This is a genomic window from Candidatus Methanodesulfokora washburnensis (assembly GCF_003947435.1).
Taxonomy (GTDB): Archaea; Korarchaeota; Korarchaeia; order Korarchaeales; family Korarchaeaceae; genus Methanodesulfokora; species Methanodesulfokora washburnensis.
Genome location: NZ_RCOS01000066.1, coordinates 1 through 55,746, shown reverse-complemented (window position 1 = coordinate 55,746; position 55,746 = coordinate 1). Strand labels below are relative to the sequence as shown.

The 55,746-nt window shown below is 43.3% G+C and carries 63 protein-coding genes and 1 tRNA gene; 34 read left to right on the top strand and 30 right to left on the bottom strand.

Annotation, left to right across the window (positions count from 1 at the left end):
- The first annotated feature begins 84 nt into the window (after positions 1–84).
- The 4 genes from rpl12p to mtnA are packed head-to-tail and all read left to right on the top strand — an operon-like array spanning position 85 to position 4,788.
- Positions 85–393, top strand: a complete 309-nt coding sequence (rpl12p, locus tag D6D85_RS05180) for a 50S ribosomal protein P1 (protein ID WP_125671014.1) — start codon at positions 85–87, stop codon at positions 391–393.
- Between the two features lie 33 nt (positions 394–426).
- The gene (alaS, locus tag D6D85_RS05175; protein ID WP_125671008.1) at positions 427–3,114 is read left to right on the top strand and encodes an alanine--tRNA ligase; all 2,688 of its coding nucleotides are present in this window, start codon (positions 427–429) and stop codon (positions 3,112–3,114) included.
- 26 nt (positions 3,115–3,140) lie between these two features.
- Positions 3,141–3,779 carry a DUF5616 domain-containing protein gene (locus tag D6D85_RS05170; RefSeq protein ID WP_125671007.1) on the top strand — a complete coding sequence of 213 codons (639 nt, stop codon included), beginning with the start codon at positions 3,141–3,143 and terminating at the stop codon, positions 3,777–3,779.
- A gap of 4 nt (positions 3,780–3,783) precedes the next feature.
- Complete coding sequence (gene mtnA / locus D6D85_RS05165; RefSeq protein WP_125671006.1) at positions 3,784–4,788, top strand: S-methyl-5-thioribose-1-phosphate isomerase; 1,005 nt, start codon at positions 3,784–3,786, stop codon at positions 4,786–4,788.
- A 9-nt stretch (positions 4,789–4,797) separates the two neighbouring features.
- Here the strand turns inward: mtnA and gyaR are convergent, their stop codons facing one another.
- Positions 4,798–5,796 carry a glyoxylate reductase gene (gene gyaR / locus D6D85_RS05160; RefSeq protein ID WP_125671005.1) on the bottom strand — a complete coding sequence of 333 codons (999 nt, stop codon included), beginning with the start codon at positions 5,794–5,796 and terminating at the stop codon, positions 4,798–4,800.
- Positions 5,797–5,836: 40 nt separating this feature from the next.
- Entirely contained in the window at positions 5,837–6,481 is a 645-nt protein-coding gene (locus D6D85_RS05155; protein WP_125671004.1) for an N-glycosylase/DNA lyase, read from the bottom strand.
- Positions 6,482–6,521: 40 nt separating this feature from the next.
- On the opposite strand from D6D85_RS05155, the gene radA reads away from it, so the two are divergent.
- Positions 6,522–7,520, top strand: coding sequence for a DNA repair and recombination protein RadA (gene radA, locus D6D85_RS05150; RefSeq protein ID WP_125671003.1), 999 nt, complete (start codon positions 6,522–6,524; stop codon positions 7,518–7,520).
- Here the strand turns inward: radA and D6D85_RS05145 are convergent.
- Positions 7,517–8,218 carry an acyltransferase gene (locus D6D85_RS05145; protein ID WP_125671002.1) on the bottom strand — a complete coding sequence of 234 codons (702 nt, stop codon included), beginning with the start codon at positions 8,216–8,218 and terminating at the stop codon, positions 7,517–7,519. The genes radA and D6D85_RS05145 overlap by 4 nt on opposite strands.
- A gap of 10 nt (positions 8,219–8,228) precedes the next feature.
- Here D6D85_RS05145 and D6D85_RS05140 point away from each other — a divergent pair, with 10 nt between their 5' ends.
- Genes D6D85_RS05140 through D6D85_RS05115 form a run of 6 tightly spaced genes read left to right on the top strand, consistent with a single transcriptional unit; the run spans position 8,229 to position 11,802 of the window.
- Positions 8,229–8,450, top strand: coding sequence for a TGS domain-containing protein (locus tag D6D85_RS05140; RefSeq protein WP_125671001.1), 222 nt, complete (start codon positions 8,229–8,231; stop codon positions 8,448–8,450).
- Positions 8,447–9,376 carry a TIGR00269 family protein gene (locus D6D85_RS05135; RefSeq protein ID WP_125671000.1) on the top strand — a complete coding sequence of 310 codons (930 nt, stop codon included), beginning with the start codon at positions 8,447–8,449 and terminating at the stop codon, positions 9,374–9,376. Before D6D85_RS05140 ends, D6D85_RS05135 begins: the two co-directional genes overlap by 4 nt.
- Positions 9,377–9,436: 60 nt before the next feature.
- Positions 9,437–10,195, top strand: coding sequence for a PAC2 family protein (locus D6D85_RS05130; RefSeq protein ID WP_125670999.1), 759 nt, complete (start codon positions 9,437–9,439; stop codon positions 10,193–10,195).
- Positions 10,185–10,529: a PadR family transcriptional regulator gene (locus D6D85_RS05125; protein ID WP_237558760.1), complete on the top strand. Its 345-nt coding sequence runs from the start codon at positions 10,185–10,187 to the stop codon at positions 10,527–10,529. Before D6D85_RS05130 ends, D6D85_RS05125 begins: the two co-directional genes overlap by 11 nt.
- Entirely contained in the window at positions 10,523–11,557 is a 1,035-nt protein-coding gene (locus D6D85_RS05120) for a DUF354 domain-containing protein (RefSeq protein WP_125670998.1), read from the top strand. Before D6D85_RS05125 ends, D6D85_RS05120 begins: the two co-directional genes overlap by 7 nt.
- Positions 11,545–11,802: a hypothetical protein gene (locus D6D85_RS05115; RefSeq protein WP_125670997.1), complete on the top strand. Its 258-nt coding sequence runs from the start codon at positions 11,545–11,547 to the stop codon at positions 11,800–11,802. The genes D6D85_RS05120 and D6D85_RS05115 overlap by 13 nt, the downstream gene beginning before the upstream one ends.
- Here the strand turns inward: D6D85_RS05115 and D6D85_RS05110 are convergent.
- Positions 11,799–13,103 (bottom strand): FAD-dependent oxidoreductase, encoded by a 1,305-nt coding sequence (locus tag D6D85_RS05110; protein ID WP_125670996.1) that lies wholly within the window; start codon positions 13,101–13,103, stop codon positions 11,799–11,801. The genes D6D85_RS05115 and D6D85_RS05110 overlap by 4 nt on opposite strands.
- A gap of 95 nt (positions 13,104–13,198) precedes the next feature.
- Between D6D85_RS05110 and D6D85_RS05105 the strand changes: the two genes are divergently transcribed.
- Complete coding sequence (locus D6D85_RS05105) at positions 13,199–13,948, top strand: PAC2 family protein (protein ID WP_125670995.1); 750 nt, start codon at positions 13,199–13,201, stop codon at positions 13,946–13,948.
- On the opposite strand, the gene D6D85_RS05100 is transcribed toward D6D85_RS05105, so the two are convergent.
- The 5 genes from D6D85_RS05100 to D6D85_RS05080 are packed head-to-tail and all read right to left on the bottom strand — an operon-like array spanning position 13,939 to position 21,096.
- Positions 13,939–14,421 carry an Hsp20/alpha crystallin family protein gene (locus D6D85_RS05100; protein ID WP_125670994.1) on the bottom strand — a complete coding sequence of 161 codons (483 nt, stop codon included), beginning with the start codon at positions 14,419–14,421 and terminating at the stop codon, positions 13,939–13,941. The genes D6D85_RS05105 and D6D85_RS05100 overlap by 10 nt on opposite strands.
- Before the next feature lie 53 nt (positions 14,422–14,474).
- Complete coding sequence (locus D6D85_RS05095) at positions 14,475–17,168, bottom strand: AAA family ATPase (protein ID WP_125670993.1); 2,694 nt, start codon at positions 17,166–17,168, stop codon at positions 14,475–14,477.
- Positions 17,143–18,330, bottom strand: coding sequence for a metallophosphoesterase family protein (locus D6D85_RS05090; protein WP_125670992.1), 1,188 nt, complete (start codon positions 18,328–18,330; stop codon positions 17,143–17,145). Before D6D85_RS05090 ends, D6D85_RS05095 begins: the two co-directional genes overlap by 26 nt.
- Entirely contained in the window at positions 18,327–19,925 is a 1,599-nt protein-coding gene (locus D6D85_RS05085; protein WP_125670991.1) for a helicase HerA-like domain-containing protein, read from the bottom strand. Before D6D85_RS05085 ends, D6D85_RS05090 begins: the two co-directional genes overlap by 4 nt.
- Positions 19,918–21,096, bottom strand: coding sequence for a DNA double-strand break repair nuclease NurA (locus D6D85_RS05080; RefSeq protein WP_125670990.1), 1,179 nt, complete (start codon positions 21,094–21,096; stop codon positions 19,918–19,920). Before D6D85_RS05080 ends, D6D85_RS05085 begins: the two co-directional genes overlap by 8 nt.
- Before the next feature lie 61 nt (positions 21,097–21,157).
- Between D6D85_RS05080 and D6D85_RS05075 the strand changes: the two genes are divergently transcribed.
- Entirely contained in the window at positions 21,158–22,171 is a 1,014-nt protein-coding gene (locus D6D85_RS05075) for a radical SAM protein (protein WP_237558759.1), read from the top strand.
- Between the two features lie 4 nt (positions 22,172–22,175).
- Here the strand turns inward: D6D85_RS05075 and D6D85_RS05070 are convergent, their stop codons facing one another.
- The 7 genes from D6D85_RS05070 to D6D85_RS05040 all read right to left on the bottom strand — a co-directional run bounded on the left by D6D85_RS05070 (position 22,176) and on the right by D6D85_RS05040 (position 26,139).
- Positions 22,176–22,403 carry a hypothetical protein gene (locus D6D85_RS05070; protein ID WP_125670989.1) on the bottom strand — a complete coding sequence of 76 codons (228 nt, stop codon included), beginning with the start codon at positions 22,401–22,403 and terminating at the stop codon, positions 22,176–22,178.
- Positions 22,404–22,443: 40 nt separating this feature from the next.
- Positions 22,444–23,100, bottom strand: a complete 657-nt coding sequence (locus D6D85_RS05065; protein WP_125670988.1) for an RNA-guided endonuclease InsQ/TnpB family protein — start codon at positions 23,098–23,100, stop codon at positions 22,444–22,446.
- A gap of 9 nt (positions 23,101–23,109) precedes the next feature.
- On the bottom strand, positions 23,110–23,502 hold the full coding sequence (locus D6D85_RS05060) for a hypothetical protein (RefSeq protein ID WP_125670987.1): 393 nt from the start codon (positions 23,500–23,502) through the stop codon (positions 23,110–23,112).
- 37 nt (positions 23,503–23,539) lie between these two features.
- Positions 23,540–24,100, bottom strand: coding sequence for a hypothetical protein (locus D6D85_RS05055; protein WP_125670986.1), 561 nt, complete (start codon positions 24,098–24,100; stop codon positions 23,540–23,542).
- A 35-nt stretch (positions 24,101–24,135) separates the two neighbouring features.
- Positions 24,136–24,381: a hypothetical protein gene (locus D6D85_RS05050; RefSeq protein ID WP_125670985.1), complete on the bottom strand. Its 246-nt coding sequence runs from the start codon at positions 24,379–24,381 to the stop codon at positions 24,136–24,138.
- Positions 24,375–25,037: a hypothetical protein gene (locus D6D85_RS05045; RefSeq protein WP_125670984.1), complete on the bottom strand. Its 663-nt coding sequence runs from the start codon at positions 25,035–25,037 to the stop codon at positions 24,375–24,377. The genes D6D85_RS05050 and D6D85_RS05045 overlap by 7 nt, the downstream gene beginning before the upstream one ends.
- A gap of 235 nt (positions 25,038–25,272) precedes the next feature.
- On the bottom strand, positions 25,273–26,139 hold the full coding sequence (locus D6D85_RS05040) for a hypothetical protein (RefSeq protein ID WP_125670983.1): 867 nt from the start codon (positions 26,137–26,139) through the stop codon (positions 25,273–25,275).
- A gap of 238 nt (positions 26,140–26,377) precedes the next feature.
- On the opposite strand from D6D85_RS05040, the gene D6D85_RS05035 reads away from it, so the two are divergent.
- The 5 genes from D6D85_RS05035 to D6D85_RS05015 all read left to right on the top strand — a co-directional run bounded on the left by D6D85_RS05035 (position 26,378) and on the right by D6D85_RS05015 (position 31,718).
- Positions 26,378–27,415: a 4Fe-4S dicluster domain-containing protein gene (locus D6D85_RS05035; RefSeq protein WP_125670982.1), complete on the top strand. Its 1,038-nt coding sequence runs from the start codon at positions 26,378–26,380 to the stop codon at positions 27,413–27,415.
- Positions 27,384–28,250, top strand: coding sequence for an iron-sulfur cluster-binding protein (locus tag D6D85_RS05030; RefSeq protein WP_125670981.1), 867 nt, complete (start codon positions 27,384–27,386; stop codon positions 28,248–28,250). Before D6D85_RS05035 ends, D6D85_RS05030 begins: the two co-directional genes overlap by 32 nt.
- Complete coding sequence (locus D6D85_RS05025; RefSeq protein ID WP_125670980.1) at positions 28,247–28,981, top strand: hydrogenase; 735 nt, start codon at positions 28,247–28,249, stop codon at positions 28,979–28,981. Before D6D85_RS05030 ends, D6D85_RS05025 begins: the two co-directional genes overlap by 4 nt.
- The gene (shyA, locus tag D6D85_RS05020) at positions 28,975–30,225 is read left to right on the top strand and encodes an NAD(P)-dependent hydrogenase/sulfhydrogenase 2 subunit alpha (RefSeq protein ID WP_125670979.1); all 1,251 of its coding nucleotides are present in this window, start codon (positions 28,975–28,977) and stop codon (positions 30,223–30,225) included. Before D6D85_RS05025 ends, shyA begins: the two co-directional genes overlap by 7 nt.
- Before the next feature lie 95 nt (positions 30,226–30,320).
- The gene (locus D6D85_RS05015; RefSeq protein WP_125670978.1) at positions 30,321–31,718 is read left to right on the top strand and encodes an acetate--CoA ligase family protein; all 1,398 of its coding nucleotides are present in this window, start codon (positions 30,321–30,323) and stop codon (positions 31,716–31,718) included.
- Here D6D85_RS05015 and D6D85_RS05010 read toward each other — a convergent pair.
- From D6D85_RS05010 to metG, 3 genes are read right to left on the bottom strand one after another with little or no spacing between them, the layout of a single operon-like run.
- The gene (locus tag D6D85_RS05010; protein ID WP_125670977.1) at positions 31,668–33,020 is read right to left on the bottom strand and encodes a TldD/PmbA family protein; all 1,353 of its coding nucleotides are present in this window, start codon (positions 33,018–33,020) and stop codon (positions 31,668–31,670) included. The two genes, D6D85_RS05015 and D6D85_RS05010, sit on opposite strands and share 51 nt — an antisense overlap.
- On the bottom strand, positions 33,007–34,404 hold the full coding sequence (locus D6D85_RS05005; protein WP_125670976.1) for a TldD/PmbA family protein: 1,398 nt from the start codon (positions 34,402–34,404) through the stop codon (positions 33,007–33,009). Before D6D85_RS05005 ends, D6D85_RS05010 begins: the two co-directional genes overlap by 14 nt.
- 54 nt (positions 34,405–34,458) lie before the next feature.
- Positions 34,459–34,794, bottom strand: coding sequence for a methionine--tRNA ligase subunit beta (metG, locus tag D6D85_RS05000; protein WP_125670975.1), 336 nt, complete (start codon positions 34,792–34,794; stop codon positions 34,459–34,461).
- A 97-nt stretch (positions 34,795–34,891) separates the two neighbouring features.
- Here metG and D6D85_RS04995 point away from each other — a divergent pair, with 97 nt between their 5' ends.
- Positions 34,892–36,157, top strand: coding sequence for an MBL fold metallo-hydrolase (locus D6D85_RS04995; RefSeq protein WP_125670974.1), 1,266 nt, complete (start codon positions 34,892–34,894; stop codon positions 36,155–36,157).
- Here the strand turns inward: D6D85_RS04995 and D6D85_RS04990 are convergent.
- The 5 genes from D6D85_RS04990 to D6D85_RS04970 all read right to left on the bottom strand — a co-directional run bounded on the left by D6D85_RS04990 (position 36,154) and on the right by D6D85_RS04970 (position 39,526).
- Positions 36,154–36,396 carry a metal-sulfur cluster assembly factor gene (locus D6D85_RS04990; RefSeq protein WP_125670973.1) on the bottom strand — a complete coding sequence of 81 codons (243 nt, stop codon included), beginning with the start codon at positions 36,394–36,396 and terminating at the stop codon, positions 36,154–36,156. The two genes, D6D85_RS04995 and D6D85_RS04990, sit on opposite strands and share 4 nt — an antisense overlap.
- Positions 36,372–37,442 (bottom strand): radical SAM protein, encoded by a 1,071-nt coding sequence (locus D6D85_RS04985; protein WP_125670972.1) that lies wholly within the window; start codon positions 37,440–37,442, stop codon positions 36,372–36,374. The genes D6D85_RS04990 and D6D85_RS04985 overlap by 25 nt, the downstream gene beginning before the upstream one ends.
- Entirely contained in the window at positions 37,443–38,672 is a 1,230-nt protein-coding gene (ahcY, locus tag D6D85_RS04980) for an adenosylhomocysteinase (RefSeq protein ID WP_125670971.1), read from the bottom strand.
- Positions 38,669–38,905: a sulfurtransferase TusA family protein gene (locus tag D6D85_RS04975; RefSeq protein ID WP_125670970.1), complete on the bottom strand. Its 237-nt coding sequence runs from the start codon at positions 38,903–38,905 to the stop codon at positions 38,669–38,671. Before D6D85_RS04975 ends, ahcY begins: the two co-directional genes overlap by 4 nt.
- 75 nt (positions 38,906–38,980) lie before the next feature.
- Positions 38,981–39,526 carry a GNAT family N-acetyltransferase gene (locus D6D85_RS04970; protein ID WP_125670969.1) on the bottom strand — a complete coding sequence of 182 codons (546 nt, stop codon included), beginning with the start codon at positions 39,524–39,526 and terminating at the stop codon, positions 38,981–38,983.
- Between the two features lie 51 nt (positions 39,527–39,577).
- On the opposite strand from D6D85_RS04970, the gene D6D85_RS04965 reads away from it, so the two are divergent.
- Positions 39,578–40,642, top strand: coding sequence for a site-2 protease family protein (locus tag D6D85_RS04965; protein WP_125670968.1), 1,065 nt, complete (start codon positions 39,578–39,580; stop codon positions 40,640–40,642).
- Here D6D85_RS04965 and D6D85_RS04960 read toward each other — a convergent pair.
- The gene (locus tag D6D85_RS04960; RefSeq protein ID WP_125670967.1) at positions 40,632–41,063 is read right to left on the bottom strand and encodes a CoA-binding protein; all 432 of its coding nucleotides are present in this window, start codon (positions 41,061–41,063) and stop codon (positions 40,632–40,634) included. The two genes, D6D85_RS04965 and D6D85_RS04960, sit on opposite strands and share 11 nt — an antisense overlap.
- 42 nt (positions 41,064–41,105) lie before the next feature.
- Here D6D85_RS04960 and D6D85_RS04955 point away from each other — a divergent pair, with 42 nt between their 5' ends.
- The 3 genes from D6D85_RS04955 to D6D85_RS04945 all read left to right on the top strand — a co-directional run bounded on the left by D6D85_RS04955 (position 41,106) and on the right by D6D85_RS04945 (position 42,686).
- A complete protein-coding gene (locus tag D6D85_RS04955) occupies positions 41,106–41,972 on the top strand; it encodes a hypothetical protein (protein WP_125670966.1) in 867 nt (288 codons plus the stop codon).
- Positions 41,973–42,071: 99 nt separating this feature from the next.
- Positions 42,072–42,311, top strand: coding sequence for an Rrf2 family transcriptional regulator (locus D6D85_RS04950; protein WP_125670965.1), 240 nt, complete (start codon positions 42,072–42,074; stop codon positions 42,309–42,311).
- 9 nt (positions 42,312–42,320) lie between these two features.
- A complete protein-coding gene (locus D6D85_RS04945) occupies positions 42,321–42,686 on the top strand; it encodes a hypothetical protein (protein ID WP_237558758.1) in 366 nt (121 codons plus the stop codon).
- Positions 42,687–42,693: 7 nt separating this feature from the next.
- Here the strand turns inward: D6D85_RS04945 and thiL are convergent, their stop codons facing one another.
- Positions 42,694–43,665, bottom strand: a complete 972-nt coding sequence (gene thiL / locus D6D85_RS04940; RefSeq protein WP_125670963.1) for a thiamine-phosphate kinase — start codon at positions 43,663–43,665, stop codon at positions 42,694–42,696.
- A 69-nt stretch (positions 43,666–43,734) separates the two neighbouring features.
- Between thiL and D6D85_RS04935 the strand changes: the two genes are divergently transcribed.
- Entirely contained in the window at positions 43,735–45,060 is a 1,326-nt protein-coding gene (locus D6D85_RS04935) for a cyclic 2,3-diphosphoglycerate synthase (protein ID WP_125670962.1), read from the top strand.
- A complete protein-coding gene (locus D6D85_RS04930; RefSeq protein ID WP_125670961.1) occupies positions 45,057–45,803 on the top strand; it encodes a creatininase family protein in 747 nt (248 codons plus the stop codon). Before D6D85_RS04935 ends, D6D85_RS04930 begins: the two co-directional genes overlap by 4 nt.
- Here the strand turns inward: D6D85_RS04930 and D6D85_RS04925 are convergent, their stop codons facing one another.
- Positions 45,804–47,588: an MFS transporter gene (locus D6D85_RS04925; protein ID WP_125670960.1), complete on the bottom strand. Its 1,785-nt coding sequence runs from the start codon at positions 47,586–47,588 to the stop codon at positions 45,804–45,806.
- 4 nt (positions 47,589–47,592) lie between these two features.
- A complete protein-coding gene (locus D6D85_RS04920; RefSeq protein WP_125670959.1) occupies positions 47,593–48,276 on the bottom strand; it encodes a hypothetical protein in 684 nt (227 codons plus the stop codon).
- A 533-nt stretch (positions 48,277–48,809) separates the two neighbouring features.
- Here D6D85_RS04920 and D6D85_RS04915 point away from each other — a divergent pair.
- Together D6D85_RS04915 and D6D85_RS04910 are read left to right on the top strand one after the other, a co-directional pair.
- Positions 48,810–49,040, top strand: coding sequence for a histone family protein (locus D6D85_RS04915; RefSeq protein WP_125670958.1), 231 nt, complete (start codon positions 48,810–48,812; stop codon positions 49,038–49,040).
- A gap of 53 nt (positions 49,041–49,093) precedes the next feature.
- The gene (locus D6D85_RS04910; RefSeq protein ID WP_125670957.1) at positions 49,094–49,651 is read left to right on the top strand and encodes a hypothetical protein; all 558 of its coding nucleotides are present in this window, start codon (positions 49,094–49,096) and stop codon (positions 49,649–49,651) included.
- Here the strand turns inward: D6D85_RS04910 and D6D85_RS04905 are convergent.
- Complete coding sequence (locus D6D85_RS04905; protein WP_125670956.1) at positions 49,625–50,437, bottom strand: Mrp/NBP35 family ATP-binding protein; 813 nt, start codon at positions 50,435–50,437, stop codon at positions 49,625–49,627. The two genes, D6D85_RS04910 and D6D85_RS04905, sit on opposite strands and share 27 nt — an antisense overlap.
- 70 nt (positions 50,438–50,507) lie before the next feature.
- Here D6D85_RS04905 and D6D85_RS04900 point away from each other — a divergent pair.
- Together D6D85_RS04900 and D6D85_RS04895 are read left to right on the top strand one after the other, a co-directional pair.
- Positions 50,508–50,583 (top strand) — tRNA-Arg (locus D6D85_RS04900).
- A 76-nt stretch (positions 50,584–50,659) separates the two neighbouring features.
- Entirely contained in the window at positions 50,660–51,484 is an 825-nt protein-coding gene (locus D6D85_RS04895) for an alpha/beta fold hydrolase (RefSeq protein WP_161969696.1), read from the top strand.
- A 230-nt stretch (positions 51,485–51,714) separates the two neighbouring features.
- Here the strand turns inward: D6D85_RS04895 and D6D85_RS04890 are convergent, their stop codons facing one another.
- Positions 51,715–51,993, bottom strand: coding sequence for an acylphosphatase (locus D6D85_RS04890; RefSeq protein ID WP_125670954.1), 279 nt, complete (start codon positions 51,991–51,993; stop codon positions 51,715–51,717).
- A 414-nt stretch (positions 51,994–52,407) separates the two neighbouring features.
- On the opposite strand from D6D85_RS04890, the gene D6D85_RS04885 reads away from it, so the two are divergent.
- The 5 genes from D6D85_RS04885 to D6D85_RS04865 all read left to right on the top strand — a co-directional run.
- The gene (locus D6D85_RS04885) at positions 52,408–53,193 is read left to right on the top strand and encodes a D-aminoacyl-tRNA deacylase (protein WP_125670953.1); all 786 of its coding nucleotides are present in this window, start codon (positions 52,408–52,410) and stop codon (positions 53,191–53,193) included.
- A gap of 3 nt (positions 53,194–53,196) precedes the next feature.
- Entirely contained in the window at positions 53,197–53,502 is a 306-nt protein-coding gene (locus D6D85_RS04880; RefSeq protein ID WP_125670952.1) for a hypothetical protein, read from the top strand.
- Positions 53,503–53,549: 47 nt separating this feature from the next.
- Positions 53,550–54,221: a metal-dependent hydrolase gene (locus D6D85_RS04875; protein ID WP_125670951.1), complete on the top strand. Its 672-nt coding sequence runs from the start codon at positions 53,550–53,552 to the stop codon at positions 54,219–54,221.
- A 5-nt stretch (positions 54,222–54,226) separates the two neighbouring features.
- Complete coding sequence (locus tag D6D85_RS04870; RefSeq protein ID WP_161969695.1) at positions 54,227–54,568, top strand: S-adenosylmethionine decarboxylase family protein; 342 nt, start codon at positions 54,227–54,229, stop codon at positions 54,566–54,568.
- 97 nt (positions 54,569–54,665) lie between these two features.
- Positions 54,666–55,746 (top strand): RNA-guided endonuclease InsQ/TnpB family protein (locus D6D85_RS04865; protein ID WP_237558757.1); only part of this gene is annotated, 1,081 nt, incomplete at its 3' end.

The following is a 55,746-nucleotide window of genomic DNA, read 5'->3' as shown; positions in this document are numbered from 1 at the left end:
TAATAATAAGTCTTTATAAAATTGTTGTCCGCAGCAAAGTTTTAAAAACCCCTCTGCTTTTGAGGAGTAGGTGATGTGATGGGCTTGGAGTACATATATGCTGCCCTTCTGCTGCACGAGCTCGGTAAACCTCTGGAGGAGAATGCCCTTTCAAGCGTGATAAAAGCTGCTGGAATAGAGCCAGATATGGCTAGGGTGAAGCAGGTTGTTGAGACCTTGAGCAAGGTTGACATAGACAAGATACTAGCGCAGGCACAGGCAGCTCCGGTAATGGCTCCTCCTGTAGCTGAGAAGAAGGAGGTAAAGGAGGAGAAGAAAGAGGAAAAGAAGAAGGAGGAGAAGAAAGAGGAAGAAGAAGTGGCTCTGGAGGGACTTGCCGGTCTCTTCGGCTAAGTTTTTATTATTCTTCTTTACAAGAGGATCACGATGGATCTAAGCGAAGCTCTAAAACTGGAGTTCTTCAAGGAGCATGGCTATATCAGAAAGAAATGCCCCATATGCAATGAACACTTTTGGACGAGCGATCCAGACAGGATAACATGCGGAGAAGCTCCATGCGAGCCCTACTCCTTCATTGGGAAAAGAAGAAAGGAGAAGAATATTGATGAAGTGAGGGAGGACTTTCTCTCCTTCATGGAAAAGAAGGGGCACACCAGAGTGAACAGATATCCAGTTATAGCCAGATGGAGGGATGATCTCTTCCTAACATCAGCATCTATAGTTGATTTTCAGCCTTTTGTCACGGCAGGTATAGTTCCGCCTCCTGCAAATCCCCTTGTCATATCTCAGCCATGCATAAGGATGAAGGACATAGACAAGGTAGGCCTCACAATGGGGAGGCATTTGACCATATTCGAGATGATGGCACATCATGCGTTCAACAGACCGGGAAAGATGGTGTACTGGAAGGAGGAGACCCTAAGCCTATTCCATGAGTATGCAAGAGAGGTCCTTGGCCTTAATGAGGATGAGATAACATATAAGGAGGGAGTGTGGATAGGAGGGGGCAATGCGGGCCCGGATGTAGAGCCTATAGCAGGAGGGCTTGAAATAGCAACTTTGGTGTTCATGGAGTACTGGACGAAGGACTCACAGCTAATTCCGATGGACACAAAAGTTGTGGACACAGGCTATGGTCTTGAGAGGATAACTTGGTTCCTTAGTGGGAGGGCAACTGCATTTGATGCTGTGTATGGAGAGCTGCTGGACAAGTTTCTGAAAGTGCTTAACGTTGAGAGGCCTGATGAAAAGCTTCTGGAATCCTACTCAAGGGTTTCATCCCTTATGACCAAGATAGAGGCTGGAAACAGGTTCAGCGAGCTGAGAAAGGAAGCAGCCAAAAAAATGGGAGTTGATTCGGAGTATCTCAACTCGGCCCTTAGCCCATTGGAAAAGGCGTTTTCAGTCCTTGATCACACGAAATCCATAGCATTTATGCTATCAGATGGGCTTGTACCATCGAATGTGGATGAGGGCTATCTAGGAAGGCTTCTTATAAGAAGGGCATTGAGGATTGCAAGATCCCTGAACCCGGATGTAAACCTATCCGATCTTGTCGTAATGCAGCTACATCACTGGTCGAGATCATTCCCGGAGCTTCTTGAGGCTGAGGACAAGATAGCTGAGATCGTTGATATAGAGCAGAAGAGGTATGAGGAGACCGTTAAAAGAGGGAGAGATCTGATAAGAAGGGAGGCGAGGAAGAGGAAAGTGGATGAGGAATTTCTTGTGGAGATGTATGATTCTCATGGGATAATGCCTGAAGTAGCAGCTGAAGTGCTCAAGGAGGAGGGAATAGAAATCAGGATACCCGATAACTTCTATGAACTTGTAGCATCTAGGCATGAAGCTCCGAGGGAGAGACAGCAGGAGGTCAGGGAGGTGAAGGGTATAGATGAGTTCGCGGAGACCGAACTCCTCTTCTACAAGGATCCCTACATGCTTGAATTTGAGGCAGATGTTCTTGGAGCAATAGGGGATGCTGTCATATTGAACAGGACTGCATTTTACCCTGAGGGAGGAGGGCAGCCATCGGACACAGGAGTTTTCATATTCAACGGGGAGGAGATAAGGGTAAAGCATGTGGAGAAAGTGAGGGGAAGGGTTCTTCACCATGTGGATAAGCCAATAAGCAGGGGACATGTGAAGGGCAGGGTAGATGCTGAGAGAAGGAGATCCCTGATGAGGCATCACACAGCAACTCACATAATACTCGGAGCTGCAAGATCTGTGCTGGGGAAGCATGTCTGGCAGACAGGAGCCCAGAAAGATGTGGAGGAAAGCAGGCTTGACATAACCCACTACAAGCAGATAGAGCCGGAGGAGCTAAAGGAGATAGAAATGCTCGCAAACAGGATAGTGATGGAGAACAGGGAGGTAAAGCAGTTCTTCATGCCGAGGGATGAGGCTGAGAAGAAGTACGGCTTTGTCCTCTATCAGGGAGGTGTTGTGCCCGATCCAGTGCTTAGAATAGTTGAGGTTGACGGATTCAATGTGCAGGCATGTGCTGGGACTCATGTAACGAGAACTGGAGAGATCGGACTTATAAAGATATGGAGGAGTAGGAGGATACAGGATGGGGTTGTGAGACTTGAGTTCAGCGCAGGGATGCCTGCTGTTAAGAGAACACTGGATGGATATGAGAAGCTCAGGGGAATAGCGGAGAAGCTGGGCACTGGAATTGATGAAGTCGAAGAGGCTTTCAACTCCCTTCTAGCTAACAACAGGTCTCTTTTCAAGGAGCTCAGGGAGGAGAGAAGGAAGAGGCTTGAGCTTCTGCTGGAGAAGGAGATAGAAAGTTCTTTGGCCATAAACAATGTGAGATTTGTATCGCTTAGAACTGATTTGAGCGATAGATCGATAATAACAGAGGTTATGGATAAATTTACTAAGGAGAATGGAGATCTTGCCATCCTGTTGGTTGAGGACAAGAACCTCTACTTCATGGTTGGAAGCTCAACCAATGTAAGTGCAAGCGGTGTGCTGAAAAATGCTGTATCAAAAGTTGGAGGAAGGGCAGGAGGATCAGATGCCTTCGCAACAGGGTCGACATCAGCCTCTTACGATGAGATCAAAAGTGCAGTGCTTGAGGAGCTGAGGAAAGCAGCAAAGTGATTTATATAGATTTTACATGCTCTCATGTGGATCTCAAAGAGGCATCCAGATATCTGCTGATGCTTGCATCAATGGGCTTCTCCAGGGATCAATCTCTCAGAATTGTATCTGAGAAGTTCTCCCTGAGGAAGGAGGATATCCTCCTGCTGAAAAGGGTGATAAGGTGGCCTGATGAATCCCTGAGGAATGCTTTGAAGAAAATCCCTCCCTTCTTAGCTGGAGGAAGGTCAATCTCAGTTGATGGCCTTAATGTATTGGTGACAGTTGAGGAAATACTATCCGGAAAACCGGTTTATCTCTCAACAGATGGCTTTATAAGGGATGCTAGGGCTGCATACTCATCTTACAGGCCTGGAAATATGACGAATGAGGCCATAAGAGAGGTAATAAGGGAGCTTGTAGAAATAGGAGCTGGATACGTGGAGATAATTTTCGATAGCCCTCATCCAGGAAGCGGAAAGCTTGCTTCGATGGTCAGGGATATAATGTCCGAGATGGGAGTTGATTGGTCATGCAGAGCTGAGAAAGATGCTGACTCAGCTGTGGCAAGAGGAGAGATATCAGCTAGCAGTGATGTATCTGTGATAGAAAAAGCTAAAGCTGTGCTTGATATACCTGAGCTTATCGCTAGGAAGAGAAATGCTGAGATAATAGTGATATGGTGATTGGATGAATCTACCGAGGACTGTGAGCTGGGTTGATGGAAAGCTTGTTCTTGTCGATCAGAGGAGGCTTCCGGATGAGCTTGCGTTCATAGAGTGCGATAGCGTTGAGTCCGTAGCTGATGCAATAAAATCAATGGCTGTGAGAGGAGCTCCTGCCATAGGAGTTGCGGCTGCATTTGGCCTTGCGATAGCAGCCAAATCCGGGAAAATAGAGGAGGTTAGAAAAGCAGCTGATATCCTGAAAAGCACAAGGCCGACAGCAATAAACCTATTCTGGGCAATAGAGAGGGTTATGAGAGCAGTCGAGTCCTCTGATGACATAGCAAGAGCAGCTGAGGAGGAGGCCATCAGGATAATGGAGGAGGATATCGAGACAAACAGGAGAATAGGGGAGATAGGCTCATCCCTGATAGAGGATGGAATGAGGATAATGACTATATGCAATGCGGGCTCCTTGGCCACAGTTTATTACGGAACTGCTCTGGCTCCTGTGTATGTTGCATGGGAGAAAGGGAAAAAATTGGAGGTTATAGCTCTTGAGACAAGGCCTGTCCTTCAAGGTGCTAGGATAACTGCTTTTGAGCTGATTCATGCGGGCATTCCAGTTAAGCTCATAGTGGATGGAGCTGCTGGTTATGTGATGAAAAATATAGGTGTTGATCTGGTTCTAGTCGGGGCTGACAGAATACTTTCTGATGGGACTGTTTACAACAAGATAGGGACATACAACCTAGCTGTTCTGGCAAAAAGGCATAAAGTACCTTTTTACTCAGTTGCACCAACTTCCACATTCGATTTGAGGAGCAGAAGGGAGGATGTGAGGATAGAGCAGAGGCCTGCTGATGAGGTGACAAAAATAAGGGGGATAAAAATAGCACCCGAGGGAGTTGATGTGATAAATCCTGCCTTTGACGAGACTCCTCCTGACCTGCTTACTGGGATAATAACAGAAAAAGGGATAATAAGAAGGCCCTTCAGGAGATCTATAAAAAAGATATTGGGGCATTGATGCGAAGCTTCATGAAAATCCGGGTTTTCTCACATTCAGCACATCCTTGTTCACAAGAGTTGGCGGAATCTCCCCTCTTTTGAAGGCCAGCAGGTTCTCTGCAACTATCTCAGCCATTTTCGACCTTGTCTCATGAGTTGCGCTTGCTATGTGAGGAGCAAGAACTACGTTTTCAAGCTCCAGAAGGGGATCGTCCATTGATATAGGCTCTTGTTCAAACACATCCAGAGCTGCACCAGCTATCCAACCCTCCTTAAGGGCTTTGTAAAGGGCTTTCTGATCCACAACTTTCCCTCTTGATGTGTTTATCAGAAATGCTGTTTTCTTCATCATCCTCAGCTGTTTCTCCCCTATCAAGTGGTAGGTCTCAGGCGTCAGAGGAGTGTGAATTGTCACGAAATCGGATTCCCTCAGCAGGGTCTCGAGATCCACATATTTTATCCCCAGCTCTCTCTCCAGATCCTCCCTTCTGATCACATCATAGTACAAAATCTTCATATCGAATCCCTTTGCTCTCCTAGCTACAGCACATCCTATCCTCCCAAGCCCGACTATCCCCAAGGTTCTTCCATGGACATCCTCTCCCAGCATCATCAGAGGATGCCACGCAACTTTCCACTTTCCGTTTCTAACATACTTATCGGCTTCCACAACCCTCCTTGCCACAGCTAGCATCAGAGCAAATGCAAAATCAGCTGTCGTCTCCGTTAAGACTTCAGGTGTGTTGGTCACATAAATTCCCCTCTTTGTAGCAGCCTTAAGGTCTATGTTGTCAAATCCAACAGCATATTGAGCTATTATCCTGAGATTTGGGGCCGAGTTTATAACCTCCTCATCTATCGGATCTGTTAAAAGGGAGACAAGAGCCTGCTTGTCCTTTATCCTTCTTATTATCTCCTCCTTGCTTGGAGGAGCTTCATCAGGCCAGAGATCTACATCGAAATTCTCTCTTATTATATCAAGTCCTCTTTTCGGTATCTCTCTTGTCATGAAAAGGCTTGGCTTCATCTAATCCCCCTAAAAATCAGTCAAAAAAAGAATAAAAATATTATCTAAAGACGAATCCTGTCTTTGTGTACCACAAATACAGATCCAGCTCTGCTAGCGTTATCTCAAGCCTGTTGGCAACTTCTCTGAGCTTTTCCTCTATCTCAAGATACCTCCTTCTGGTAAGGCTTCTCACATGATCGATAAGACCATATTCTACGGAAACTCTTATTATATGTCTGTCAACTATTGCTAAATTTTTTCTTCCAGTGTTTCTCAGGAAATGGCTGCTCTCCTTCATTCCAAAGCCCTTTACCCTGCTGACTAGATAATCCCTAGCCTTGAAGTCATTCAAATCTGGAACAACGCTTCTTATCTCATCTATTATTTCCCTCGCATTAACAATATAAGCAGATCTGTTGGGAAATCTGTAGCCTTCTCTGATAAGCATATCTCTGATGTCCTCTTTAGATCCTCTGAACAGCAAATTTGAGGAGAAAAGCAATTCAGCTATTCTGTATGCTGTTACTGCGCTGTAATTTGCTGCTAAAAGACAGAAGGTCATCTCCTTCATCCATATATCTGATCCCATCCTTCCTATCTCCTCAAACTCCCTCAATCTGCTCTCTACAGTTCTTCTCAGCTCTGAATCATTCCTCAATGATCTGATCATCTCTGCTAGAGCGTTCTCCGAACTGGGCCGCATAATTTATATCCCACCTCTCCTAAGTTTATTAGGGTTACCCATGTCTGATGATGAGGAACTTGAAGAAGAGGAGGAAGAGGAGGAGGTAGTTGAGGAGACCAGCATAGATCAGCTGGAGGAGCTGGAAGGAGTCGGCCCAGCTACAGCAAAAAGGCTGGTTGAAGCTGGTTACACAACTCTGGAATCCCTTGTTCTGGCTACCAGCTCTGAGCTTGCGGCAGCAACAGGAATAACTGAGGCTGCAGCAAAGAAGATAATAGCTGCAGCTAGAAAGAAGTTGAATGTTGAGGTGATGTCGGCTTACGATTACTATGTTCAAAGGAGATCTGTTAAGAGGATAACTACTGGATCAAAGGGGCTTGATGACCTTCTAGGCGGAGGAATAGAGACTCAGGCGATAACAGAGATATATGGTCCATATGGATCAGGCAAGACGCAGCTCTGCCATCAGCTCTCGGTCACAGTTCAACTTCCAGAGGACAAGGGTGGTCTTGGAAAAACGGCTCTCTTCATAGACACAGAAGGCACTTTCAGGCCTGAGAGGATAGTACAGATAGCTGAGAGATTCGGCCTTGATCCTGAGACAGCCCTGAAGAACATAATGTATGCAAGAGCATTCACAAGCGATCATCAGATGATAGTGACAGAGAAAGCAGAGCCTTTCATAAAGGAGAGAAACGTCGGCTTGATAGTTGTTGATTCCCTGATAAGCCACTTTAGAGGAGAGTATGTTGGAAGGGAATCATTGGCAGCAAGGCAGCAGAGGCTAAACAAGTATCTGCACAAGCTGTTGAAGCTTGCATTAGGCTACAATGCAGCTGTTCTGGTGACAAATCAGGTAGTGGCTGATCCAAGCGTTTTCTTTGGTGATCCAAATAAGCCAGCAGGAGGGCATATACTGGGACATGGAGTGACAGCTAGGCTCTACATAAGGAGATCAAAGAAGGGACTGAGACAGATAACCCTTGTTAAGAGCCCCTACTTGCCAGAGGATTCCGTTGAGGTGAAGATAACAGAGCATGGGATAGAGGACGCTTAACCTTCTTCATACTCCTTCTTCTTAATATCATATTCCTCCCTGCTCATTATAACTCTTGCAGGTACCCCTGCTACCACTTTCCCGGGCTCAACATCCCTAGTTACTACGGCACCCGCAGCCACGACAGAGTTTCTCCCTATTTTAACCCCTGATATCAGCGTTGAATTTGCCCCTATCACTGCATTATCCTCTATTTCCACGCCAAGCAGCCTTTTGCTGGCTGGATATCTGTCGTTTGTTATCACAACGAAGGGACCCAGGAACACTCCATCCCCAACCACAGTTCCCGGAGGCAGATAATTGCCAGTCTGAATGCTTACATTTTTTCCAACTTTCACATTTCCATCGAGAACGCTGTGAGATCCCACAACGCTTCCATCCCCAATGATGCAGTTCTCCCTTATCATCACATTATGCCCTGTTTGAACACCTCTTCCAAGAACAGCTCCCTCATATATCACGCTGCTGCTTCTGATCACGCAACTTTCGCCTATTCTGCTTCCCTCGCTGATTTCATCATATGATTCCAAGCTAATTTTTCCCTCTGCTATGAGATTCTTCACCTTCCTGTAGCTGGGATACCCTATTATGACCCCCACTCCTATCAGGCTTCCCTTCCCTATAACGGAGGATCCGAGTATTATGGAGTCTCCCTCCAGCATGCCCCCCATAGAAGACTTTTTAGATATGTACAGCATGTGGAAGCATGTGGAAAGGACAATAAAAGTCTATGTGCAGGGGGAGCTTTTAGAGCTTCCTTGGAACACCACTGTGAGAGATATTCATGATATGACAGACCACAACAGGGAGAGCTATATTGCCTTGGTGAATGGAAAACCAGCGCCGGAGGACAGGTACTTGGAGGAAGGGGATGTTGTGATGTTCACAAGGATCACATATCACTTCAGCCCTGTGGGAGGAAGAGGATGAGAAGGTGCGATAGGTGCGGGAGAGAAGCTATTATATACATAAGAAATAAGAGAGAGGCTCTGTGCGAAAGCTGCTTATTCTTATCTATCAGAAGAAGGGCATATAGTGTCCTTAGGAGAGATCTTTCGGATGGAGATTTTGCTGTAGTGGCTTTATCCGGAGGGAAGGACAGTTCCTTATCACTTATTCTCACTAAGGAATTTGTTGAGAGAGAGGGGATTGATGTAAGGGTTGCGGCATTGACTGTTGATGAGGGGACAAGCTATAGGAGGGCATCAATAGAGATGGCAATGAAGCTGACATCACAGCTTGGAGTGGAGCACAGAATAGTAAGAATGAAGGAATTTCATGGCTTCTCAATAGAGGAGATAAGGGAGAAGAAGCTTCCGAATGAAAGGAGAACTGCATGCACGTACTGTGGTGTGCTCAGGAGGCAGATGATAAACACAATTGCAAGGGAATGGGGGGCAACTAAAGTGGTGACAGGTCATAATCTGGATGATCTAGTCCAGACATTTGTCATGAACTTGACTAGAGGGGATGTTAGTGCTCTCTCCAGATTTTTGAGCAGGGAGCCTCCATCAAGCTCCTTGGTTCAGAGGGTAAGGCCGCTTATGTATGTGTACGAAAAGGAAGTAGCTGCATATTGCATAGCTGCGGGAATTCCTGCGCATGTTGGGAAGTGCCCCCTAACTCAGGGGATGAGAATAGGGATCAGGAGAGCTCTAGATAACATGGAGTTGAGAAATCCTGGATTCAAATTAAATTTACTAAAATCAGCTGAAAAAATGATATCAGCCTCAAGAGCAAGGTTGTCTGAGGGAATTGAGCTGAGAAAATGTGAGATATGCGGGGAGCCAACAACCGAAAGGGTTTGCAAGGCATGTCAGCTTAAAGCAGAGATAATGAAAGTAATTGAAAGATAGTACAAAATAATAATTTACCTGTTTAATAACCTCCTCAAGCTCACTGCTCGAGGGACTCGAATGGGGTGGACAAAGCTCATAGAATATGAGAGGCCGAAGGCTCCAGTGAAAATAGCGGTTGCCGGGTTCCCTGGAGTTGCAAATGTCGGCGGACAGGTTCAGGCATACTTAGTGAATGAGCTAAAGGGGAAGCTTATAGCCAGAATATTCTCAGAACACCTTCTTCTCCCGGGAAATGTCGCAGGAATAACAATAGATGAGAGAGGAGGATTCAATCTGCCATCAGTGGACTTCTACTTGGCATCAACAAGGCCGATAGTTTTGGTTTACAGCCAAGTTCAGCCGCTTCCTTGGGGACAAATGGAGGTAGCGGAGGAGATAGTCAGATACCTTAAGGATCTTGGAGTAGAGACAGTTTTTGTGATCACGGGATTTGTGAATAAAGATGATGCCGGAAAGGTAATAATATTTGGGAACGATAGCTCCATGATAGAGGAGTTTTACAAGCACGGGGCCTTGCAGAACAGGCAGATAAAAACGATAATAGGGCTGGCAGGTGCATTCTTGGGAGCGCTGAAGAAAAACGACAGCATGAAGTATATCTCAATAACAGGGATTGCAGAGGATATATCATATGATCCCAAGGCTTCCAGAGCTGTTCTATCTATGATGGATAGTGTGATGAAGCTTAATCTGAACTTCGAGCATTTAGACAAGAAAATAGCTGAGATAGAGGAGATAAGAAGGAGATTGATAGAGGAGCTCGAGGAGCAGGTTTCGGAGGAATCTGAGGAGCAATCTCCTGAATATGTGGGGTGATAACATTCCTCTTGATAGGTTGAAGGAGAAGATGACGAGGGAAAACCTCTGGATATATATACTCTCTCTTTTAAGAGAGGGACCAAAATATCCATATGAGTTGGACTCCTTAATAGAGAAGAGATTTGGATGGAGACCTGCGAAAGTGACATCTTACATAGTGCTTAGATCTCTTCGATCCAAGGGACTTGTCAAGATGACGAAGAGAAGGGGTGAATCCGGGAGAATGAGAGATTACTTCGAGATAACAGATGCTGGCAAGGAGATGCTTGAAAAGGGACTTGAGTTTATAAAACAGACTTATGAAAAGCTCTCAGGGAAGAGCATATGCTGATCTGGCTCGATGCTCTCACGCCAAAGCAGGCAAGATTGATGGCTGAAATAGCAGATCAATTGAGAAAAAGAGGAGAGGAGCTCCTAGTAACATGTAGAAGGTATGCGGAGACAGAGCAGATGCTGGAGATGAGGGATCTGAGCTATATATCTGTGGGAGGCTATGGGGAGAACAAGCTGGATAAGCTAGTTCAGTATGCAGAAAGAATGATGGGGCTGATAGACATAGTTAAGGAGAGAAAACCAGATATTCTCATATCTTTTTCCTCTCCAGAGGCAACAAGAGTTGCATTTGGGCTGAAAATAAGGGCAGTTACGATAAATGATACTCCTCATGCTTTTCATGTATGCAGGCTCACTTTCCCGCTCTCTTGGAGGATAATACACCCTGTGGCTGTGCCGGAGGAATTATACCTGAGAAACTGGGCATGCAAAGAATCGCTTATCAGCTATAATGGTGTTGATGAAGTTGCATGGATGAGAAAGGCCATACCTAGAAAGGAAGAGGTGGAAAAACTTGGTTTAGACGGAGATTTTGTTATAATAAGGCCGGAGGAATCCAAGGCCTCATACTTAAAAGATGAGGCAGGTATATCAGTGATAATAGATATCGCTATTGAGATGGGCTATAAGGTTGTCTTAATGCCCAGATATGAGGACCAAAGAGATTACTACAGCAGGAGGTATGGAAGCTCCATAATAATACCATCCTCTCCTCCTGATGCCTCCTCCCTTTACTTCTTCTCGAGCCTTGTTGTCACTGGAGGAGGTACCATGTCGAGGGAGGCTGCTCTTGTAGGAACACCATCTATTTCAATATTTCCATTAAATGTACCTTTGTATGTGAACGATTTCCTCTCAAAGATGGGCTTTCCACTATGGAGGTTCTCCTCAGGGAAAGAGGCAGCTCCTCTAGCAAAGGAGATACTGTCATCCCCGAAAAGATACAGGAGAAATGTAAGGGATCTAGTGGAACAACTCGAGAGCCCTGTGGAGGCTGTTGAGAAGGTGATACAATGCCAGGTTTGATGATAGTTGGAAATAAGGAACCAAAAGGGATAGATCTCAGCGGATACGAGCTTTATAAGAATCCTAAGAGCCTAAAGGAGCTTTTGGAAACCTTGAGAAAGGTGGAAGTTGTCGTCATAACGGATCCAAAAGAAGCAGATGCATCACTTATAGCTTTTTTGTCCGTAATATTGGGAAAGAAGGTAATATCGACTGAGAAAGCAGATGGAATATTGGGCGAGCTTATCAGCAGCTCTAGAGCTTAACTTTTGTGAATTAAGTGGAAGACATCGGAGAGCATCGATATAGGATCGTTCACATCGCATATATCTGGGTGATATGGAATCGGGATTTTTCTGATGTCCTGAACTCTGAGTCCCATCTCTATTGCGAGAGTTAAGAACATCAATCTCCCCCTTACCTCCCTCTTTCCGAATATCTGGGCTCCCAGAAGTCTGCCATCCTCTCCTACAACTGCCCAGAGGACCACCCTGTCCCTCTCCTTGTTGTACTTTGGCAGATCGGATGCCATTATTCTCATGGTCTCATGTCTTATTCCAAGTCTCTCTGCTTGAGATGAGGTAAGGCCAACTCCTCCGAACTGATAATCCCCCAAGGTCACTATGAATGGGCTTAGAGCTCCCTTGTAAACCTCATTTCCGCCTACAGCATTGCATCCAGCCACCTTTCCCTGTACAAGTGCTGTTGATGCAAGGCCTGTTGTTGTGGGAAGCCCTGTTATCAGATCCCTCACCTCTGCTACATCTCCTGCTGCGAATATGCCCTTTACACTCGTCTCCATTCTCTCATTGACCTTCACTCCCCCTGTCTCCCCAACCTCTATTCCAGATTTTCTCGCTAAATCCGAGTTTGGCTTAGCTCCTGTGACCACTATCACGCTGTCCACATCTATCCTCTCACCAACATCAATTCCTTCCACTCTATCCTTTCCCAATATCTCCCTCAGTGGGGATTTCACTCTAACTTCTACTCCCATTTCAGTCAGCTTTTTTGCCACGAGTGAAGATATTGGAGGATCCACTTTTCCAGGCATAAGCTGCTCCATCATCTCAAATAGGTAGACCTTCCTTCCTGTTTTCGAAAGCTCTGCTGATACCTCTATTCCAGTCGCGCTTCCTCCTACAACCGCTACTTTGTCCCCTATCTTCAAGTTTTTTACTGATTCTATGTCCCATACAGTCCCAACTCCCTCTAAATCCATTCCCTTTACGGGTGGAAATGTTGGTTTCAGCCCCATGGCAAGCACAAGGCTATCATATTCTATCTCATTATATGTGCCGTTTTTCTCATATTTCACGATCCTCCTCTCTTTATCTATCTCCTTCGCCTCAGCTCCTGTTATCACCTCCACTCCGGGCCATGGCTTCCTCTCATAGAGCTCATCCAAGCTGAACTTTCCGCTCAGCACCATCGGAAGGGAGCAGGGATGGTATATTGGATATGAGTGTCTCTCTATTACAATTACCTCAGCATTTTCATCGAACTTCTTCGCAAAAGAAGCAGCAGTCTGACCGGCAGTCCCATATCCGATTACCACTACTCTCATTTTTCATCCTAGGGATGCTTATTGAAAAAGCTAAAAACTTGACTGGAAAATAGAAAGGCTAAAATAGGTTACATGAGACATGAGCTGGTGGATGTATGTCATTTCTCAAGCTTGTTGAACTGAAGAAAGTCGACTTAAAAGATCCGGTGTTGATACATGGAGTCCCAGGAGTGGGTCTAGTGAGCAAAATAGCTGTATCCCATCTGATAAACCAGCTTAAGGCGGAGCTGATAGCAGAGATATATGGGGATCTCATACCTCTACCTGATGGAAATGCGGGGATAAGTGTGGATGGATCTCAGCTAGAGATCCCCTCATACAGGATATATCATGCCAGATCCAGCACTGGAAGATCCCTTCTCTTGGTGACCTCAGAGGCTCAGCCAATACCTTGGGGACAGTACCAAGTGATAAACCTCCTCTTGGATTATGCTGAGAAGCTCGGAACCAAGCTTGTTGTCTCCCTAGGAGGATATGTGACGGATGAGGGACTCGGAGTTTATGGAGCAGCTTATCCAGAGGAGATGCTTGATGAGATGGGGATATATGGTGTAAAAAGACTGACAGGAGGATATGTAACAGGAGCAGCTGGAGTCGTAGTAGGCTTGGCTAAAGTGAGGGGAATGAGAAGTATATGCCTGTTAGGAACAACTCCCGGATCCCTCCCTGATCCCAAGGCAGCGATGATGGTTCTCAGCGTGTTGGAGCAGTGGCTTGGTGTGAAAACAGATATGTCAGAGCTTGTGGAAATGGATGAAGTGATAAGAGAGAGCACCAAGCCGAAGGAGGTTAAGACGCAGGAAGTTGAGGGGAAGAAGGAGGAAGGTGTTCCATATCATACATAACTTCTCCTCAGCTTAACTTTCTTCGTTCCTCTCCCCTCTCCTTTTCTCACCTCGATTGTGAGAACATTGTTCTTGTAGTTTATGCTTGCAGTCTCCGGATCCACCCTACATGGAAGTCTAATCTCCCTTCTCTCATTTCCCCCTTCAACTCTGATCTTCTCTGCCTGCACCTCTACAAGCACTTCTTCCTCCTTGACCTCAGCCACTAGCACTATTCTATCACCATAATCCATTATATCATAATTTCCTTCATCGACCTCTTTTATCTCTTCCCTGCTTCCAAAGTACCTTATCTCCGGTTTTCCATCCGGTCCAAGCCCATAATAGTACCCATATACGAAGGGTCCCTCTTCATTTTCGATTTCTCTTATCCCCTCGTCCTCAAGCATTTTCCTCATATCCCTCTCAAGTTGCATGAATATCTTCATTATTTCCTTGAACCAAGAGTCGACTGGATCCTCATCATCTCCCATACTTACGCCCTTCCTGTAGCTTATCATGCAAGAAGTATATAAGCTATATTTTATTATTGAGCAATTTCTGCTATAGAATTTCCGGATCTGTCCCTTCTAACCCTTATTATCTGATCTGCAACAGTCTCAAAATCCTTCAAATGGGTCACAACAATGAGCTGCATCCTTCCTCCTAACTGTGGCAGCCTATCCACTATTTCCATCAAGTTCTCCCTTCTTATATCATCTAGATGAACAGTGGGCTCATCCATTATGAGAAAGTCCATTTTTCCAGCCTTTGCCAATGCAATTCCAAGCCTAAGAGATATAGCTGCAGCTATCTTCTCTCCTCCACTTAAATTTTCAATGGAGAACCTCTCATTCCCTCTTATCAAGTTTATTCCGTAGTCTTCAGTGAGCTCCAGCTTCTCGTATGGGAGACTGAAGTCTCTAAATATCCTGTTGGAGTAGTGCTCTATAGCTGCTTTTCCCCTCTCTCTCAATATTCTCTGGATTCCATCCTTGCTGAAAGCGTTTCTAACCTCATGCAAGGCATCTAAAAATCTTCTTATTCTCTCAAGGACTTTTTCCTTTCTCTCCAGATCAGATATCTCGGCTTCAAGTGATCTAACTCTTTCCTCTCTTATTCTCATCTCTCCTTCCAGCTGTGAAATCTCCCTAGCCGTCTTCTCCTTCTCTCTGCTTAGGTTCTCCAGCTCCCTCTTTAGCTCAGAATAGGTATCTTCACTGAACCCTATATCCTCAATCTCCTTTCTAAGCTCAATTATCCGCTTATCAAGTTCTTCTATCTCAAGATTTACCTCATTCAGCCTTCTTCTGAGCTCATCTAGATCTCTTATAAGTTTGTCCGCTTCTTCCTTTCTTCTTTTAGCTTTCTCCAGTTCTTGCTCAAGTCCTTTCTCTATTGTGCTTATTCCTGCTATTCCTCTTATCTCTTCAGCTATTTTCTCAGCTTCATTGTTTAAGACTTCAAGATTCTTCCTGTAGGAGTCAAGCTTTTCTCTTCTCATTTCTTTTTCTCTGGAAAGTTCCTCTACAGTCTTTCCATGTTTACTTAATTCACCAATGCTTCTGTTGAGCTCGTTAATTCTCCTTTTGAGCTCATCAAATCTTTTCTCTTTCTCAGACTTCTCACGAAGTTTCAGCTCCAGATTTTTTATCTTCTCCCTTCTCATCTCCACCTCACTTATCTTTTCCTCAAGGCTTCTATTCATGAAATCGATGTCCTTCTCCAGCCTTGTCATATCATCGGCTTTCTTCTTTATTCTCTCTAACTCTTCCCTTTTGTTTGTAATCTCCTTCTCAATCTCCTCTATCTTCACTATAAGCTCATCTATCTCACTTCTTTTCTCCGAAATTACCTCCTTTATCCTCTCATCAGAAAGCTCAGTTGAGCAAACTGGACATCTTCTCTCCCCTCTCTCCAGAATCTCTATCATCTCCTCAAGACCGGATACTTCCTTATTCTTGCTCTTTTTCTCAGCTTCAAGCGATGATATCAAGTTGTTTAGCTCATCTACCTTTGCTATAGCCTCGAGCAGTACTTTCTTCAGAGCGAAGATATCCTCAACGCCTATCGACTTTAATATTCCATCTATACTGTTTTTGAGGGAATTTACCTCATTTTCAGCCTTAATTAAACTATTTCTTTCTGATTTAAGCTCTCCTTCCAATCTTTCCATGCTCTTTAACTCTCCTTCAGCCTCAAGAAGCTCTTTCTCAATCCTGCTTCTCTCCTCCTCTAGCTCTGGTATTTTCTTCATTGCTGTCTCTATCTCCTCAATCTCCTTCTCCAATCTCATGATATCGTTGTTTATGTACTGTATTTCCCCTATTAACTGCCAGTACTTGAGATACGGTTCATAAACCCTAGCTTTTCTCTCGAGCTCACTTATGCTCTCTTGGCCCAGAACTCCCCTGAGATCCTCATTCTTAGATGCAATGCTTCTGTTTATCTCCTCTCTTTTCACCTCCTTTTCAGCTTTCTCCTTCTTTTTCTCCTCCAGCTGAGCGTTTAATTTATGGTAAAGATCTCTTCTCTTTTCTTCTTCCTCTATTCTCCTCTTTATTTCCTCTATCTTAATGGAAAGCTCTTTTTCTCCCTTCTCTAACTCTTTTTTCTTCTCCTTCTTCTTAATTAGATCCTCTCTTGCCCTTTCAAGTTCTTCTCTCAGGCTTCCTACTCTCTTTATCTCTCCTTCAAGCTCCGACTCTCTTTGTCTTATATCTGATATCACATCCCTTAGATCCTCATATATCTCCTCCAGATCCTCCGTTCCCAGAATTCTTCCGACTATTTTCTTCCTCTCAGCAGGCTTTGCGTTCAGCAGAGAGGCAATTTCCCCCTGTCTTATGTATATTGTGTTCTCAAAAACATCAGATCTGAGACCGAGCTCCTCCAAGCTCTTGTTCACATCCTGGCTTCCATGCTGAATAAGCCTCCACATATCACCCTGCTTAACCTCCAGCTTCGACTCAGGTTTTCCCTCCCTTCTAGTCCTAGTTATCCTGTACTGCTTCCCATCTATCTCGATGACCAAGCTGACTGCCATCTCCCTTGAGCCCCTCCTCATTAGCTCCTCCTGATTTCTGTAGCTCATTGGGAAAAGAGCGTAGTTTATGGCCTCAAGAATGGAGCTCTTTCCGGCCCCGTTCTCCCCTACTATGGCCACAACTCCATCTGAGAAATCAAGTTTAGTGTTTACATGGGATCTGAAGTTCCTAAGATCGACCGATATTAACCTCATCCAACCACCTCTCGAGTTTTCTCATGACAAAGTTTTTCAGATCCTCCCCTCTTTTCCCCTCCCTGAAAGCCCTGTAGATCTCAATACCCAGCTCTCTTTCAAGCTCTCTCTCCTTGAACCATTCCCTGAGCATCTCCTCTATGTCAAGCGAGCTTGCTCCTTCCAACTCCACTCTCTCCATCTCCTCTGAGGTTATATCAAGGAAGATCCTGAGGTATCTTCCCTCAAGCTCGTCCAATAGATCCTTATGGGCTTTGTTAACTTCATCCACCAGATCCTCCCTTGTCTTAGCTCTTATTCTCATCATTGGAGGGATTTTCTCGGATAAAGCTATCCTTCTCACCTCATTCATGAGTTCTTCTATTCCCATTATGCTGGATATGCTCTTCTTCAGTATGTAGTAAGGTCTCACTCTCTCAAGCCTTATGAAATTCCTCTCCTCTTTTTCTGTATCTATAAGGAAAAATCCTTTTCCAAGAACCCTGCTCTCCTCTACCTCTCTCTCCTCTATGTTCTCGGTAGATCCTGGATATGCATAGATCTTCCTGCCATCGCTATGCTCCCTTCTGTTGTGATAATGCCCTAGGGCAAAGTAGTCAAAGGGTAATCGCTCTATGTCCGCTTTATGAATCTCGGTCTTGTATTCCGAGAGAAAAGGGGATATCCCTTGGTGAAGCACCGCTATTTTGAATCCATTGTCATCTTTAACGCTTTTTGCTATATCCTCGATTAAGGATATCAGCTGTTTTCTCATGGATGCTGGATGATACGGCAACCCGCATATGATCACATCATCAAATCTGATAAATGGTCTCTTTCTTCCAAGATAAACGAATTTCTCACCAAATATCCTCTCCAGAAGAGGGAATGGGGAATCCTTTCCTCCCTCAGGACTCGGACCTAGATCATGATTTCCCTGAACTGCGATGAAGTTAGCTCCTGATTCAACTATCCTCATTATTCCATTGACAGCCCTGAGGAGGGTCCAAGGAGCCGGTCTGTAGCTGTCAAATATATCCCCTGAGTGCACCACTATATCAGGCTTCACTTCAACTATCTTCTCCACAGCCTCATCAAATGCGTTGTACAGATCCTGTTCCCTCTCTAAAATGCCATACTGTCTTTTTCCTAGGTGAGTATCCGCAATGTGAACTATTCTCATCTTATCATCTCCCAGTACTGGTTTTCACTGTCTTCAGAAGAAATCTTCCACACATCGGTCGCCCTTATGCTAGCTCCTCCCCTCTTCCCCTCAAACTTATCGAACTTCACTATAGCGGGTATCTTCACCATGGGACCGACTAAAATAGCCTCTCCCACATTTAAGGATGGCAGGTACTCAAGCATCTCCTCGCTCATGAATTCAGTAGCCCTCACTACATAGCTCTGATCTTCTGGCTCAACTATCCTCAAGATTATCTTATTCACCATCTGGGATAGGACATCCTGATCCAGCTTCTTCGGCCTCTGGCTGACAAGTATAAGGCCTACGCCAAATTTTCTCCCCTCTCTTGCAATTCTTGATGCAGCCTCCCTTGTATACGTGGTTCTATCGTTTGGTATGAGGATATGTGCCTCCTCTAGTACAGTTAAAACTGGAATGTGGTGTTTTCCATGTATTATCCTCCTCTTCGCTCTTGATAGTATTGTGGAGAGGGCATGTCCCACTATCACATCCGATATATCGGTGTCAACCGACCCCAGCTTCACCACTACAAGAGTGCCTCCTCTAATTCTATCGGCTATCTCCCCCTCATTTGGCTTTATTATGTTTCCATAGTTCTCCTTCAGATTCTCTATCCTAGCAAGAAGGCTGTAAATGCTGTTCCTGTCCTTCTTCTCTATCTCTATATCGTTATCGATGAGCTGAACTCTGGGCTTATCCTGCTTTGTTGCTTCGATCATCTTTTTAACCACAAGCTCAAGGCACTCAAGGAAATCAGCACTTCCCTTCGGACTTCCTCCAGCCTCCTTGATCAGCTCATTTATCCTGTCCCTGTCATAAGCTTGATTGATCAGATTCCAAGCTCTCCTCAGATATATATACTGCTTCGCAGCTTTTTCATAGCTGATACCAAGAAGTCTAGCTAGTTCCTTCAAGCTAAGCTTGTTCACATCTAAAAATGGATCTATCTCCACTACAGGACATCCGTTTCCCAAGTCTATTCCAGCATATTCTGAATGCATGTCAAAGAGGACAACAGGACCTCCTCTTTCCACAACTTCCTTTATTATAACAGCAATGGAGTTGGATTTCCCAGCTCCAGTAACTGCAAGTACAGCTAAATGCCTTGAGACAACTTCATTTATATCAATTCTCACCTCAACATCCTCCCTTGTGAGAAGATGGCCGAGCTTAACTTGGCCTGCGTCGCTGAAAATTCTCCTGAGAACGTCCGATGGAGCTCTTCCAACAGCTCCTCCTGTAGGAGGAGGAGATCTGGGCATCATGAGCTCAACTCCGTTCTCGGTATTTGTGACCATGCCGAGAAGCTTTACTGTTGCCCTAGCCCAGTTGCTCGGCTTCCCTCCAATCATCCTGACTATCTTCTCCACTTCTTCTGCAAACCTTAATGATCTATCCGATAGCTCTATAGAGCCTCTCTCCACATGCGTTATCATGCCAAGTATGCTCCTATTTCCATCGAACTCAAGCATAACATAATCTCCAACTTGAGGTATGTGATCCCTGCTTGCCACAAACTCCACTTCAGTTGGAGTTGTGACCTCGGCTATCATCCCTATTACATCATTCATTGAGCATCTCCCTCCCACCGTGAAGATATCCTCTTATAAGCTCCCTTATCCCCTTAATATCCTTGTCTCCTATTCTAGCCAGCATGTGGCTCATGAGAAGAGGATAAGGATATCCCCTCACTGAAATCCCTCTGAGATCTTCCATAATATCCCTTAAAAAGCTCTCATCTCTGGCTCCAAGGATCTCAACTCTCAGGGGATTTGATCCTCTTTCCAATCTCATGTATGAAACTGTTATAGTATATGGACTATTCCATATGGTTTCAAAATAAGGTGAGGCTCTGAGCTCCTGATACTCGGGCCTTGTGTATCCTTCCTCCCTAGTTCTCATGTCTATTATGGTCATATCAGGCATCTTAGTCCTGAAAACCTCTCTCCCAGATGATCTCTTTGAGATAGCTACTAGTGTTGCGCCAGCCGAGCTCGATAGATCCAGCAGTCTTCTCATTGTCATTAAGTTCTCAACTCTCTCCATAAGGGAGAGAAGGAGGGAATCATATCTTCCTCTCTCAGAGCCAACCTCCAGATATCTATCAACTATCTCCTCCACAATTTTCTCCCTCATCTTCCTGCTCTCGGGATCTCCCGTAAACACTCTTTCTTTTTCTACCTCACTGCCGAGCTCATCTCTAAGCCTCTCCACTACATCAAGTATGAACTCAGCGGGGAGAAAATCAAATTTTGTGCCCTCACTTTTCCTCCTAGAAAGGAATCCCACAAACCTAGATGACTCCTCCAGAATAGAGTAAAGCGATCCGTCCATCAGAAGGAGCTTTGATCCCCTCTTAAGATTTCTCATGAGATGTTTCATCTCAAGAGAGCTTCTCATGGCGGATATCCTCTCATCAAGCTTGAACCTCTCAAGCCAGCCCATCTGGTAAATCCTCTCTTTCTGAATTCCATCATTGCTCAGGGTTGATGTGGCAGCTGATATAGCAAAAACAACATCTCCGGGTCCAAGGGGGAAGGAGTTGCTTCCACCATCGCATCCTGTTATCCTGTTGTACTTCTCTATTATCTCCTCAGAGCTTCTGATGCTCGGATGGCATCTCACCCATTTTTCCTCAATGGGAACCCTGCTTTCCGTGTCTATAAACCTCAGGATAATATCTCTGACTCTCAATGCCTCCTCCATTATGTCCTGAAACATAAGAAATTCTGATCTTGACACTTATCAGCTTTTCTCTTCATCGCATCAGCATTTAAATAACTGTCATATAGCATGATAAAAGTTGCTGTACTCCTCATCAGATAAGGGAATTGTATGCGAGATATGCGAGAGAAGATGCTTAATTCCAGTTGGAATGAAGGGAGCATGCGGGAACTACATGAATTCGGATGGAAGGCTTAAACACATAGGATATGGAGATTTAAGTGCTGTTGAAAGCAGACCCATAGAGCTAAAGCCTCTGTTTCATTACTGGCCAAATAGCACAGCTCTTACTTTCTCCAACTGGGGCTGTAACTTTTACTGTCCTTGGTGTCAGAACGATCACATAAGCTTCAGGTGGCCATCTGGAAGGAAGAGGTTTAGTCCGGAGGATCTTGTAGAAAGGGCGATAAAAGAGGGAGATGAGGGGATGTCAGCCAGCTTCAATGAACCGACCACAAACTTCGATTTCATAATGGATGTATTCTCACTAGCTTCGAAGAAGGGGCTTTACTCAATGATGGTGACAAATGGCTACCAGACGGAGAAAGCAATGAAGATGCTTATAGAAGCAGGAGCTGATGGGTGGAGCATAGATGTGAAGGGTTGTCCTTCAATGGCACAAAGAAGAGTTCTTCCTCATATAAATCACGAGATACCATTCAGAAATGCCAAGATAGCTCTTGAAATGGGCGGACATGTTGAGATAGTCTTTTTACTAGTTCCAAAGGCAAATAATTTCGAGGAATGTACTGACTGGTTGTTGAACAAGCATCTCTCCCTTCTGGGCCCCGATGTCCCGCTTCACATAAACAGGTACTTTCCAGCACATCTATGGAGGGAACCCCCGACTCCCTTGAGGGATCTGCTAAGTTTTGCTGAAAAAGCAAGGAAGGAGGGGATAAAATATGTATACGTAGGTAATCTTGGAGATCCGGAGCTGGAGAGCACAAAATGTCCCAACTGCGGGAAGGTTCTCATTAGAAGGAGCTGGCACAGGGTTACCTACTTCTCCCCTGTATACGAGGAAGGTGTGTATAGATGCCCTAGATGCGGACAGAAAATATACATGAGGGGAAGGTATATACCAAAGTAGTAAATTAGCTGTCTGCTAGAATTCTCCCTATGCCTCTTTCAACGACACTACACAGCTTCTCCCAGCTCATGCTCTCCTTCACAAGGGAGAGATGCCACGAATTTTCGTAAATATGCTTTCCCTTGGATTTTATATCATTTAAATTACTCAAAACAGCATTAATATCAATTTTTTCATTCTCTATTAAGCTTTTCAGCTTCTTTCTGTCATGTTTAAGTTTGACATTCTCCACGGCTAAAGCCGGGAGATTCCCGGTTTGTCGGCCTGAGGCCTCATCCTACCGGGTTCAGGGCTGTGTCAAGACCAGGGCATAATGCCCTACCAGCCCCTGCTATGGGCATGTAGCCCGTAGCCCGCTTGAGCATGTTCATCGCACCATTGTAGTCTGCATTGCACACATAGCCACAATGCGGGCATTTGAAGAGGCTTCCGACTCGGAGCCCCCTGTGCCCACATCTATGGCATGTTTTCGATGTGTTTCTTTCACTTATCTTGATCACCTTTATCCCAACCCATCTGGCTTTATATTCTATGAATTGGCTTAATCTGTGGTATGGGAATCCATTGTTCAATTTTCTTTTGAATTTTCTTCCTTTGCCGTTCTTTCTTATGCCTCTGAGTTTTCCGAGAACAATCATAGAATCGTTTTCTAAGGCCTCATTAACAATCGCTCTGCTTATCTTATGCAGTATATCATTTACTACTCGCCTTTCTTTATTTCCAATCTTCTTTATTGTTTTGTATGCTTTCTTCAAAGCCAGAGACCTTCTGAGGTAGAAATAATGTCCTTTGACACGTCTAAGCTCTTTGTCATAGAATTTCGGTTTCGGATTATTGGAGTTTACTGTTGTGGCAATCCACCTTATCCCTAAATCGACAGCTAAAACTGATTTGGGGTTTCTTTCTTCAACTTCTTTCTCTACAGTTATGTAGACGAACTATTCACCATTTCGCCTTAAAATTTTAGCCTCTCTGCAAATCATGTCTTCTGTTATTGGTTCATGTGTTTTAATTGGAACGTTTATCCCGCCTTTAACTCCATAGATGGGTATCTTTAGCCAATAAGGCGTAAGCTTAGTGTTTGCTCTATAAATGTCTCTTCTTAGAATCATTGGATATTCTTTGTTCGGCTTAAGTTTCCCCTTCAACCTTCTAAGAAGCCTTTCAGCCTGTTGACGTGTAGCTGAATAGAGCAGGACAGACTTGTCTCCATGAAGGTAGCGTTGAAAATTTTCGTATTCTCGTTTAAGAAGCTCTTCCTTGCCCTTTCGAAGCTCAAGAATCTTAGCCTTAATGGTCTTCCTAGCCTTCATGAGCGACTCGCTTGACATGAAATTATCCTAAGCTATATTTAAGCCTATCGTCAATTCATCCCACGGTTAAAACCGTAGGCTTTCTTGTCGGGTTCCATGTAAGCATTCTTAGATCGCACAAATCCCTTACAAAATCCATCAACAACTCCTCTGAAAAACTTCTCGATAGGCTTTTCAGCTTTGCTGAGATAGAGGACTCCAGTGAGGAAATTCTGGTCTTTAACCTGAGTTTGGGCCTTGCATAAGGTTCTATTATCGATCCTACCTCTGCTTCCACTGTGTCCTGAAAGCCTTTCTTTGAAATTCCCACCTCTATTCTTACCTCCTCAAGCATTGGCATGAAACCAAGGGAATTTCTCAGCTCTGAAATATATGAGGCATAGGGCTCTCTTCCCGGATCTACCCCATATCTAGACCTTATGTACTGCGATATCGGTGTTCCGAAGGTCATGGCTGGAACTATTCTCTTAAGGGACAGCACATCCGGAAATATATCCTTCTTTGTATCTATTATCACCTCGCCAAGCCTGAGCTCTATATCCCCTAATTTTAGTGGAGTGGAAAATCCCTCCTCATCCAAAGCCCTGTTCAATAAAATTAGCTTCTCTACAATCATTGATTTTCCAGAAAAAGGATTAATTGTCACGGTATCTAAGTCAAAAGAGAATCTAATTCCTCTTTTTTTATGTAAATTCTGTTTATCATCGATCCTCCGACAAACACTAGCTCCTCTGGAAAATATGTGAGAAAGCAGAACATTGTATCATAGTATAACATTTCTCTCTCCACAATATCATATCCAAGAGCCCATCCTAATTTGTCAGCTATATCTTTAAGGGATTCCCTTGCAAAAAGACTTTTTTCCCAGCATTTTATCGGTTTAAACCATTCTACCATCCTTTATCCCCCGTTAGCTGACCGGATCTTATGAGGCGGAGAAATGCAGCGGTTATTATCCTCTCAAAGCTTGGATCGCTTACTATCTCTGTAGGTTTGAAGTCCTCAGATGGAAGGGGCATTCCTATGAGCCTTCCAAGTCTCATGACAAACCATATCCTATAACGGGCTTTCTGAATTTCAGCTAATTTGGATATGAGAGGGAAATCAAGTTCTCTATACAATATAAGAAGGAGAACTTCTGCATTTCCCATAGGGTCCAGCTCGAAGAAGGTGGCTGAATCTGCTACAGCTTGTTCTGGGGAAGCTATGTTAATTCCGTAGGTATCTTGAATAAATAGAGATTCTTCCAAGGGTTTCTCCACAACCTCTATCTCATATATGCCGTTGAACCATTCCTTCATCATAGTTGCTTTCTCAACCTCTTCCCCACTAGTTGCTATGATAAGCTTTCTCGGGATAACAAAGTTTAAAACTAGCCCTTTTACTGAGAACAAGCCGGTAATGTAGTATTTACCCAATTGCTTGATGGCATCATAGATATCCCTTCCAATAAGCCATGAATATCTCTCTGAGGTCTCAAGAAGCCTCAATAATGGCTTTGCTATCGGATTCCTGTAGTTGAGGATATACCTCCTGTATTTACCGTAGCTCACTCTTGTAACGATGTTTCATCTTTTCCATCTTCTTAATCTGCCTCCAAGTCTCGGATATGCTGCAGCCAGTCATATAGGATATCCTTCTTATTCCAACTGGCTTTTCACTCTTCCTTAGGGCATCTAGGATTTTCCACCGAATCCCGCTGAGCACATATATTTTAGGGTCTTCTCTTAAAAAGTTTTTGTTAAAGAAAACATTCAGAGAAGAGGGAAGTAATTATAAAGCGGAAAATTAATTCTTTGCTATGAATCTTAGAAATCGGATTGTCTTTTCTCTCACCTCATCGGGGGACAGTACTGCTATGCTTTCCAAGCTATTTGATCTTTCAAGCCATAAAATTAGTTCTCTTCCAAGGAAATAACCTGTTTGTCTTCTTCCCCTTATGTTCAGCCAATCGCCAAAGAAATCATTTACGGGTGCTGCTTTTTCTATCCTGGACAAATATTCTTTAGCTAGGAATTTAATGTGTTTTCGGCACCATGAAATCCAGTTTTCATCATCCGCTTCATTCCATGTTTCCCTTCCCAGTATTAGATGCTCGCATCTTTTTGCAAATCCCTCACTATATAGAAGAAATGCAGGATCCTTTTCCTCCTCCTCAAATGATCTAAAGCCATTTCTCCACATCATATGGACTAAATGTCCCAGCTCATGAGCTATAAGTCCTTCCAGTTTATCCTTGGTCCACCATCCCAGTTCTGCGATTTTCTCTAATCCAATAAGACATGCAGGATGGCCTTTGTACAAGGTTGCCCATCCAGCTCCACATCCAATACCGACATACAAAACAAAAATGACATCAAGATTCAACTTGATTCTCCTAGTGGCTTGTTCATATACATTGTTGCAGATCTCAAAAGCATTATCTCTAGCTTTTTTCATCAATGGAATATAATCCTCGATTCTAAACAGAACTCTCTCCGCAAACTCCATCCAGTTCAAACCCATTTCCTTGTAATTATTTATTTGTTTTTCCAATAACTCCGGATAGCTGGAGATATATGCCATCCATGCTTGAAGCTTTTCTTTCTGTGTCTTTGGAGAAGCAAGGGTCCAGTAGCGCATGAAATCGTTGAAGGTATCGATAATGGTCTGCATCGACATTTTAGGCAAAATTTTTCTTAATATCTCTTAACTAGCATGATAGCAATTCTTTATTTTATAGTTTATTGATAGATCTTTTACAACGTCATTTTTTACATTTATGCTGCGTATAGGAAATTTTTCTGATTTTTCTGACCAAAAATTACATTTGTAACTGTATAACACTTGCTATGTAGAAGAAAAAATTTTTATTTAAATCCCGACAAGAGATAATGATATAGGAGGGATAAAAATGCAGTACTTTAAGTTACCTCAGGAACATTTTGAGGCATTTTACAGGAGTATTGAAAAATGGGGAACTGTTTACGGTCCTGTTAAAAGAGGAGGAATATACTCCTTTGAGAAAATTAATGACCCTGAGGATATGTCGCTTAATTATACAAGAACAATGATCCCTCCCAAGAAGTTCTTCATAAAGCCGAGGGAAAGAGTTCTCAAGCTTAAAGATGGTGAGTGGATAGAGGAATGGGATGAGGAGAAGAAGGTTTTGTTTGGAGTTCATTCCTGCGACATTAATGCGCTTCTAATACTGGATAAGGTTTATCTCAGCCATCCAGAGGATCCATTGTACAGAATGAGAAGAGAAAACTCCATAATAATAGGCATCAGTTGTATGCCTGATGAGCTTTGTTTCTGTAAAAGTTTGGGCACTGATTTCGCAATGCATGGCTTTGATCTATTTCTTCATGAGCTTCCAGATGGATGGCTCATCAGAATCGGAAGTGTAAGAGGACATGAAATAATCTGGGAGAATAGGAACCTCCTTCAGGAGCCTGATGAAGCTGATCTGGAAAACTTCAGGAATTTTGAGGAAAGGAGAAATAAATCCTTCAAAAAGGAGTTAAATATGCAGGGACTTGCCGATCTCTTCGACCTAGCATATGACAGTGATATATGGAAAAAGTATGAGGAATTATGCCTTGGATGCGGAAATTGCAACATGGTTTGCCCTACTTGCAAATGTTATGAGATCTGTGACCTTTGGACAAGCCCTCATGAAGCTGAGAGAATAAGAAGATACGACTCATGTTTTATGGAGACCCATGGATTAGTTGCAGGAGGCCACAACTTCAGAGCCACTAGACTTGAGAGATTCAGGAATCGATATTACTGCAAGAGCTACTTCGATCCACAGGCTGGCTTTAACTGTGTTGGATGCGGAAGATGCGACGAATTCTGTCCTGCAAAAATAGAGCATGTCAAAGTTCTCTATGAAATTGCAAGAGGGAGGTTATGCGATGTTCCGATCCTTCAGCGCAAAATTGCTTGAAGTAAGGGAGTTAACTCCGAAGGAGAAGCTCTTTACACTCCGTTTTATTGATCCACATCTAAATGATGGCTTTACATATAAACCAGGGCAGTTCGTCATGGTGGATCTCAGGGGATTCGGTGAATTTCCAATAAGCATCTGCTCTACTCCAACGAGAAAGGGATACATCCAGCTTTGCGTAAGGAAGGCAGGAAGACTGACGAAATACATGCATGAACTGAGAGAAGGAGATGTTATTGGGATAAGAGGGCCTTATGGAAATGGTTTTCCTATGGAAATAATGGAGAAAAGCAAGTTGCTCCTTGTTTCTGGAGGACTTGGAATGGCTCCTTTAAGAAGCGTTCTGTGGTATGCTTTAGATAGCGGAAAGTATGCTGAGATAAGGCTTTTCTATGGCACGAGGAGCTATGAGGACATACTTTTCAAAGATGAAATACTTAATTTATTGCAACATGGACAACATATGAACTGTTATGTAAAGCTATCATATGAGATAGATTCCCCCCACTTCTCTCAACTGAAAAGCAACTGCCCTCAGAGCGTGTGCAAGGGTCTAGTGACAGATCTATTCGAAGGAGAGGAATTAGATGCTGAGAATACCTATGCTATAGTCTGCGGCCCGCCTGTGATGTACAAATTTGTTGTCAAAGAGCTTCTTAGTAGGAATTTTTCCCCAGGTAGGATTTACATGACACTCGAAAGAAGAATGAGATGTGGGGTGGGCAAATGCGGTCACTGTATTGTTGGAACAAGTAGCTCGATAAAGTATGTGTGCAAAGACGGCCCTGTTTTCACCTACTGGGATGCCTTGTCTACTAGGGGGCTGATAGAATGAAGACTCTTGGTGTATTTGAGCTGACTGGCTGTGGAGGATGCGCTTTAAATATAGTATTCCTTTATAATAAGCTATTTGATATAGTATCTATATATGAAATAAAAGAATTTCATATGGTATCTAGCTATAGGGAAGATGGGCCGGTGGACATAGCGCTTGTATCTGGAAGTGTATCCACGCAGAGAGATCTTGACACGCTGAAGTATGCGAGAGAGCATTCAAGATTCCTGATGGCCATCGGGACCTGTGCAACACATGGAAATATGCAGTCCAGTGTGGAGGGAGATATAAAGAAAAAACTTGAGAGTATAGGAATCGAAGACAATTATATGAATGCATTAAATTCTAAACCCATTGTAGAATATGTTAAAGTTGATTTCGCACTACCCGGATGTCCCTATGACAAAGATGAGCTCTATCAAGCATTAATGCTGCTTGCGAAGGGAGTAGAACCGGTGTATAAGGACTATCCAGTTTGTGTTGAATGCAAGCTTAATGAATACGAATGTGTGCTTGTGAAAAGAGGGATTCCATGCCTAGGTCCTCTAACAGTAGGAGGCTGTAATGCAATCTGTTTAAGATCTGGCGTGGGTTGCATAGGATGCAGAGGTCCTCTTCCAAAGGGAGCAAATCCGGCTAGCGAAGCTAGAATTCTTAGAGAGCTTGGATACGATGATGAATATATACATAAAAAGTTTAAAACATTTGGTGGAGGGGAGCTCAAATGGTAAGAGTAGAGATGAGAACATTCACAAGAGTTGAGGGGAGCGGCTCGGCAGACATAATAATAGAAAATGGAAAGGTCAAGGAAGTAAGGGTCAGATTTCTGGAGGGACCAAGGTTCTTCGAGCTTCTCACCCTCGGAAGAAACTACTATGACGTTCCAGATTTGGAGGCAAGGATATGTGCCATATGCTATCTTTCTCACTCAATAGCATCTACTGTTGCAATAGAGCGTGCATTTGAAGTAGAGGTAACAGAGGAAATAGAGCTCTTGAGGGAACTAGGCCTTCTTGGTGAGATGATAGAGAGCCACTCGCTTCATTTATATCTTTTAGTCTCCCCTGACATATTTGGGCAACCTGATGCGATAAATTTGGCGAAAAAGCACTGGAATCTCGTAAAAGATGGTATAACAATAATGAACTTTGGTAATTATATAAGGGATCTTATAGGAGGGAGAGAAATACATGGAATCAACATAAAACCAGGAGGCTTTGGCAGATATCCCTCTGAGAAGGAACTGAGATTTATTGAGAAAAACTCTGCGGAGTATATTAAAATGTCTACTAAAATATTGGAACTATTTGTTTCTCAGGAACCTTTTGGAGCGAGATCCAACGCAAAAATAGTAACAAACAATTACCTTCTTGGGGATAAATTAATGGCAGATGATGGAGCTCTATTCGATTATCACGAGTGCATTGAGGAGAAATCCCTCCCATATAGCTTTGCCAAGCAGAGCAGATATAAAGGAAAGATATTTATGGTGGGCGCACTCTCTAGGTTGCTTCTCAAAAACAAATATCTGACTCCAACTGCTGCTGAATTTTTTGATAGATATAAGGATCTGCTTCTAGAGGGATATGCCAGTAGAAACAACTTGGCTCAAGCAATAGAGTTAATATATGCCCTAGAAAAGTCTGGTGAAATAGCAAGAAAGCTGTTAGATAAAGGAGTTAGAGCTAACAATGTTCTAGTGAAACCGGTTGAAGGGGAAGGAATAGGCTATGTTGAAGCACCCAGAGGAGTTCTAGTTCATCATTACAGAATAGAGGAAGATGGAAAAATAAAATATTCTAATATAATAACTCCGACAGCAATGAACCATGCTTTTATGGAGCTTAGCTTGTATGAGGAGGCCAGAAACAATTTTGGGAGAATGGACGATGAAAAAGTGACGAGAAAATTAGAGGAGACGATAAGAGCGCTTGATCCATGTATCTCATGCTCAGTTCATATGATCAAGATGTAATTTTAATAGGGAATTTAAACACTTAAGCTATTTATCTGAAGTATACAGGGATTAAAGGTCTTTATAGTTTCTCAGCTTGGATTCTAGGTGTTTGAATGGTAGGTGTAGCAGAAGCTCTGAATCCCAGATCCATAGCAGTGATAGGAGCCTCAAGAAACCCTGAAAAAATAGGCTATGTCGTGTTAAAACAGCTCCTCTCAAAATTTAGGGGAAAACTATACCCAATTAATCCCTCAGCTGATGAGATACTTGGCCTGAAATGCTACAAGAGTATAATGGAAGTGCCAGATGTGGTAGATCTGGCTGTTATAGCAGTGCCAGCAGATCATGTAATCGAGGTGATAAAGGAGTGCGGAGCCAAGGGAGTAAAGGCAGCGGTTGTTCTAAGCTCCGGTTTTGCTGAGATAGGAAACAGAGAGCTGGAGGAAAGATTGGTCGAGGAGGCAAGAAAAGGAGGGGTTAGGATAATAGGACCTAATTGTATGGGAATATTCGATCCGGGAAGAGGAATAGATATGCTGTTTGTTAAGGAGGAGCTGCTTCCAAGGTGCAAACCGGGAAGTATAGCGCTGCTCTCTCAAAGCGGAAGCGTGGGGACAAATATGCTATCAATGCTGAGGAGAATGAACCTCGGAATAAGCACGTTTGTGAGTTATGGAAACAAGGCAGATGTCGATGAAGCTGATCTACTCGATGTGCTGGCAGATGATGAAAGGACGAGAGTTATAACGATATATCTCGAGGGAGTGAGAGATGGAAGGAGACTGATGAATGCAATAAGAAGGATAAGAAAGCCTGTAGTTGTCCTTAAAGTGGGAAGATCAGAGGCGGGAGAAAGAGCTGTGGCATCTCATACGGGATCTCTTGCAGGATCAAGCAGGCTGTACATAGCAGCTTTGAGACAAGCAGGTGCTGTAATAGTGGATTCGATGGAGGAGTTGATTGACGCATCCAAAGCTCTCTCAATGCAGCCTCCTGTCATGGGAAAAAGGGTGTTTATAGTGACAAATGGGGGAGGATATGGGATAATGGCTGTTGACGAGCTTGAGAGAAGAGGAATGGTCGTTCCAAAAACTCCCGATGAAATTAAAGCTGTCCTGAAGAAGGAATTCCCTCCCTACTACTCCTTGGAGAACCCCATAGATCTAACAGCTAACTCGACACCTGATCAATATAGAATGGTGCTGGATATTCTATGCAACTCTGAGGTCTGCGATGCGATATTAGTGATACCCCTGATGGGCATTCCCAATTTCGATCCGATGGAAGTAGCTGAGGTGATCTCAAGCATGAAGTGCAAAAGGCCAGTTGTGGTATCCTTTGTCTCTCACACAGAGGAGACAGATAAAGCAAAAGAGATCATAGAGGGATCAGGAATTCCAGTTTACGAATCTCCGGAGAGAGCAGCTAGGGCTATCTACTTCCTCTATGAATATGGAAGGTCATACAGTGGCCGAGGTGAAGCCGACATCCCTCACAGCTATCGGAGGTGACTCCACTGGAACCTCCCACTCCATCCACCAGTGATATATCTGCCTTGAATCTCTTCCGACAGCGAATATGTTGGATAAAATTCTCAGGACATTGTCACTCAGCCTAAGTCCTCTAGCGGATCCAATGATCTCTCCCTTCTCCACTTTGAACAATCCATCTCTTATTATTGCAGAGAAATCTCCTGCTCTGTAGTCCTGAAATCTTAGATAGGTTGCATTTCTTATTATAAGACCATTCCTTAGCTCATGTACGAGCTCCTCGTTATTCATATCTCCTGGGCTTATAACTATATTCCAAGGTTGAGGGCTTACCCATCCTGCATTTGCTGTTGTAGTTGTGTTCATTGCCTTAGCTGTCAGCCTGTTATGCAGATATGTCCTGAGAAAGCCCGCATCTAGTATAACATTTCTCCTCGTTGGATATCCCTCCATGTCAAATGACCTAGATCCATAACCTCTAGGCTTGAGAGGATCATCTATTATGGATATCAAACCCGAGCCTATCTGCTCATTCAGCTTTCCTACATATGGGGACATCTGCATCATGACCGACATTGCGCTTGCAAGAGAGCCAAATACACCTCCTAGATTTCCCATAGCGCTGTACCATATCAATGCATTGTATCTTCCAGGCTCAACTTTGACCTGTCTCGAGGAGAGAACAGCATCTTCAGCGGCCTCTCTACCAGCTTCCTCTGGTTTTATTTCATCTATCATTCTGGAGCAACTAAATGAGTGTCCCGTGGATTCAGAGCTAACAAAAGCCCTTATGTCTAGATAGACATTGCTCCTCTTCTCACAAACCTTAATTCCTGTTGTAGTTGCAGTGCACGACATCTCAACAGCAGATCTTATTGATCCAGCCATCTTTTTTGCTCCTGAGGATAATCCAGAGTCTATTGCTACCGAAACAATATCTGAAAGCCTTTCTCCTGGATCCTCAAGCTTTGGATCATAGAGCCCCTCTATTATGGGATAGCTAAACGGTCCCTCCGGAAGAGAGTCATAGGCCTCCCTCGGAGGAAGAGAACTCATAACCTTCATGGCCCTCTCTATTTGTAGTTTGGTAGCATCAATATCTGGGCTTGTTACGGAGATTATCTGGATTCTCCTGTCTTTTACAAGCTGTATATCCAAATTGAAATCAAACCATGTGTTTGCTATGTCTATTTTATTATTAGAGAATCTTACTTGATCCCCCCTCGTGCTCCTCATATAAACTGCTGCCTCATCAATATCCTGCTTATCCAGAAGATCCAAGACATCCTCCAAAAAACCCAAGGACTCATCATATTCCTCCAAGTCCAACACCCCTCAACCTTATAGTAGGACCTCCAGTCCAGACAGGAACTCCCTGTGCAGGATCTCCCTTTCCACATGTAGCAGCCTGAAATTCTAGGTCTTTTCCAACCCCATCCACACTAGAGTAGAAAGAAGGAGTGGTTACCTCTAAAACAGGCTTCAGCACTATCTCAGCTATTCTTCCTCCCCTTATCATATAAGCTTCCGAGCCAACATACCTCTGATTGTATCTTCTATCATCTATATTCCATTCCATAAACCTCTTTATGTAAACTCCCTCAGATACATCCTCTATTAGCTCATCCACCCTACTATCTCCCGGCATTATGAAGGTATTTGACATTCTGACTATTGGCTCCCTGTTGAAATCGCTCGCTCTTGCGGCCCCATTACTCTTGATGCCAAATATGCTGGCTGTCTCCCTGTTGTGCAGAAATTCATTTATAATGCCGTTTTTCATCAAAATTCTTCTTCTTGCCTTTACTCCCTCGAAATCATACAGATAAAACCCATAGCTTCCCTCTATTGTTGGATCATCAGCAACGCTGACAAGCTCGGATCCTATCCTAGTCCCCAGCATATCTCTTGTGACAAAGGATTCGCCTGCCTGAGCTGCTTCTCTTCCCAGAACCCTATCCGCCTCATATGGATGGCCAGTGGATTCATGAGCAACCAGACCTGATATGGGAGGGCCTATCACAACATCCATTTTACCTTTTGGAGCCGGAACTCCTTTCTCAAGTCTTTCTTTCATGCTTTTTGATATCTCCTTCATGAAATCCTCAAGTCTCCAGCTATTTATGATTTCAAATCCCCCGCTTCCTCCTTTGCTCTCGAATTCTTGGGTAGAGTTCTGTCCTGATACATGAGTGAGCATCATGCTTATGCTTATTCTTGGAATCTCTCCTCTCACAGAAGCTCCCTCATTGTTCAGAAAGTATGTTATCTCCTTCGATATGTTCATCATTATGCTTCTTGCCACTATTCCCTCCTCTCTGGCTATTGAATCTATCGATTTTAAGAGCTCTATTTTCTCCTCGGTCGGTACATCCCAAGGATCCCTGACGGTTGGGACTCTGAACTCCGCTCTTTCAAATCTCTCCTCAGATAAGCTTACCTTTCCCTTTCTAGAAGCTGCCCTAGAGTTTTTTGCAGCAAGCTCCATAATTTGCTTAGCCTTCTTCTCTGAGCTAGTTGATGCAAAACCTAGGCCTCCGTCTACTAGGACTCTTGCAGATATACCTCCCATGGATCCAGTTCCATAAGCCTCCAGCTCTCCATTTCTCAGCCATATAAACTCCTGATCATTTATCTGAACTCTTACTTCTGCATATGGATATGAGGCCTCTTGAATAAGCGCTTCGGCTATGTGGAAAAGATCCATCACAACCCCCTCGATATTACTGTAAAGGCTTTTAAGCTTTATCTGAATTTAATGCTAAGTTATCCTGCTTCCTGGAGGAACTTTTTTCTCTGGTTGTATCAAAACCGGAGTTCCCTCCTCTCCAACAGATGCAGCTAATAGCATCCCCTGGGACCATATCCCTCTTATCTTCTTGGGCTGAAGATTTACAACCACAACAATCTGCCTTCCAATGAGTTCCTCAGGCTTATATTGGCCAGCTATACCAGCTACTAACTCTCTCTTCTCATCTCCTAAATTCACTTTTATTTTGAGAAGCTTATCTGATCCGGGAACTCTTTCTGCTTGCTCTACCTCTCCTATCCTGAGGTCAACCTTTCTGAAATAGTCTATGTCGATATACTCGCTCATGTGCTGTTTGTGGAGGGAAATATTAATAAGTGCATCGGTCTGGTACCATGGAGCTTACATTAATTAATTTATGTTTATCATGTGGGAGTGAAATGGAATGCCTAAAGTGTCTATAAGAGTGCTCGGATCGAATCTAGAAGTAGGGAGAAGTGCGATCCTAGTTGAGATAGGAGGAAAGAGGATATTAATGGACTACGGCATGAAGCTAGTGCCAAAGAAGGAACCAATGTACCCCGAGGAAGTGAAAGATGTGGATGCAGTACTGTTAACTCATGCGCATGTGGATCACTCGGGCTCCATACCTCTTTTATTTAACGGAAAGGAAGTTCCAATATATGGAATAGATATAACAAGAGATTTCACAGAGCTTCTCCTCTTTGATTCCCTTAGGGTTGCGAAAAAGAGGGGATATCAGCTTAAATATGGTGCAGAACAGATAAAAAGGGCATTGTCTGTTTACAGGTCTGTGGAATACGGGATTCCGTTCAGGATAGGGGATGTTAGAATTACAGCATACAATGCTGGCCATATACCGGGTAGTGCGATGTTCAGGCTTGAGTACAACGGGTTCTCTCTCCTATACACAGGGGACTTCAACTTAAAGAAGACAAGATTAATGCCTCCAGCTGATACTAACTTTCCTAAGGTGGATGTCCTAATAACAGAGTCTACTTATGCATTCAGGGAGCATCCTCCGAGAGCTGGACAGGAAATTCTCCTTAAAGAATTGGTAAAAAATGTGATGAGCAAAGGAGGTATGCCCATAATAGCTGGATTTGCAATAGGCAGGCTTGCTGAGGTGGCAATGGCACTCAGAGCTACAGGAATTAAGGAACAGATTTTCCTCGATGGAATGGCGAGGGAGGGGATGAGGATAACACAGCAGTACCCAGACAGAGTTAGGGACTTTAAAGAACTTAGCAGGATATCCGATACGATAACTTTTGTTGGAGGATGGAGGATGAGGAAAAAGCTTATAAAAAGGCCTTCCATAGTGCTGACAACCTCAGGCATGCTTGAAGGAGGACCTGTGAGATATTATCTTGGAGAAAAAGCTGAGGATGAAAAAAGTGCAGTGGTATTGACTGGGTATCAGATAGAGGGTACAGATGGAAGGAGACTTCTGGAAGAGGGGAAAATAAACCTTGAGGGGTCAGATCTAGATGTTAGCATGAAGGTAAGCCAGCTCAACTTCTCCGCGCATGCAAGCAGATCGGATATATTTGAACTTATAAAAATAGCTTCACCAGATGTAGTCATACCGGTACACGGTGAGGACACGGAGAAATTCTCTGAAGAGATAAGAAAGATGGGGATATCATCATTTGCCTTAAGAGATCCTTACGAGGAAGTTATGCTTTAAAATATAACTTCTATATCAACTGACTTTACACCTTCTATCTTCTCAACAGCTCTCCTTATGCTAAATATCAGAAAGTTCGCCAGCGGACAGAACGGAGTTGTGAAGGAGATTTTTATTCTAACAACTCCACCTTCCACCTCAACATCCCTGATGAGACCTGCATCTACTAAGTTCATCTTGAGCTCCGGATCTATTATCCCTTTTAAGGCTTCTATTACTTTTTCCCTGATTTCCTCCAATCTCTTGAACCTCCTGAGAGAAGTTTACATGGATACCTAGCTAGCTCTATTCTATCATCAGTTGGTGCGCATTCCACAATATAACATTCCTCTATCTCGTCCAATTCATCTAAGATCTCTAACGGGAGAAATACCCTGTCTCCATCGATGTGTGCAATGCTTCCTGCTAGCTTTAGTATCCTTTCAGAGGGATTCTTCACCTCAATTCTGAGAAGAGTCCCATCTCTTGTTGGAGTCTCAAACGGTAGGGCAACCTTCTTGGATCTTCTTTTCCATCTCATCCACATCTGGTAATCCTTTTGTATAGCAGGACAGAAATAGCTATAAATCCCGGTTTCCTTCTCGATAAACTCCAGTATTTTTTCAGCAAGATTCCTGCTTCCCTTAACAGCTACCTCGCTTAATTCATCCGGCTTGAATCCAAGCGATAAAAGGCTAATTCTATTTGAATCGCTGAACTCCATCTCATTCAAATTCAGAAAATCTGCGCCCATTCTGTCCAGCTCAAGAGCCAAGCGCTTTATCTTCTCCTCATATCTTTCATCCGGAATTGCAGGTATTTCAGCTCCTGCTTGCATTCCGAAATCCTTTATCTCCCTTATGACGCTCCATCTGCTCTCATCCCAGCTGTGCAGCCTTATCTCATTCACTCCAACATCTGAAAACGCTTTAATAGATTCTCTGAGCATTAATCCATTTGTATATAAATGAATATGAAAATTACTGCCAAATCTCTCTTTTAGTATTTTAGTATAACTGATTACCCTATCCGGAACGAGGGTGGGCTCTCCTCCTGTGATTCCCGCTCCTCTTGCTGATATAAGCTCTGCTTCTCTCAGGATATCCTCATCTTTTTTGACCTCAACCTCATCAGCAAAAACAATATCTTTTCCTCTTCTTCTCTCAGATATAGTGCAGTAAAAGCACTCACCGTATAAAGGGCATATTCCGGTTATGAAGAGCACCATCTTAGCTCCTTTCCAGCAGAGTTCGCAGCCCTTACTCCATCCTCTTACTCTGAGAGCTCCAAATTTCAACTTCTCCATTTAGATCATCCAGCTTTCTAAGTACTTCTTCTGCTCATCGCTTAGGGAATCTATAGAGATCCCCATGCTCTCGAGCTTAAGATATGCCACTCTAGCATCTATCTCTCTGGGTAGCTCATGAACTCCAGGATCGAGCTTTCTGCTCAAAAGGTATCTAACAGCGAGTGCTTGGTCTGCAAAGCTCATATCCATGACCTCGCTTGGATGGCCTTCTGCTGCTACCAGATTTACGAGCCTTCCCTTGGCTATCAAGTACACTCTTTTTCCATTCGGCAGTGTATACTCAGTCAAATTTTCTCTTAAGTCGGTTTTTGAGGTAGCTATCTTCTCCAGATCTCTGACAGAGACCTCTACATCAAAGTGCCCAGCATTTGCCAATATAGCTCCATCCTTCATCTCCATTATATGCTCCTCTGTTATCACATCCTTATTTCCAGTTGCTGTGATGAATATATCCCCTATTTTGGCTGCTTCTATCATTTTCATGACAGAAAAACCATCCATTACTGCTTTCAGAGCTCTTATAGGATCAACCTCTGTTATCACAACTCTTGCCCCTAGGCCCCTAGCTCTCATTGCTATTCCTCTTCCAACATGTCCAAATCCAGCTACAACAACAGTTTTTCCTGCTATCAAGACATTTGTTGCCCTTAAAATTCCATCCAATGCGCTCTGTCCTGTTCCATGAACATTATCAAATTCCCACTTTGTCTCAGCATTGTTCACGGCTATAACTGGATACCTCAAGATTCCCTCTCTTTCCAAGGCCTTTATCCTTATCACTCCCGTTGTCGTCTCCTCAGTTCCTCCTATCGCATTTATCCCTATTCTTGCTGCCATGACAGTAAGATCTCCCCCATCATCCATTGTTATGTCTCTATGTCCACTTAAAACTGTTTTTATAGCGGAATAATATTCATCTTCAGTTTCTCCTCTCCATGCAAATACATGAATGCCCTTTCTTACTAGATAAGCAGCTACATCATCCTGAGTTGAAAGAGGATTGGAGGCTGAGAGCCATATCTCAGCTCCACCTTCCTGTAATGTCTCCATTAAAACAGCAGTCTCCTTTGTAACATGCATACAAGCGGCTATCTTTATCCCCTTTAGGGGCTTGTCCGCTGAGAATTCTCTCCTTATCCTCATAAGAACTGGCATATGCATTTCAGCCCATTTAACACTTCTTTCTCCCCTCTCAGCGAATGATATATCTCTGATTTTGTAGCTCATGATGACCTCCTCCTTATTCTGATTATCCAAGAGCTGTCTTCCTTCTTCATGCTTATTATCTTATTCCCAGTTCTCTCAGACCAAGGTGCTATCTCGTCGACAGTTGCCGGATCATCAACTAAAAACTCCAGTATCTCATCCGGTTTTGCTTTTTTCACTTCCTTTGCTATTCTTATCAATGCAAATGGGCTCTTCTGTCCTCTGAGATCAAGAAACTTTGTGCCTCTTTTCATCCAGTAAGCTGGAGTCTAGAAAATATAAATGTTCGGAGAGTTACAGGTCAGCTGTTATTGAACAAAATATGACATTTATTCGATCCTATCGCCAAGCAATGCCATGACATCGCTCTTTGATGTCTTAGCTGACGTTATCTTGTACATCAAATATCCATCTTCTCCGTCATGGTAATAGGACGGCATTACGCCGAGAAAGTCATATCCCAACTTTTTATACAGATTTATCGCTGGCTCATTTGACACTCTTACCTCAAGATATATCAGGTCAGCTCTGTACTCATTCACCAAGTTCTTCTCCGCTTCTAGCATAAGGGAGGTACCTATTCCCATTCTCCTGAACCCTTTATCCACTGCTATAGAGAGTATGTGGCCCATATTGAACATCCCTCCTCTTGTGAAACCTCTCTCCACTCTACACATCACATAACCCACAAGAATTCCGCTGGGTCCTTCAGCCACGATGAAAGCTTTGGGAAACCTCCTAAAGTTCTCATCGAAGAAGTATGGCGGGTAATGCTCAGGTAGGAAAACTCTGTTCAGTCTTTGAACTTGATCTATGTCCTCTGGCCTGTAAAATCTTATCTTAAAGATAGTTTTCTGAGTTACCAGAGATATCACCAAGCTAGTAGGTGGAATTCTTTTTTAAATTGTTTAGCTACATGTAACGGGATGACATTCGACGAGCTCACTGTAAGGGTGCATTCTCTCTTTGCTGTAAAGGACTATTATCTAGTGCCAGATGGAGCAGAATACATTGTAGCTGAGGAAAATGAGGATAAGATGAGGGAGAACTTTCTTTCACTGATGAGATTTTGTCAAGAAAGGGGATACATTCCAAGGATGTTCAGATATGGAAATGAAGTGCATATAAGGGTGATCAGGTATCCTATAATCCAAGGATATAACTGGAAAAGGGCCCTGCTATTATTTCTGGCAACTATTGGTACCGTGATGTTTTCAGGCTATCTTCTCTCATCAGGAACAGCTAAGCTTCTTTCTGAGCTAAATGTTCCTTTTGATATAACTTCTCAGGCAATTTTGTATTCTCTTGGGCTCCTCCTCATACTGGGGATACATGAAGCAGGTCATATGATATCGAAGCTCAAGTGGGGAGGCACGACGGAGCTTCCCTACTTCATACCATTTATACCTCCTTGGGGTACGCTTGGTGCAGTTATAGCGAGCAGAAAGATACCCGCGAATAGGGATGAGCTGATGGATCTGGGGATCTCCGGCCCAGTAGCAGGTTTTCTCGTGGCTCTTGTCGTATCATTCCTCGGCATAATGACATCAAGCTATGTTCCGGAGGATGTAGCTAAAAGATGGACTCAGAGCGGGGAAGTATCGGAGCTTCCAATGCCTCTTGTAACAGTTATCATGGAGAGAATGCTTGGATCCCATGAAGGAGTTCTTCTTCTCTCACCTCTTGCGATATCAGGCGTAATAGGATTGATAATAACCTTTCTCAACTTGCTACCTGTTTCTCAGCTGGATGGAGGCCATGTAATTTACTCCTTGATAAGAGATGATAAAAAGAGGATGATTGTCTCGCTGGCATCCTTGATGCTGGCTTTCATGATAAGCCCTGCAATGGCCTTATTTTTGGCCTTTTTTATGATATTCTTACCTCACCCTCCCCCTCTAGATGAATGCACTGGAATATCCAGAAGAAAGAAAGTAATAGGAGGTCTTGCTTACGCGTTTATTCTGATAATGTGCCTGCCTATACCTTGAAAACTGGCTTGTCTATTCCTTTTTTCTTTCCTTCCTCCATCATGCATGCTCCATGAACAAATTTTATTCCAGCTTTTTTACAGAGTTCAATAGCTCTCTCGCTGTCCGAGCCAGGTTGGAACCATATTCTCTTAACTCCTACTTTTATACATTCTTCCACAACTTTCTCGGATACCTCTGGTCTAACAACCAAATCCACAACATCTGGTACCTCAGGAAGGGAGCTTATAGAAGGATAAACTCTGTCTCCATTTATCCTTTCAGCATTTGGATTGATTGCGTACACTTTTCTAAAACCAGCTTCTTTAAAGAACTTGTATAGCTTATATCCCCATTTTTCTGGATTTGTAGATGCTCCGACAACAGCTACAGAGAAATTCTTGTTGAGAAATTCATCTATGAGAGACTTAAGATCACTCATAGGATCCCTCAAGGTTAAATCTTGGAGGAGTATAAAAAATAGATGTCAGAGGATTCAAGCGACTTTGAGGAGGAAGAGCTATCCAGACTTAATGATATAAGAGCAGAGGTAAATTCGATGAGAATGGAGCTTGTGAAGTTAACTGAAGAGCATAGCACCCTTCTTTCTGAGATAGAATCACTCAGAGTGAAGAAGGAGGAGATGGAAAAGTACGTTAAAGAGGAATCCCTTCGTCTGAATGAGCTGAGAAATGAGATATATGAGCTGGAAAAAGATGTTGACAATCTTAAGGAGGGAAAGGAGAGGCTTATATCTGAGATATCAGTTCTAAAGGCTGAGAAGGGAAGATTGGAGGCAGAAGTAGCTTCTCTTAGAAGCGAGGAAACTGAGTTAAATCAGAAGATTGCGAGAATGAGAGAGGAGAAGTCCAGACTGGAGATAGAAATAAAGGACATGGAAGCTAGAAGATCTGAGCTCGAAGGGAGCATAGAATATCTTAAGAAGATGAGAGAGGATCTGATAAAATCAATGGAGGCCATAGCATCTAGTCTTGAGGGATCCTTCAGGAGAGCTGGACAGGAGATCAGTCAAATTTCATCTACTGTAAAGGAGATCTTTAATTCAGTAAAAGAAAATATTCCAGATATAAAAGAACTTAACAGCATACTGAAAAAACTATCCGATATGATAAGCGAGATCCTTGTAAGGGAAAGGGAAGTGGCGATAAAAGAGGCCAAAGTAAACATGGAGCTTGGAAGGATAAATGATCTGATGGCCCAGAGAGATGCTATCCAGAGAGAGATAGAGGAGAAGAAAAAGGAGCTTGCAAATCTAAAAAGATCCATAGAAGAGAAGCTTGAGGAGCTTGCATCAGTAGAAAAAGCTCTGAGCAGCAGGAAAAGCAGCTAGCTATTTTTATATTTTTATTATATCTCCGCAATAGTTAAATAGAGAGCTCACAAGGTATAGCTGGGCTTTGCTTTAATAGTCTCAAGAGGTGTTCCTCCGATGAGCGAGAAACAAAAGGAGAAAATAGTCAGGTCTGTAGAGGTTACTCAAGAAATGCTGAATGAGATGAAAAAAGCTCTAAAAAGGGCAAAAGTTGTAACTCCGCAGAGTATAGCAGAAAGCTATGGGATAAAGGTTAGTGTTGCAAAGAGAATTCTCAGAGAGCTCGAAAAGGAAGGGGTTGTGATATACGTTAATGGCAATTCTAAGCTGAAGATATACAAGGGCGTTGAGTCCTGAGAGGGTTGCTTGAGGATGGAGGAATATAAGATAGCAGTAGTTATATCCTCAGGAAGGGCAGTAATATCCCTTCTGAGGTACTTATCCCCTCTGACATCTGAAAGGATAGCGATGAGCCTCCCCCTTGAGGGAATAGTGGTAAACGCTGGTAATGCTATCTATATTTCGTTGGATATAGAGGGAACTCTTGAGGGAGTGACCAATCAGCTTAAAGCTGGAGAGGTCGGAATGAACGTGGAGAGAAAGATGATGATAATAGCACTAAGAAACATAAAGCTCGATTTCAGGGCGACCAGACTGGGCATAGTGAGAGAGGGTCTGGAGGTAATATCCGCGGCTAAAACAGGGGAAAAAGCAAGAATAGAAAGAATTTAGAGCAATATTAAAAGAAGTGAACCCATCCTCCTTCCTTCAATTCTATAGTTCTGTTTTCTCTTCTCAGGAAAATGCCCTTTTCCCTGACAACTCTTCCTATTCTCTTGAGGAAGAAATTGTTTTCCAAGAATATATCCTCTATCTCCCTTCTCATCTCCTCTGGAGCAGTAAAAACTATGTTAAACTCCTCTCCCCCATAAAAAGCAGCTTCTACACAATCAATTCCCTTTGAAGTAAGGAAATCAGCAAGTTTGTCGCTTATCGGAATATCTTCCACTAGGATACCTACATCGCTTGACTCAGCTATGTATCTGAGAGACCAGTAGAGCCCATCACTGCTGTCTGTAGATGAGCTTATTTCATCTATTTCTGACAACAATAACCCCTGCTTGAGCTGAGCCTTAGGCCTGTAGACAGAGCTCAAGGCCTGCTGTCTGAATGGCTCTTCTGCATGCATCCCCTCCAGAAGTATCTTGTAGCCCAGCCAAGTAAGGCCAAATTCACCAGTCACATAGACATCATGTCCCGGCTTGGCTCCCGATCTGGCTATCAAGTTCTTATGAACCTTTCCAATGGCCGATCCATCAACTATGATCTCCTTTGCTATCGATATATCTCCTCCAACTAGGTGTGTTCCATATTCTTTCACACCATCCTCCAATCCAGCTATGATCTCCTTTGCTAAGTCTATATTTATCCCCTTAGGAAGGCCTACTGAGGCGAGAAATGCAATAGGATAAGCCCCCTTAGATGCTAGATCTGAGATATTGTTCACTACACATTTTCTAGCTAGCTCTCTCGGGGTCATTCCAGGCAATAGATCTGCAGATTCCGTCACCATATCGCTCTTCAGGATGTAAATTCCCCTGTCCAGTCTCTTAGCTGCAGCATCATCCCTTCCTATCTGAAGCAAGTTCTCCGGATCATGCTCTACTGTCATCGTTATGAAACGTATCAAGTCCATCTGGGTGAATGGCATATGAAATAATTGGTAAGGCTAATGTTAAAGTTTTTGAGGATCTAGCTCTATAGATAGGGGGTGTCTGTTATGGCTAGAAAAGTCGTCATATTGGGGGCAGCTGGGAGAGACTTCCACAACTTCAATGTATTCTTCAGAGATAATCCTGACTACAAAGTAGTCGCCTTCACAGCAGCTCAGCTTCCGAATATCTGGGGAAGAAAATATCCACCTGAGCTTGCTGGGAAGCTCTATCCAGAAGGCATACCCATACTTCCCGAGGAGAACCTTCCTGAGATAATAAGAAGGGAAGGTGTCGATCTCGTTGTTTTTTCCTACAGTGATGTGAGCCACCAATATATAATGGAAAGAGCGGCAATAGCTCAAGCAAATGGAGCTGACTTCATGCTTCTTGGACCAAAGAGCACTATGCTAAAATCCAGAAAACCCGTAATAGCGGTTACTGCTGTAAGGACTGGTGCAGGAAAGAGTCCTACGAGCAGAAGGGTTTCATCAATCCTCAGGAGCAAGGGGCTAAAGGTTGTGGTGGTGAGGCATCCAATGCCATACGGTGATCTGAGGGAACAGGTTGTCCAGAGATTTGAGAGCCTTGAGGATCTTGAAAAGCACAAGACCACAATAGAGGAGAGGGAAGATTATGAACCGCATATAAAAATGGGAAATATCGTCTACGCAGGAGTGGATTATGAGAAGATACTGAGAAAAGCTGAGGAGGAAGCTGACATAATCCTCTGGGATGGAGGTAACAATGACTTTCCATTTTACAAGCCAGATCTGTGGATAACTGTGGCAGATCCTCTCAGACTGGGTCATGAGCTGACATACTGGCCTGGAAGCGTTAATATAAGATCCGCAGATGTTGTCATAGTTAGCAAAGTGGACACAGCAGATAGAGACTCGATAATAAAGCTGATGGAGAACATAAGATCCGTAAATCCGAGGGCTACGATAATCGAGGCAGCTATACCATATAGCGTTATGGAACCTGATCTGGTCGCAGGAAAGAGGGTTGTTGTGGTGGAGGATGGGCCAACAGTAACTCATGGAGATATGGGATATGGAGCTGGGTATCTTGTGGCCAGAAAGCTCGGAGCAAGAGAAATAGTCGATCCTAGACCCTATGCTGTTGGATCCATAAAAGAGACTTATATGAAATACCAGCACCTGAGGGAAGTTCTACCAGCAGTTGGATATGGAGCACAGCAGATGAAAGAGCTGGAGGAGACGATAAACAGGATACCAGCCGACTCCGTGATACTCGGAACTCCTACCGATTTAGGAAGATATCTGAAGCTGAACAAACCAACAGTTCACGTTAAATATGAGCTTCAGGAGATAGGAAGGCCTAATTTAGAGGACATAATTGGCAGGTTCTTGGAGAAGGTGGGGATATGAGAAGAGAGATATGGCTTATGTCTTGGAGGGAGTTTCAAGAGGCTGCAGAGGAGACCGACATAGTAATACTTCCCGTTGGAGTTCTGGAGGCACATGGCCCTCATCTCCCTCTGGGTACTGATTTCATTGTTCCACAACATTTAGCTGAGCTTTTAGCATCAAAGCTGAATGCTTTAATAGCTCCAGCTGTTCCATATGGTGTTGTTCACTCCTTACTTGGCTATCCAGGATCTATAAGCATAGGAAAGGATACTCTAAAGAACCTCATAAAGGATCTGATAAAAGGACTGGCAAGCAACGGTCTAGACAAGGTGATCATACTGAACGGTCATGGATCAAGGGATCATCTTGATGCCATATCAGAGGCATGCAAAGAGACATGGAAGGAGGATGGAGTGAAAAGCGTGGTTGTAAACTGGTGGATATACGGAGAGGAGCTCTCCAAGGAAATGTTTGGATCTGTTGGCGGGCATGCAGGAACAGAGGAGACTGCTGCGATAATTGCCATAGACAAATCTCTTGTTAGGGAGGAAGAGGAGCTAAGCGATCAGGTGTACTACACTGTAAGAGGACTAGATCCAGTGCCAGCTCCCGGATCAATATTGATATATGATAAAGAGGACAGAGCGTATATACCGGATGCTGAGACATCCAGAAAGTTCGTCCAAGAGCTGGTATCTAGGATGGCCGAGGAGTTGAAGAAAATAATAAAGGGATGGGATATACAGGAGATAGGAATATGATCAAACTTCAGATGGCCAGATAGCATGCTTTGATATTATCAATCTTATTACATCTCCTGCATCCTGCATTAAGTCTACTGAGCTCTCGCAGAACTCTATGAAGTACATCAGCATTATCGCGGACACGGGATCCAAAATCTCTCTTTCCCTCACTATAATCGCAAGGAGCTCGTTGTGAAGAACATCATAATCATGTTCTAATTTATCCAACTCCTCTAAGAGCTTTATTGCATTTTCTGGATCGTCTCTCATCTTGCTAACAGCATTTCTCAACAGTTCCGCCCCTTCTCTTATTTTTCTTCCCATCTCCGGCATTTTATCCCTTATGCTATCTGGAACCCTGTCCTTTGCAAGGTTAAGCCTTCTAAAAGCTCCTAGAATATAAGCTATTGATCTATCAGTCCTAGATGCTAGTTTCAACAGGTCTTCCCTGTCTCTGCTCAGCACGCTGTCGTAGATAACTCTGTCCATCTCCCTTCTATACCAATCAGCTTTTCTCTCATAATCCTTTATTACAGATCCTTTTTCCTCGAACATATCGATTTTATTATCATGAAGTAAGTTTAAGGCATCCTCAAACTCAGATGCAGCTTTGACAAGCAGATCTGTGTGGTGAAGATGAAGCTCATAAGTGGCCCATATAGGCCTTGTCTCCTTAATGACAAGCATGCTTATCGCAAAAACTAGTAAGAGCAAAAGGGACATCACAAAAAATATGCCCTTAAGTGAATATGAAGCTATAATCCCAGCTAGCATAGCTCCAGTGGCATATCCGGAATCTCTGAACCCTCTATACAGACCAAGAGCCTTTGATCTTGCCTCTTCTGGAACAGAATCTGCTGTCATAGCGGGAAGTATTGGGTAGTAGAGGCCAAGACCGATGCCGAACACAGCCGATATGACTAGCTGTAGCAAATGATCTGTAAGAGTGGCTACACCAATTAGACCTATTATATTCATGATAAGTCCTAGAAGAAGAGGTCCTCTCCTTCCTATAGCATCAGAGAGCTTTCCAGCTAGTGGCATTGAGCCGGAAAACGATACCATTATCACTGCTTGAGCCAAGCCTATCTCAGGCATGGAAAACCCGAGGGATGACAGAATTATCGGGTAGAAACCCCACATAACAGAATCCGACATCTTGGATGCGTGAGCTGTTATATATGTTGCAATTAGAGTTTTACTCTTTAATCCAATTATATATACACTATGGCTCTCATTTGTATTCGATTTTATGAATCTATTTTCCCTTATGTTTGCCATTATTATAGTGCTGGTCAGAGAGCTGAGAAGAGATATGAGGAAGGAGTTCAACAGTCCCAAATAAGAAGCAACTACTCCAGCAAGAAGAGCACCGGTTCCATACCCAAAATAGACAGAGCTCTCCATACTTCCTATTTTGGCTCCAGCGCTCCTTCTTTCTGAGGAGAGGAAGCAATATGCTGTTGAGTGAACTATCCCCTCCCCTGATCCCACGAAAATATTTCCCAGAAAAAGGCTTGTTATGTCCCTGCTGGTTACTAAAAGCGTTACCCCTAAGATATACAACACTCCTCCAGCTATAAATGATTTCCTGCTTCCGCCTAGCTCGATTATCCAGCTACTCACTATTCCCATAAGGCCTTTCATGAATCCAAATGAGATCAAAGGGAGGAAGAAAACAAACAGGGCATTTGTTCCGGATAATTGGATGGAGACATTTGATAGAATAGTTCTCTGAACTCCTGTTGCCATGCCTATCATGTAGACAGCTGATAGAAGTAGAAGAACACCGGAATATCTCAACTTATCACCACATGCTGTAAATTCTGTACATAAACTTTGGAAGGAAGTGCTTCAAGCCATTATAATCATATCTAAGTATTTTTGGCCTGATAACTAGATATCCGCTGAAGCCTTTTTCCCTAAGCTCTTTTAGAGTCCTATCATCTATATCCTCCTGAAACATGAAAACAGCTATCTTTCTAAAGGATCTCCATGGTCCGGAATGCTCAACAGCAACATCCACATCCTCAAAATATCTTAAATCATCCTCGGAGTTCACTAAGCCCCCAACTTTAAGGCATACCTTGAGGCCTTCTGATTTTATCTGCTCGATGAGACGCCTTATTCCTATAAAAGCGGCATATTTGTCTATATAGGTGGATCCAGGATCTATCACCAACAGATCGGATCCTATAATCTTTGAGAACGATACCACCTCCATTATAGCTCTCTTAGACGCCTCTGAGACGTATGGATTTTGACTTGATATGTTTATGTCCTTCTCCGGGGTTCCTACCACAATTTTCCTGCTATCCTTTGCCCTCTTTATCGTGTATATATCCTCTTTTTCTAGTCTGCTTGGAAAGAAAATGCTATCTGTTGGCACGAATATTCCGTCGCAATCCATGGAGAGAAGGGCCTTTACAGCTGATCCAAGTCCCACTCCCCACAGAAACTCAGTGGAGCATGTTACTATGGGCCTGACCATCGCGATCTCAGATAAAATTTTCTATAAAGATAAAAACATAGCTGCTCACAATAAATAATGTCCAGTTAGACTATTTTACAGTTTGTTTTCTCTTTACAGACTTACTTTAGGAAAAATTGAGCAAAAATGACATCTAGAAAAGTCCTATTCTTACCACAAACTTAATTTTTAGGACGAATATGCTGTTTGGATCCTTATTTATTGAGAGATTTTAATCTCATTCGTAAGAAATAGCGTTATCTCCGCTTTTTCTCTTCCTATTGCCAAGGGCAGCCTCGATCTCCTATTAACTACTTTTTCCATCTTTACTGTTTATAAAAGAAAAATTTACCTTATTCCTTTCTTTTTTAAATAAATTTTAGGATTTCATAAAAACAAATCGTTAATCTTAATGGGAATTACTAAGAGTAGGTTGTTAAAGTAGTTCAGGATGGGTATATCTATGTCCATATCAAGCTGAGTGAGAAAAGCTTAAATAATAGGACCCCTAGAACATTTATGGTCCCTCAACCTAAGGGACCAAGGTGAGAGAGATGTCTGAGAAGGCTGCCCGGTACCTCCCTCTTGCACCAGTTTATAGAATAATAAAAGATTCTGGTGCCGAGAGGGTTAGTGATGGAGCAAGGGAGAGGCTGGCCTACTACATGGAGAAACTGGCTACAGAAGTGGCCAAGCATGCAATAGACATAGCTAAGCACTCTAAGAGGAAGACAGTAACTAGCTCTGACATAGAGCTAGCTGTTTCAGCTATACTGAAGAAGTAGGCCAGCTTATCCCTCCCCCTCTATCTTTTTATTTTTGTTTTGGATAGGTTCAGATGCACAGCAAACATGATGTCATAGCCCTGTTGCTCTCTCCAACATCGATGGCCTTTCTAGTTGTGCTGGCAACGCTTCCTATGATAAAAGAAATGCTCACCTTTCTTCTAATAGGAATTGTTTTCTTGGTTATTCTTCCGGTCGCTCCGGTCGTGATAATGTCGTTAGCTGGAAGAGTTGACCTCATGGTGGTGGAGAGGAGAAGAAGAACGCCCTTTTTGATATTTTCCTCCATAAGCTATTTACTAGGCTTAATTTCATTTTTTGTAGTAAGATGTCGTGTAGGCATGATAATAGCAGCTTCGTATCTTGCAGTGAGCACTTCAATACTGATCTTAAATAAATTCACGAAAGTCAGTATACACTCAGCAGGAGCTTCTAGCTCTTGGGCGGTCCTGACTCTTCTAGGATCGGAGTTTTCTCTCCTAATTTTTCCATCCCTTCCATTGATAGCTTGGTCTAGATACAGAATAAAAGCTCACACACCACATCAGATATTAATTGGTCTGTTTGTAGGAGCTTTAGAACCATTATTTTTGACTCTCTTTCTCCTCTAACATATTCTCAAGCTTTTCAGCTATTCTCATCATCTCAGCGCTCATCTCCGATTCCGGCTTAAAGAGGACAAAGGGTTTTCCCTCATCGGTCATCCAGGCTGCTGATGGATCAAATGGGAGTCTTCCAAGAACCGGGACATTGGTTCTCATTGCCACTTCATCAGTCCAGTTTCCACCGAACATCTGGACCTTCACATCTCCGGGGCATATAAAGTAGCTCATGTTCTCTATTATTCCTAGAACTCTCCTATCAAGCCTCTTAACCATATTTATGGCTCTCTCAACGTCCAGCAGTGCTAGCCTCTGCGGGGTGGTGACTATTATAACTCCATCTAAGCTCAAATCCTGCATTATTGATAAGGGCTCATCACTTGTTCCAGGAGGAAGATCTATGATCAACCAATCAAGATAGCCCCAGTCTGTCTGATCGAAGAGCTGCTGTATTGCTTTTATCTTAAGAGGGCCTCTCCATATAATAGGCTCTCCTTCTCCTACTAAAAAAGCCATTGAGACAACACCTATTCCACCATGGGCTTTATATGGCACTATTTTATCATTAAAAACAGTTAATTGACCTCCTTCTGCCCCTAAAGCTTTTACAACATTCGGTCCTGTTATATCTGCATCAAATATAGAGACTCTCCTTCCAAGTCTGAAAAATGCTGCAGCTAGGTTAACTGCGACAGTAGTTTTTCCAACACCACCTTTTCCGCTCATAACAGCCACTATATGCCTTATGTTTTCCGGTTTTCTCGGAGGTTTAAGCTGAATTCTTCCTTCCGCCATTATCCCACCAGTTAGGTTAGCTTAACTTTGCATTCAAGATAAAAATTTATCTTCTCACTTCCTATTTCTTGGGCCCGTAGCTCAGCAAGGATTAGAGCGGCGGCCTTCGGAGCCGTAGGTCGCGGGTTCAAGTCCCGCCGGGCCCGTTTATACAGATAATTGGCGGTATAAATCGAGTGCTTTGTATCATCACAAAAATTTTAAGCAAACGGTATTCATCTTGTGCCATTCATCAAGCTGGATGGTGAAAGAATATTCTATGAGGTTTTTGGATCTGGAAGATGTGTTGTCCTGATACACGGGGCTTGGGCATCGCATAAGTGGTGGAAAAATCAAATTCCAGTGCTATCAAAGAGGTATAAAGTTATAGCAGTAGATTTAAGAGGTCATGGTCTTTCAAGCGAGCTTAAAAAACCTATATCGATAGATGAGTTCTCCAATGACATAAAAGCAATTCTGGAAAAGGAAGAAGTGGAAGAAGTAGCTCTTATAGGCTGGTCCATGGGAGGGATAATCTCAATGAGATATGCTATTGAGAACGACGTCAAAGCTCTTGTTTTAATAGCCACAAGAGCTCATAAGAACTACAGATATGACCCTGTCAGGGACTACATAGAGAGATTTGAGGAAAATTTGTACAAAATGATGTCATCTCCATATGAGCTAGCAAAATTAGCAGATGATAATTACAGGACAAAAGTTCTGAAGGAGGAACTGAAGGAAGTCCTTTCTAAAAATGTTCCAAGAGAGCTGCTAGATTGGATGATAGAGGAGATAAAAAAGTTTCCAGGGGATCCACTAAATGTGGCCCTTAGCGTCTCCGGATACGAACTTGGGGATAGGATAAAGGAGATAAAAGCACCCACCTTGATCATAATAGGAGATGAAGACAAAGTAATAGATCCCTCTCTTTCTCTTCGTCTCAAGGAGATACCCAATTCTGAGATCGTCGTCCTGAGAGGGGCAGGCCATTATCTCATCTTGGAGAGAGCTGAGGAGGTAAACACCCATATTATCAGCTTTCTCAACAGATTTTATCCACCTTAATAGGTCTATTTAACTTAAAAATTAAACAATCAGCCTGAGAGCAACATCTAAGCCAAGAGCTAGTTGATTTTTGTGATAAACCATAATTAAATCACGTGGAAAATTAAGTAAACCAATATATCTTGGCACAGAAAGCTTTCAAGTGGAGGTTCGGTAACTGCTTGAAATATGAAACTTCTGCAGCAAGATCCTCAGCTAAAGGGGAGATATGTAACAGTTACTCAGCGTGTTCAGTAGATTATAGAGAAATCATCAAACTCGCCTGTAGGCTCCTCCCATTCAACATCTACTCTTTCTACCACAGCGAGCTCTGGTCCTTTATGCGCCCATCTTATTATCTCCTCCACCTTATCTTTCTCCCCCTCTACTACAGCTTCCACGCTTCCATCTGGTAGATTTCTCACCCATCCAGTAACTCCAAGCTTTTTAGCAACTCTTCTCATAGATGATCTAAAGAAAACGCCCTGAACCCAACCATATATTCTCAGGTGGGCCCTCGCTAAGCTCATACATAGCTTCAGATGGCCTTGATTAAAAATATTTCTGGCAGTTTTGAGGCTAATCTTAGCCTATTATCTTACAGAAAATCGACAAGAAAGCCCACGGTTAAAACCGTGGGATGAATTGCCGATAACCTTAAATAAGAGTGCTCCTCATATCTTTGGCGAGTCGCCGGTGAACGTACTCAAGCGGGCTATGGGCTACATGCCCATAGCAGGGGCTGGTAGGGCGTTATGCCTTGGTCTTGACACAGCCCTGAACTCGGTAGGATGAAGCCTCAGGCTGACAAACCGGGAATCTCCCGGCTTTAGCCGCGGAGAATGTCAAAAAGGGCTATAATGCGTTGATAGCGGTATAGCTAAATGAAATAATTTGAGTTGGATTTAAGTTGTGTTTTTATTCCTCCTTTAGATAGGAGGTATATGCAAAAAATAGCTCTTGCAGTGTCAGAGGAGGATAAGGCATCTGTAAATATAGGAAGACATGTTGAACTTCTTCTTTCGGAAAAAGAGGAGAGAATAAAGCTGGTAAGGACAAATGAGCTTCATATATACTTAAAATCACATAAAGAGCTGGCTCCATGGGCAGATGCTGTAATATTTCTCTCTAGGCACAGTGGAAGCCCAGGAAAGCCCGTGATAACAGCTCATGCTCCCGGAAATTTCGCAAATGCAGAATATGGAGGAGAGCCAGGAAAGCTAAGCATAGCCTTTCCATATCTGATGAAGCTATTCCTGATAGAAGCTGAGAAGAATAGTGCTGGATCTGGCTATGAAGTGGCTATGGAACCCACTCATCATGGCCCATCCTTTGATGTTCCAACTGCTTTTGTTGAGATAGGAAGCAGCGAGAGGGAATGGATCGACGAAAAAGCGGGAGAAATAGTCGCAGTTTCTCTTTTAAGTGCCCTCAAAAAGCTGGATCAGGGAAATTTCGAGGTAGCAGTTGGGCTAGGGGGACCTCACATAAACCACCACTTCACTGAGATACAGCTTAGATCAAAATATGCTGTAGGCCACATATTGAGAAACTACGACATAGATGGGGCCAGCAAATCCTCGGTAATATCAGCATTTGAAAGAAGTGTTCCCCCTGCAAGAACAGCTATTCTGGACTGGAAAAGCTTAAGAAGTGATCACAAATCAAAAATAATTCCTATTTTAGAAGAAATAGGCGTTAGTATTGTGAAAACAAAGGACCTGGTGTGAGCCTTGGGAAAGCTGGAGACACCATTTCTTTTCGATAAAAGCGTGCCCAGAGAGCTCTACTTTAAGGTAAAGAGGAGACTAAATCTGATAGGCTACAGTGCAATATGGCTACCTTTTTCCTCTCTAAAGGAGGATACGCCTGAGTCCTTGTTGAGCTACTGTTTCAGAAAAAACATAAAAGTTCTTGTAACTTTTAGAAGAAGTTTACTTGATTTAAAGGGAGTAAAGGTCGTGATACCGAACAAGAGGGCTAGAAAGAGCGTGAACAAAATGATAGAGGTACTCTTCACAAAGCTCAGGGACTGCTAGGATCAAAATCTTTATTTAGTCTCGTCATAACTTTGAGCGGTGATAGCATGGCTGAGCTGATATATCTCGGCCATTCGGCTTTTCTTCTTGAGGTAGGAGGAAAAAAGATAATGTTTGATCCATGGATCTCAGGAAACCCCAAATGTCCCACAAAGCTGAGCGAATGCGAGGGAGCAGATATCTATGCTGTTTCTCACAGCCACTCCGATCACGGCTTAGATGATGCAATAGAACTGTCCAAGAGGAGGAAGGGAAAGATAGTTGGAATATTTGAAATAGCTCAGCATGCTAGTAAGAACGGAGCTAATTCTATAGGGGCAAACATAGGGGGACCCTTCGAAGTAGATGGTGTTTTGATAAAGCTGACTCAGGCAGTTCACAGCTCGGACTTAGGAGCACCTGTCGGTTTTATCGTAAAGGCTGGAGGGATTTCAGTCTATCATGCTGGAGATACAGGCCTCTTCTATGATATGAAGTTATTGGGAGAGCTTTATAGACCTGATCTAGCTTTATTACCGATAGGAGGTCATTTTACAATGGATCCAAGGGAGGCAGCCAAGGCAGTAGAGCTCCTTGGAGTGGAGAGGGTTGTGCCAATGCACTATGGGACATTTCCAGTGTTGTATGGGAAACCAGAGGACTTAAAGAAGGAGCTTAAGGAGAGAGGTATAAAAGCAGAGGTCATTCAGCTGGAACCCGGTGAGCGCAGGGAGCTGTGATCCAGTTGCCCGAGAACCATCTTATAGGAGAACTATACAATATCTCTAGGAAAGAGGTATTGGATTCTCCTGTTTTAATGGAGAAATTGCTCAGAGATCTGGCGGAAATGATAGGAGAAGAGATATTAGCAATTCATGTGCATGAATTCGAGCCCTATGGAGTAAGCGCATTCCTTCTGTTGAAAGAAGGGTATGTAGCACTTCATACATGGCCAGAGCATATTTATGCAGCAGCAAATGTGGTGAATTATTCGGATGAAAAGTGGTGCTGGGACACTTTTAATAAACTTGCATCTCTTTTATCTCCCTCCTCTCAAACGGCTATAATAGTGAAAACCGGAATCTAGAATCTCTTTTTACCTATCATAAAAATCATTCTAGGGTTCGTCGGCAGTTCCCAAAAAAGTTAATTTTATATAACTCTTAATGTGTATACTCAGTATTGTGGAAGTCTACCTAGGGGTTCCCTTCGGATATGAGCCCAACGATGAGATGAGAAAGCTCCTTGAGGACTTCAGGGATATGATAAACTTCTGCATAGATTATGCTCACAAGAGAAGGATTACCTCTTTCGCAAAGCTAAGAAAAGGAGTTTATGAGGAGTGGAAGCGGAGATGGGATTACTCAACCCATTTCTGCCATTCAGCCTGTAAAATAGCTTTAGCTATGCTCAAGAAACACAGGAAGAAGCATAAGAAGGAGAAGCCTGAGGCCAAGAAGTTATTCATGCAGCTTGACCCAGTGCTTTACAAGTTCTATGGTGACGGGGTTAGGATCTCGGTGAGGCCGAGGCAGTTTCTGTTCATAAATCTGAAATTCGGGGAATATCAGAAGAAGTTTATAGATTCCTGGAAAGAGGGAAAGCTCAAGACAGGTGAGATGACTATAAATGAGGACAAAATAATCATTCCCTTCAAGAAAGGTGTGGATCTGCAGAATCCAAAGGAATGGATAGCCATCGACATAAATGAATCTAACATAACAGCGGTAAGTTCAAATCCCCATGTTTTAAGGGTAGATCATGAGCTTAGGACAGTTCACACAACCTATTTTATCATCAGGAGAAATATTCAGAAGCTTGCTAAATATAAACCAAGGACTGCTCGGAGGCTTCTGAAGAAGTACTCCGACAGGGAGAAAAGAAGGACAAGGGATCTATGCCACAAAATTTCAAGGGAAATTGTGAATTTTGCTAAGCAACACAATCTCGGAATACTGATGGAGGACTTGAAGGGGATAAGAAAACGCATAAAAAGGGGAAGAATGCTGAACAGAAGGTTGCATAACTGGAACTTTAGAATGTTACAGTTCTATATTGAATACAAGGCTAAGCTTAATGGTCTACCAGTTGAGTATGTTAGCCCGAGGGGAACTTCAAGCCTGTGCCCGATATGTGGGGGAAGACTAGCTCCGAATGGGCACAGGCTTATGAGATGCCTGCGGTGCGGTTACGAGAAAGATAGGGATGTGACCGCAGGCATTAATATGCTCAGGATGAGGGGAGCCCCGTTGCCCCTGAAAGCCA

Excerpts from the sequence above, each read along its gene's own strand:
- alaS (WP_125671008.1), top strand. The coding sequence starts at position 427 with ATGGATCTAAGCGAAGCTCTAAAACTGGAGTTCTTCAAGGAGCATGGC.
- mtnA (WP_125671006.1), top strand. The coding sequence starts at position 3,784 with ATGAATCTACCGAGGACTGTGAGCTGGGTTGATGGAAAGCTTGTTCTT.
- gyaR (WP_125671005.1), bottom strand. The coding sequence starts at position 5,796 with ATGAAGCCAAGCCTTTTCATGACAAGAGAGATACCGAAAAGAGGACTT.
- D6D85_RS05155 (WP_125671004.1), bottom strand. The coding sequence starts at position 6,481 with ATGCGGCCCAGTTCGGAGAACGCTCTAGCAGAGATGATCAGATCATTG.
- radA (WP_125671003.1), top strand. The coding sequence starts at position 6,522 with ATGTCTGATGATGAGGAACTTGAAGAAGAGGAGGAAGAGGAGGAGGTA.
- D6D85_RS05145 (WP_125671002.1), bottom strand. The coding sequence starts at position 8,218 with ATGCTGTACATATCTAAAAAGTCTTCTATGGGGGGCATGCTGGAGGGA.
- D6D85_RS05135 (WP_125671000.1), top strand. The coding sequence starts at position 8,447 with ATGAGAAGGTGCGATAGGTGCGGGAGAGAAGCTATTATATACATAAGA.
- D6D85_RS05130 (WP_125670999.1), top strand. The coding sequence starts at position 9,437 with ATGGGGTGGACAAAGCTCATAGAATATGAGAGGCCGAAGGCTCCAGTG.
- D6D85_RS05125 (WP_237558760.1), top strand. The coding sequence starts at position 10,185 with ATGTGGGGTGATAACATTCCTCTTGATAGGTTGAAGGAGAAGATGACG.
- D6D85_RS05120 (WP_125670998.1), top strand. The coding sequence starts at position 10,523 with ATGCTGATCTGGCTCGATGCTCTCACGCCAAAGCAGGCAAGATTGATG.
- D6D85_RS05115 (WP_125670997.1), top strand. The coding sequence starts at position 11,545 with ATGCCAGGTTTGATGATAGTTGGAAATAAGGAACCAAAAGGGATAGAT.
- D6D85_RS05110 (WP_125670996.1), bottom strand. The coding sequence starts at position 13,103 with ATGAGAGTAGTGGTAATCGGATATGGGACTGCCGGTCAGACTGCTGCT.
- D6D85_RS05105 (WP_125670995.1), top strand. The coding sequence starts at position 13,199 with ATGTCATTTCTCAAGCTTGTTGAACTGAAGAAAGTCGACTTAAAAGAT.
- D6D85_RS05100 (WP_125670994.1), bottom strand. The coding sequence starts at position 14,421 with ATGGGAGATGATGAGGATCCAGTCGACTCTTGGTTCAAGGAAATAATG.
- D6D85_RS05095 (WP_125670993.1), bottom strand. The coding sequence starts at position 17,168 with ATGAGGTTAATATCGGTCGATCTTAGGAACTTCAGATCCCATGTAAAC.
- D6D85_RS05090 (WP_125670992.1), bottom strand. The coding sequence starts at position 18,330 with ATGAGAATAGTTCACATTGCGGATACTCACCTAGGAAAAAGACAGTAT.
- D6D85_RS05085 (WP_125670991.1), bottom strand. The coding sequence starts at position 19,925 with ATGAATGATGTAATAGGGATGATAGCCGAGGTCACAACTCCAACTGAA.
- D6D85_RS05060 (WP_125670987.1), bottom strand. The coding sequence starts at position 23,502 with ATGTCAAGCGAGTCGCTCATGAAGGCTAGGAAGACCATTAAGGCTAAG.
- D6D85_RS05055 (WP_125670986.1), bottom strand. The coding sequence starts at position 24,100 with ATGATTGTAGAGAAGCTAATTTTATTGAACAGGGCTTTGGATGAGGAG.
- D6D85_RS05050 (WP_125670985.1), bottom strand. The coding sequence starts at position 24,381 with ATGGTAGAATGGTTTAAACCGATAAAATGCTGGGAAAAAAGTCTTTTT.
- D6D85_RS05040 (WP_125670983.1), bottom strand. The coding sequence starts at position 26,139 with ATGCAGACCATTATCGATACCTTCAACGATTTCATGCGCTACTGGACC.
- D6D85_RS05035 (WP_125670982.1), top strand. The coding sequence starts at position 26,378 with ATGCAGTACTTTAAGTTACCTCAGGAACATTTTGAGGCATTTTACAGG.
- D6D85_RS05030 (WP_125670981.1), top strand. The coding sequence starts at position 27,384 with ATGTTCCGATCCTTCAGCGCAAAATTGCTTGAAGTAAGGGAGTTAACT.
- D6D85_RS05025 (WP_125670980.1), top strand. The coding sequence starts at position 28,247 with ATGAAGACTCTTGGTGTATTTGAGCTGACTGGCTGTGGAGGATGCGCT.
- shyA (WP_125670979.1), top strand. The coding sequence starts at position 28,975 with ATGGTAAGAGTAGAGATGAGAACATTCACAAGAGTTGAGGGGAGCGGC.
- D6D85_RS05015 (WP_125670978.1), top strand. The coding sequence starts at position 30,321 with ATGGTAGGTGTAGCAGAAGCTCTGAATCCCAGATCCATAGCAGTGATA.
- D6D85_RS05005 (WP_125670976.1), bottom strand. The coding sequence starts at position 34,404 with ATGGATCTTTTCCACATAGCCGAAGCGCTTATTCAAGAGGCCTCATAT.
- metG (WP_125670975.1), bottom strand. The coding sequence starts at position 34,794 with ATGAGCGAGTATATCGACATAGACTATTTCAGAAAGGTTGACCTCAGG.
- D6D85_RS04995 (WP_125670974.1), top strand. The coding sequence starts at position 34,892 with ATGCCTAAAGTGTCTATAAGAGTGCTCGGATCGAATCTAGAAGTAGGG.
- D6D85_RS04985 (WP_125670972.1), bottom strand. The coding sequence starts at position 37,442 with ATGGAGAAGTTGAAATTTGGAGCTCTCAGAGTAAGAGGATGGAGTAAG.
- ahcY (WP_125670971.1), bottom strand. The coding sequence starts at position 38,672 with ATGAGCTACAAAATCAGAGATATATCATTCGCTGAGAGGGGAGAAAGA.
- D6D85_RS04975 (WP_125670970.1), bottom strand. The coding sequence starts at position 38,905 with ATGAAAAGAGGCACAAAGTTTCTTGATCTCAGAGGACAGAAGAGCCCA.
- D6D85_RS04965 (WP_125670968.1), top strand. The coding sequence starts at position 39,578 with ATGACATTCGACGAGCTCACTGTAAGGGTGCATTCTCTCTTTGCTGTA.
- D6D85_RS04960 (WP_125670967.1), bottom strand. The coding sequence starts at position 41,063 with ATGAGTGATCTTAAGTCTCTCATAGATGAATTTCTCAACAAGAATTTC.
- D6D85_RS04955 (WP_125670966.1), top strand. The coding sequence starts at position 41,106 with ATGTCAGAGGATTCAAGCGACTTTGAGGAGGAAGAGCTATCCAGACTT.
- D6D85_RS04950 (WP_125670965.1), top strand. The coding sequence starts at position 42,072 with ATGAGCGAGAAACAAAAGGAGAAAATAGTCAGGTCTGTAGAGGTTACT.
- thiL (WP_125670963.1), bottom strand. The coding sequence starts at position 43,665 with ATGCCATTCACCCAGATGGACTTGATACGTTTCATAACGATGACAGTA.
- D6D85_RS04935 (WP_125670962.1), top strand. The coding sequence starts at position 43,735 with ATGGCTAGAAAAGTCGTCATATTGGGGGCAGCTGGGAGAGACTTCCAC.
- D6D85_RS04930 (WP_125670961.1), top strand. The coding sequence starts at position 45,057 with ATGAGAAGAGAGATATGGCTTATGTCTTGGAGGGAGTTTCAAGAGGCT.
- D6D85_RS04920 (WP_125670959.1), bottom strand. The coding sequence starts at position 48,276 with ATGGTCAGGCCCATAGTAACATGCTCCACTGAGTTTCTGTGGGGAGTG.
- D6D85_RS04915 (WP_125670958.1), top strand. The coding sequence starts at position 48,810 with ATGTCTGAGAAGGCTGCCCGGTACCTCCCTCTTGCACCAGTTTATAGA.
- D6D85_RS04910 (WP_125670957.1), top strand. The coding sequence starts at position 49,094 with ATGCACAGCAAACATGATGTCATAGCCCTGTTGCTCTCTCCAACATCG.
- D6D85_RS04905 (WP_125670956.1), bottom strand. The coding sequence starts at position 50,437 with ATGGCGGAAGGAAGAATTCAGCTTAAACCTCCGAGAAAACCGGAAAAC.
- D6D85_RS04890 (WP_125670954.1), bottom strand. The coding sequence starts at position 51,993 with ATGAGCTTAGCGAGGGCCCACCTGAGAATATATGGTTGGGTTCAGGGC.
- D6D85_RS04885 (WP_125670953.1), top strand. The coding sequence starts at position 52,408 with ATGCAAAAAATAGCTCTTGCAGTGTCAGAGGAGGATAAGGCATCTGTA.
- D6D85_RS04875 (WP_125670951.1), top strand. The coding sequence starts at position 53,550 with ATGGCTGAGCTGATATATCTCGGCCATTCGGCTTTTCTTCTTGAGGTA.